Source organism: Corynebacterium glyciniphilum AJ 3170 (assembly GCF_007673095.1).
In the GTDB taxonomy this organism is placed as follows: Bacteria; Actinomycetota; Actinomycetes; order Mycobacteriales; family Mycobacteriaceae; genus Corynebacterium.
In genome coordinates, this window is record NZ_VDYZ01000002.1 from 287597 (window position 1) to 345267 (window position 57671).

The window sequence follows — 57671 nt, forward strand, 5'->3', positions numbered from 1 at the left end:
CGGCGCAGCCACTGCGGCCACAGGAAATGCCCCGGCAGACTGCTCCGGAGGTGGGCGACGGAGCCGCCACCACCGCCACAGTTCCACGACGGCAGCCACGCACAGGGTGAGGATCAGTGCCGTGGCGGTCAGGCGGGTCGCACCGGCGACCATTGTCAGGACACCAGCCAGGAGGAAACGCCGTCGCAGCAGGAAGTACAGCGCCCAGACCGTCACGGCGGTGAACAGGCTCTCCGAGTAGGGCATCCAGTAGACGATCCCCATCGGCGCTCCGACCGCCAGTACCGTCACCACCGCGGACAGCACGGCCACCGTCCTGCGGTCGACGGGACCACCACCGTCCGTCCCCCTGCGACGCCACAACTCCACGGCCAGCATGGACACCCCCCAGGCCAGGGCCACCGTCGCGACGGTGGAGACCATGAGTGCCGCAATGTAGGTGGCGTCCGCCACGTCCAACACGGCCATCGGCGCCGCGATGATCCGGACCAGCACAGGATAGCCGGGGAAGAAGGCCACGGACTCCCACTGCACCGGGTCAGCCTGGTCGGGGGACATCACGAAACCGGAGTAGCCGTACTCCGAGATCATGGTCATCCAGTGCGCGTCCCACTGCATCAGGACCTCGCGGAGGCTGTGCCCCTCGCGCCCTCCCCAGACAGCCATCACGATGAACTGCACGGCCCCGGTCACCACCGTCACGACGGTAGCCACCACCGCCGTGGTCAACGGGAGGTGCACCCGTGTCGCACGGGGTGTGCGGGGACGTGCGGGCAGTGAAGTATTCACGGTCGACCAGCGTACCGCCTCACCCCGGGCGTAACCCCGGTCACACTTCTCCATTCACACCCTGACGGTCACCGTGTTACAGTGGTCGCCATGAATAACTCGCGCGCGCAGCTCCTCCTTCTCTGCCGCGGCGGGGTCAGGTTCTGAAAAACCGACCGGCTCCCCGTCGCGGAGTTGAGTCGTGCCGGTCGGTGATGACCATTTTTCCTCCCACCGATCACAAGGAGCACAACCATGACCCCCTCCGATTCCTTCATTGCAGCACCTGCCCGCATCTCCACCCCGGCCGGTGAGATCCCCGAGGGACAGAAGAGCTGGAACAAACAGCGCCCCTCCCAGATGCCGGTACACCGTTACCAGCCGCACTTCACCGAGGTCGAGCGTTTCCAGCTGCCGGACCGCACCTGGCCGGACAAGGTCATCGACACCGCACCGCAGTGGTGCGCCGTCGACCTGCGTGACGGCAACCAGGCCCTGATCGACCCGATGAGCCCGGAGCGTAAGCGCCGCATGTTCGACCTGCTGGTCCGCATGGGGTACAAGGAGATCGAGGTCGGCTTCCCGTCCGCCTCCCAGACCGACTTCGACTTCGTCCGCGAGATCATCGAGAACGACATGATCCCCGAGGACGTCACCATCCAGGTTCTGGTCCAGGCCCGTGAACACCTGATCCGTCGGACATTCGAGGCCTGCGAGGGCGCGAAGAACGTGATCGTGCACTTCTACAACTCCACCTCGATCCTGCAGCGTCGCGTCGTGTTCCGTAAGGACAAGGCCGCCATCAAGAAGTTGGCGACCGATGCCGCGGAGCTGATCAAGGAGGTCGCCCAGGACTACCCCGACACCACCTGGCGTTGGCAGTACTCTCCGGAGTCCTACACCGGCACCGAGGTGGAGTACGCCAAGGAGGTCTGTGACGCGGTCATCGACATCATGGACCCCACGCCGGAGAACCCGATCATCATCAACCTGCCGTCCACGGTGGAGATGATCACCCCCAACGTCTACGCCGACGGTATCGAGTGGATGAGCCGGAACATCTCCCGTCGTGACTCGGTGATCCTGTCCCTGCACCCGCACAACGACCGTGGCACCGGCGTCGCCACCGCGGAACTGGGCTACATGGCCGGAGCAGACCGCATCGAGGGATGCCTGTTCGGCAACGGTGAGCGCACCGGCAACGTCGACCTGGTGACGCTGGGCCTGAACATGTTCACCCAGGGGGTCGACCCGCAGATCGACTTCTCCGACATCGACGAGATCCGTCGCACGGTGGAGTACTGCAACCAGCTGGTCGTCCCCGAGCGCCAGCCCTACGGCGGTGACCTGGTCTTCACCGCATTCTCCGGCTCACACCAGGACGCCATCAACAAGGGCATCGACGCCCTGGCCGACATCGTCGCCCCCGGGAGCCACGCCAACGAGATCTCGGAGGAGGAGTTCCGCAAGATCCAGTGGGAGGTGCCCTACCTGCCGATCGACCCGAAGGACATCGGTCGCAGCTATGAGGCCGTCATCCGTGTGAACTCGCAGTCCGGCAAGGGCGGCGTGGCGTACATCATGAAGACCGACCACGGCATCGACATGCCCCGTCCGATGCAGGTCGAGTTCTCCGGCGTCGTCCAGGCCGTCACCGAGGCAGAGGGCGGCGAGGTGAACTCCAAGGCGATGTGGGACATCTTCACCGGCGAGTACCTGGAACGCACCGCCCCGCTGGAGCAGATCTCCGTCACAGTCGACGGACCGCAGTCCGAAGGCTCCGAGACCAAGGTCACCGCCGAGGTCGAGTGGGAGGGTTCCGCCCGCACGATCCAGGGCCGCGGCAACGGCCCGATCGCCGCCTACTGCAATGCCCTGGAGACGTTGGGCGTCGATGTGGAGGTGCAGGAGTACTTCCAGCACGCCCGCACGGCCGGTGACGATGCCGAGGCAGCCGCCTACGTCCTCGCCGAGATCGACGGACAGCAGGTGTGGGGTGTCGGCATCGCCGGCTCGATCACCTACGCGTCCCTGAAGGCGATCACCTCCGGCGTGAACCGTGCCCACGCCAAGGAGCCGGTCGTGCAGGGCGTCCCTGGCGGAGTCTAAGCCCCTGTGACGACAGCTGGCCGGACCTCGGCCACTGTGCGGGAGTGACCGTCGGACCCCTGGCCCCGACAACCGGATCACGGTGTGGTGCACCTCCGACAGCCCCGAAGTTCGGGAGCCTTAGCACCCACGGCGTGGCGGAACGTATGATGTCCTCCATGACTTCCCCCGGTTCCGGCCCCGACGCCGCTGACGGCGCCCCGCGAAGCGGGCAGGGCCGTTCCCGCCGACGCCGTCGTCAGGTTCACCGCCGCTCCGCACCACCGTCAGCCCAGATCGTCGAGCAGGCCGAGCAGGCCGACAGTACCGGCGCTGTCGGTGCCACCGCCGGTACCGGTGTCGACACCGACAGCGCCCTGCCCCCGAAGACCTCCCGTCGCCACCTGCCGAAGACGTTCCACGGCACACTGCCGAGCGTGGAAGAGGCCCCCTTCGTCGAGATCACCGTCGCGACCTCGGGGATTCACCCCAGTACCTCGCGGCTCGTCGCCTTCTCCGCGACCCTGCACACCGCCGACGGCGAACGTGCCGTCTTCAACGGGAACCGTCCTGCGTCCGCACAGGCCGGCTCCACCGTGGGAGCGGACGCCCCCGCCGGAGAAGATCAGACGACCGAGGAGACGATTCCGGTCACCGGCATCGTGCAGCAGATCAACCCCGGTGAGGATCCCGGCCCGTGGCATCTGCACGGGTACACGGAGGCCGATCTCGGCCAGGCCCCCGGATTCGCCACCGTGGCACCGTTGTTGTTCGACCTCATCGACGGACGGACCCTGATCTGCCATAATTCCACGTTGACCTGGGGCTTCATCCAGTTCGAGTACCGTCGGGCACAGCGCGCCGCCAACCGTGGCGCCCAGCGGAACAACCCGCGGGGACGGCGACGTAACCAGCGCCGACCCAAAAAAGTCGCAGTGCCCACGCCGGCGCGCATCGTCGACACCCTGGCGTCGTCGAGACGTGCCGGTGTGCCGGTGGCGGACCCCCGGTTGCGGAGCATCGCGGCCCACTACGCCGAGGCCCACGGCCTTGTCCTTCCGTCCGACGCCCTACCGTGGCTGGGTCAGGTCGCGAGTCTGGAACGCGCCGACACCCTCGCCGACGACCTGCTGCTCGCCGACAACCGTATCCTCTTTCCGCTCTACCGCACCCAGCGGGACCTGGCTGCGGACACGGCCGACAACGCCCCTGGTGGCATGTCGGTCGCTGACCCCTCCGATCTCACCGCCGACCGCTTCGGCCTGCAGCGCAGTACAGTGCGGGTGGACGCGACGACGTCGCCACGCCCCTTCGGTAATCCCGGCACGCCTGACGGACCGAAGCTGGTACAGGGCATGGAGTTCGTCGTCAGCCCGGATGTCGGGGTCGATCCCGATGTCCTGATCAGCTCCGCGACCCGCGCGGGCCTGGTCTACAGCGAGAAACTCAACCGGACCTCCAGCCTGGTGGTCTGCAACCGCAGTCATGAACTGCGCGGCAAGGCGATGCACGGGGAGCGCAAGAACATCCCGCTGTTCACGGACGACGAGTTCCTTGCGGCCCTGGAGGACGTCTCCGACGGCTCGACGGAGATCACCGTGCCGGACGCCCGGCCTGCGACCCCCAGGATTCCGGCCCCTCAGCGCGGCAAGAACCGCAGCCAGGGAAGAAGCCAGGGACGCGGTCAGAGCCGCAGCCGTAGCCAGTCCCGCGGTGGTCGCGGCCGTGGCGGCCAGGGCGGCCACAATGACCAGGGTGGAAGAAATGACACCCCGACAGAGACCCCTTCCACCGGTAAGACCGGTGGCGGTACGGGAGCGGGACGCTCCTCGTCCAACCGGCGGCGGCGCCGTCGGGGATCAGGACGCTCCGGCGGAAACCAGAACCGGCAGAAACAGAACCAGTCCCACAATCAGAATCAGAAACAAGGGTGATCGAAGCAATGGGTGTGTTGACCTCACTTGCTGTCCGTGCCGCGGACCTCGCGACCTGGGCGTCGAAGAAGACGGGCCGTGGTTCCGGCGGCATGATCGGCGGGCTCATCGCCGACATGATTGACCCCAAGCTCATGGAGCAGCTCGGTGACGGTCGCCCCTGCACCATCGTCACCGGGACGAACGGCAAGTCCACGACCACCCGCATGCTCGCCGAAGCGGTCCGCACGCTGGGCACGGTCGCCACCAACGACGGCGGCGACAACATGGACGCCGGGGTCATCTCCGCTCTGCTGGCAGGTCGTGGCCGCGACCGTATCGTCCTGGAGGTCGACGAACTCCACGTTCCCGCCATCGCCGAGAAGCTCGACTGCGATGTGCTGGTCCTGCTCAACCTGTCCCGCGACCAGCTCGACCGCGTCGGCGAGATCAACAAGATCGAGCGAGTTCTGCGGGAGTGCGTGGAGAAGCGCCCCGGCATGACCGTCATCGCCAACTGTGACGACGTCCAGGTCACCTCGGTGGCGTGGGACTGCCCGAACGTCGTGTGGGTCTCCGCCGGTGTCGGTTTCACCGGTGACTCCACGTCCTGCCCCCGCACCGGCGGTGCGGTGGTCCGCACCGAGAAAGCCGACGGCTCGCCGGACTGGTTCGCGGTGAAGCATCTGCCGGACGGCCGGGAGTTCCGTCGCCCGACCCCCACCTGGACCGTCACCGCAGAGGGACTGACCACCCCGGACGGGGAGCTGATGCCGATGTCGCTGAAGCTGCCGGGCAACGCCAACCGGGGCAATGCCGCCCAGGCCATCGCCGCCGCCGTGGCACTGGGAGTGGACGAGACGACAGCGCTCGCCGCCGCCGAACGTGTCGACGATGTCGCCGGGCGGTACTCCACCGTCAACCTCGAGGGGCGCGAGATCCACCTGCTCCTCGCGAAGAATCCTGCGGGGTGGCAGGAGGCCCTGTCCATGGTCGACCGTTCGGCGGACGGTCTGGTCATCGCGGTCAACGGCCAGGTCGCCGACGGGCAGGACCTGTCCTGGCTGTGGGACGTGAAGTTCGAGAACTTCGAGGACATCAAGGTCGTCGCCGCCGGTGAACGGTCGGCCGACCTGGCGGTCCGGTTGGGCTACGCCGGTGTGGAACACCAGACCGTCGCCGACACCGTCGCCGCGGTGCGTGCCTGCCCACCCGGTCGTGTGGAGGTGCTGGCCAATTACACCGCCTTCCGTGACCTGCGCAAGGACCTGCAGAAGGAGATCTCCCAGTGAATGCCGCCCGTGAAGCGACCCTGAATATCGGCCTCGTCCTGCCTGACGTCCTGGGCACCTACGGCGACGACGGTAATGCGCTGGTCCTGCGTCAGCGTGCCCGGATGCGCGGTATCAGCGCCGAGATCCACCCCATCACTCTCGGGGACGGTGTTCCGGAGACCCTGGACATCTACACCGTCGGTGGTGGCGAGGACGTGGCCCAGATCCTCGCCGCAGACCATCTGATCGCCGACGGGGCGATGGCGCGCGCGGTCCAGGCCGGCCGGCCGGTCCTCGCGATCTGTGCCGGTCTGCAGGTCTTCGGCACCTCCTTCCGCGCCTCGGACCGGATGGTCGACGGCCTGGGCCTCCTCGACGTCACCACGTCCTCCCTGCAGAACCGCATGATCGGCGAAGTGCGGTCCAACCCGGACCTGAAGGGCTTCGGGCTGACCGCCGGTTCACTCGGCTCGGCAGGGGTGTTGACCGAGCCGCTGACCGGCTTCGCGAACCACCAGGGGGCGACACTGCTGGGACCGGACGCCTCCCCGCTGGGGTACGTCACCGAAGGGGTGGGCAACACGGACGCCCACGGCGCCCTGTCCGGTGGACTGGGCCACGACCGCGCAGGCAAGGAAGTGTACTTCGAGGGTGCGGTGCAGGGCTCGATCGTGGCGACGTACATGCACGGCCCGATACTCGCCCGGAACCCCCAGCTGGCTGATCTGCTGCTCGCCTCCGCGATGGACACCACGCTCGCCGAGCTGCCCCCGTTGACCGGTGCTTTCGCCACCCAGCTCGACGAGGAGGTCGCCCGGCTGAGGTCGGAGCGGTTGAAGGCCTGATCCCGCTTCTGCTCAGACGAACGCGCCCCGCTCGTCGCCGTCCAGCACATCCTCGCTGCGGGGCGGCTCCGGCGCAGTCCCCGCACCGAACGGTGAACCACCCAGCGACTCTCGACCGTGCGGGGTGTAGAAGTTCGCGGGGTCAGGACCGCACGCGATGATCCCCGAGGGGTTCACCTGTGTGATGACCGTGTAGTAGTGCTCCTTGATCTGCGGGAAGTTCACCGTGTCACCGAAACCGGGGGTCTGGAAGAGATCGCGGAGATAGCCCCACAGGTTCGGCTTCTGCGCAATCGTGTAGCGGTTGCACTTGAAGAGTCCGTGGTACACCATGTCGAACCGGATCAGCGTGGCGAACAGGTTCACGTCCGCCAGGGTGATCTGATCGCCGACGAGATAGCGCTGTCGACCAAGCCGCTCCTCCAGTTCGTCGAGCATGGTGAACAGCTCATCGACGGCACGGTCGTAAGTCTCCTGACTGTCCGCCAGTCCGCACCGGTAGACGCCGACGTTGACGGAGCTGAACATCCGCTCGGACAGCTCGTCGATCTCAACCCGCAGGTGCTCCGGGTAGAGGTCGGGTGCGCCGGGGCGATGGAACTTCGTCCATTCGGTGGCGAAGTCAGCCACCAGAGTCGGAAAATCATTCGTGATCACCGCGGCTGAGTCAATGTCGACCAACGCGGGGACGGTGACGCCGCCGGTGTAACCGGGATGCCGGTGAAGGTAGCAGTCGCGCAGGCGCCCGACACCCAGCACTGGGTCGACGGAGTCGTCATAGAGGTCGAAAGTCCAGGACTTCCAGTCATGCGTGGGGCCGCACATCCCGAGCGAGACCGCGTCCTCGAGGCCGAGGAGCCGTCGGACGATGATCGCACGGTGGGCGAACGGGCACGCCCGGGCCCCGACGAGACGGTAGGTGTCTGACGCGACCGGCCGGAACCGGGGCTGCCCCTGCCCGCCGGGGTGGGTGGACGGGTCGGCTACCACCCTGTCGTCGAAGCCGTCCACATCGAGCTGGAAACCGGTGTCCTCTGTGCCTTCTGTGTCCTCTGCTGTCGTGCTCACGGGTTACTCCTTTCCACGAGTGCCTGGTAGACGTCGTCGGCGATGTCGAGCACCTGCGCCGGCGGTCGTCGCCGTCCGGGCAGGGTCATCCCGTAATTCTCCTCGAGACGGTGTAGTTGTGCACCCAGTCGCTCCGTGTAACCCCCTGTCGCAGACTCAGGATGGACGGCGAGCAGGAACATCCCGACCGAGGGGCTGTCACGCCCGGCATCGAACCCTGAGGCATCGGTGGACCACCGGGCGCCGGCGAACGCGGCGAGGGCCTCGACCATCAGCCCGATATTCGTCATCTTCTGCCCACCCGCCGGACGGAGAGAGCCCGTGAGCGCGTCGGCGGCATCGGTCGTCGGACGTCCCTCCTGGTCGACGGCCCACGCCGACGGAATCTCCCGTCCTTCCTCGGCGTGGCGTCGGACGGTGACATACGCAGCTGCGCTGATCCCCTGGTCTATCACCAGTGGGGACGGCTCCGCCGGCGCTGCGAACGACATCGGGTTCGTCCCGAGGACTGCGGTGGCGGCACCGTCCGGGGCGACGAGGGCCGGAGAGTTTGCGACCGCAAGGGACATGAGCCCGTGGTCTGCCAGCACCGTCGTGTAATAGGCGAGTTCACCACAGGTGAACGAGTTGTGCAGACGCAGCACCGCAACGCCCTGCTCACCTGCAGCTTCGAGCAGTGTGGGTAGTGCGGTGTCGAATGCCCCCTGCGCTGTACCTTCGACGGCATCGACGCTGACGACCGCTCCAGACCGGGAGACCGAGGGAACTGCCACACCGTTGAGAGCTCCCCGTCGGAGAGCTGTGAGGTAGTCCAGGAGGTGCAGGACGCCCACCTCCGCACGTCCGCGGGTCTCGGCGGCGACGGTGGCCCGGGCGAGACTACCTGCGGTCAGTTCATTCGCGCCGGCGCGTCGGAGAACGTCCCGGCACAGTGTTTCGAGCGTGTCCGGAGAGATCTCCACGGGTGCGACCGCCTTTCGTCGGTGATTTGTGATCACGAAACTATCTCCCTACGACGTCCGATGCAAGGCCAGGTCGCCCGGGGACGGCCCCCTCCGCCGCCCTCGGTATAGTGAACCGCATGGCACTCAGTCGACTGCAGACCACCGACCGCGTAGGCGACCTCGCCTACGAGGCGATCCATGCTGCAATCGTCAACGGCAACTACGAAGCAGGACGACGGCTGCAGATCCGGGACCTCGCTGAAGAACTCGGCATCAGCGTGATGCCGGTGCGCGAGGCCATCAAACGACTCGAGGAAGTCGGCCTCGTCGAGACACGCCCCCGTCGCGGTGCCGTCGTCAAGGCGTTCTCCCCCGAAGAACTGCTGGACATCTACGAGGTCCGCCGGGTTCTCGAGGTCCGCGCCACCGAGACAGGCATCACAGCACTGGAACCGGAGGACCTCCAGACCCTCGAAACCCTGTACGACAGGATGCACAGTGCCCTGGAGCGCGGCGACGTGATCGGTTACCTCTCCCTCGACGAGGAACTACTGGGGACGATTTACGGAGCGTCCGGCAACAGGGTGCTGGACGAGACGATCCGGAGCCTGTGGGCCCGGTGCCGTCACTTCAAGATCGTCGGCGCGCGGGATGAACTGGAGTCCGGTTCCACCACGGAGCTGCTCACACACCAGCGCCATCTCATCGAAGCAGCACAGACCGGGGATGTGTCGGCGGCGGTGGCGATCACCGACGCCTCGCTGAACTCTGCCATCGAGCGCATCCGCGACGCCCTGAGCTGACCCGGCACGCACAGTTGAGCCGTAGTGCAAAACTTCCCTTGTGTGATCACAAATCACACAGTAATGTGGTTTCTACAACAGTAATACAGCGGCTGTTGACTGGGACACCTACGGGGCCCCGCGCTCATCCACTCCAATCCCGGCGAATCCGGCGGTCGGTCCCGACCTCCCGCCACGCCCCACTTCGCGAAGGAGTCCACCGTGAAGGACGCAATCATCATCGGAGGAGGCCTGTCCGGTCTCTCCGCCGCCTGGCGGCTACGCCACTGGGACACCCTCATCCTCGAGTCCGGGCACCGCACCGGCGGGCGCATCCGGTCGGAGAAACGCGGCCCCTACTTCCTCAACTGGGGTGGGCACGTCTTCAGCGGGGCGGGCACATCCACCGACGATCTCTTCCACGAGACCGGCACCGCGGTCATGGACGTCCCCGGCACGCTGGCCGGTGTCCACATGAACGGGAAGTTGCTGATCAACGGGCCTGCCCAGACGTACCCCCTCCGCGTCCCCGTGCCTTTCAGCGACCGGGTGCAGATGCTGACCCACGGTGCGAAGGTCAGCCTGGACGTCCTGCGCTACGCGAAGGCCGTGCGTCGCCGTCCCGGGGAGAGCGGCGAGACCCGTCAGCAGCGGATCTACGACTTCGAGAACGACCGCACCTTCGCCGAGTACCTCGGTGACATCCCGGAGAACGTCGACGCCCTGTTCCGCCCCACCGTCACCCGCTCCGCCGGGGACCCGGACCAGATCTCCGCCGGCGCCGGGATCGGCTATTTCAGCCTGGTGTGGAACATCGGTCAGGGGCTGAGCAAGAGCATCGTCGGCGGCCCGTCGACATTGACCGAAACCATCGCCGCCTCACAACGGGACCGTATCCGGACCGGAGCGGAGGTACAGGAGCTCACCCAGCACGCTGACCACGTCACCGTGCGCTACATCAAGGACGGCCAGGAGCACGAGGTCTCGGCCCGCACCGCCGTGATGGCCACCCCGGCGCCGATCTCCCGGCGCATCGGCGTGGACCTCCGCCCTGCACTCCGGGACGCACTCGACAAGGTGCAGTACGGCTCCTACGTCAGCGCCGCGTTCCTGACCGGGGAGACCACGCCACAGGTATGGGACGGTGCCTACGGTATCGCCACGCCGAAGCGTTCCTTCAACATCGTGTTGAACATGGGCAACCTGGTCAACGGGACCGGCGGCGCGCGGCGCCCGGGCGGCAGCATCATGGTCTTCTCCCCCGCCAGCCTCGCCGACAACCTGATCGACAAGACCGACGACGAGATCGCGGCGATCTACCACCGCGACCTCAACGAGGTACTGCCCGGCTTCTCGGACATTGTCGAGGAGACCCACGTGCAGCGGTGGAAGCTCGGCGCACCCTACTGCTTCCCGGGCCGCGCCAAGATCCAGGAAGAGCTCATGAAACCCGAGGAGCGAGTCTTCCTCGCCGGCGACTACCTCGGTTCGCTCTACACCGAAACCGCCATCACCTCGGCGTTCACCGCGGCCCAGCGCGCAGCGAGCCTGCTCGCCACCGAATCCCAGCAGGGCGTGGCCGTCGCCGGCTGACGCATACCGACGTTCAACCACCATCACCAGCAAGGAGAAACCCATGACTTCAACCTCCCCCACTGAGCTCCGCGGCATCCTGACCGCGCTCGCCACCCCCTTCGACGCTGACGAGAAGATCGACACCGCCGTCCTCAAGCAGCTCGTCGACCGCTCCGTCGACCACGGTGTCGACGGCGTTGTCGTCGGCGGGTCCACCGCCGAGGTCGCCGCACTCAGCGCCGACGAACGTCTCCAGCTCGTGGAGGACGTCATCGAGTACACCGCAGGACGCGTTCCCGTGGTCGCCCAGACCGGTGCCACCTCCACCGCCGAGGCCATCCGCCACTCACGCGCCGCCCAGTCCGCCGGCGCCGACGTCCTCATGCTGGTCACCCCCTACTACGAGCCGCTGAGCCTGGACGAGACCCTCACCTACATCCGCGAGGTGTCCTCCTCCGTCGACATCCCGGTGATGCTCTACAACATCCCCGACGCCACCGGCGTGAACCTCGACGCCGACACCGCCGGCAGCCTCGCCGGGGAGATCGACAACATCCGCTACATCAAGGACTCCGGCGCCGACTGGGAACAGGCACTGCGCCTGATCCACCACCACAGCGACAAGCTCGGGACATTCATCGGCTGGGACCCCTACCTCTACAGTGCCCTGGCCGAAGGTGCCGCCGGAGCCGTCGCCGGAGCAGCCAACGTCGTCCCCTCCGAACTGGTCTCCGTCAGCCGGCTGATCGCCGGGGACAAGCTCGTCGAGGCCCGTACGGAATGGAACCGGGTCTACCCCGCCATCGACGCGATGATCTCCGAGAACTTCATCGCCGCCGTCAAGGCCGGTCTGCGGCACAACGGCATCTCCGCCGGTGTGCCCCGCCGCCCTGTCGCTGACGTCCCCGCAGACGCCACCGACCGCATCACCGCCGCGCTGGACGCACTGCAGCGCTGACCACCTGTCCCTCCCTTTTACGAAAGGACCACCACAGTGAGTAACCACACCTTCACCGTCCGACGTCCCGACGCGGGTGCCACCCTGATCACCGAGGGTGACCTGCCCCCACTGCACCACTACATCAACGGCGCATTCACCGACAGTGCCGGCGAGTACACCCTGGTCAACCCCGCCGACGGCGGTACGATCGCCGACGTCCCCCGTGGCAGCGCCGACGACGTCGACACCGCCGTCGCAGCCGCCGTCACAGCCTTCGACACCTGGCGTGACACCACTCCGAAGGACCGCGCCGACCTGCTGCTGGCCATCGCCGACCGTGTCGAGGCCAATGCCGACGTCCTCGCCCGTCTCGAGGCAGCCGACGCCGGTAAGCCGCGCATGGTCGCCGACGACGACGTCTCCGGCACCGCGGACATCTTCCGCTTCTCCGCCGGTGCGGCCCGCGCCTTCACCGAACAGGGCGCCGGAGACTACGTCGCCGACCACACCTCGATGATCCTCCGCGAACCCCTCGGCGTGATCGGGGCGATCGTGCCGTGGAACTACCCGCTGCTCATGGCGGCGTGGAAGATCGCCCCGATTCTGGCCGCCGGCAACACCCTGGTGCTCAAGCCCTCGGAGCAGACCCCGCTGAGCATGCTGAAGTTCATGGAGATCATCGGCGACCTGCTCCCCGCCGGCGTGATGAACGTGGTCACCGGGCGCGGTTCCGTGGTGGGCGCCCGACTGTCCGAACACCCGGACATCGCCATGGTCGCACTGACCGGCAGTGTGAACAGTGGAAAGACCGTCGCCGAGTCTGCCAGCGACTCGCTGAAGCGGGTCCACCTGGAGCTCGGCGGCAAGGCTCCCGTGGTCATCTTCGAGGATGCCGACCTGCAGCAGGCGGCTGAGGCGCTGCGCGAGGCCGGGTACTGGAACTCCGGGCAGGAATGCGGGGCAGGCACCCGTGTCCTGGTCCACGAGTCGGTCGCGGAGAGGTTCACCGAACTGCTCGTCGAGCAGGTCTCCAGCCTGGTGGTGGGCGATCCCGCCGCCGGTGAGGACGTGGAGATCGGACCGCTGGTCTCCGAGGACCACCTCACCCGCGTGACGTCCTTCATCGACCGCGCACTCGCCGACGGTGCTTCTGCAGCCATCGGCGGCGGCGCACTGGACGGCGAGGGATACTACGTCGCGCCCACCGTCCTGACCGGTGTCCAGCCCGGAACCGAGGCAGCCTCCGAGGAGATCTTCGGCCCGGTGGTCACCGTCGAGACCTTCACCACCGAGAAGGAGGCCATCGACCGCGCCAACGAGGTCCCCTACGGGCTCGCCGCATCGGTGTTCACCACGGATGCCGCGCGCTCCCTGTCGGTGCCCCGCCGCATCGACGCCGGCACCGTCTGGGTCAACTGCCACCTCGTGCTGGCCAACGATGTCCCGTGGGGCGGATTCAAGGGCTCCGGTTACGGCCGGGACCTGTCGCTGTACGCGCTGCAGGACTACTCCCGCACCAAGCACGTGCAGATCAACCACGAACGTCGCTAGGCGCCCGTCGCCGGGACGTCCGCGTCATCTGAGCCGCGCTATTCCCGGCCGGAGCTGACCCAGGTCGGGTCATCGGCATGGATACTCCGGGTGCCGGTGACCAGCCCCGCGACCTTGTCGAGCGACGCGACATGGGAGTCAGTGAGGGTGAGTTCGGTTCCTCCGAGGTTCTCGATCATGCGTGACGCCTTCCGTGAGCCGGGGATCGGAACCGTGTTCACGCCGTAGCGGGCACCCTTGGCGAGCAGCCAGGCCAGGCAGACCTGCGAATTGGTCGCCCCCAGTTCCTCGGCGACGTCTGCCACGAGCGCGAGGGCGCGTTCATTGTCGTCCCACCCGCTCGCCATGCGCTCCATGTCACCACGTACATCCGAACTGACGGCTTCCTTGAAGAGTGTGCCGGTGAGGAAGCCGCGCCCCAGCGGACTGTAGGGCACGACGCCGATGCCCAGCTCCGCACACGTTGGTACGACCGTATCCTCAATATCGCGCGACCAAACGCTCCACTCGGACTGCAGTGCGGCGATCGGGTGCGTGGCGTGGGCCCGGCGCAGCTCGTCGGCGGTGAGCTCCGACACTCCGAGCTGCCGCACCTTACCCTGCTCCACCAGGGACGCCATCGCCCCGACGGTCTCTTCCAGAGGAACCTCCGGGTCCGGGCGGTGCAGGTAGTAGAGGTCGATTGTCTCGACGCCGAGACGGCGCAGCGATGCTTCGCAGGCGGACTGCACGTACTCCGGCCTGCCGTTGAGCCCCTGAGACTCGATCTTCCCGGTGTCCGGGTTGACCGCCTCACCGGCGATCCCGAACTTCGTCGAGATCTGCACCTCGTCGCGACGTTTCGCGAGCAACGGGGCAAGCATCTCCTCGTTCGTTCCGGCGGGTCCGATGTGGTCCCTGCTCGGCGGTTCTCCGTAGACGTCTGCGGTGTCGAGCAGCGTGATACCGGCGTCGACGGCCTCATTGAGGGATGCGCGGGCATCGTCGTCGGTCAGCCCGCCGCCGTAGATGTCGGTGAGCGCCATACAGCCGTAACCTATCGACGAGACATCCAAGGTTCCGAGTCGAGTGGTGGTGTTCACAGGATCGTCCTCCCTGTCATTATCGGTGGTGGTGTTTCATCATGTCCTTCCGTTACTTATCCTACGTGATACTTGATCACATAATGCTCAGGTGCTCAGCACGGTGACCGGTAGGACGCGGTGTTGTCCAGCACCCGCGAATAGCCGCCACCTGCCGCTTCCGCTGAGCACAGGGAGCTGACGTCACTGCCGTAGTCGACGACGACGGCGTAGACCTCGGCCCCGTCCACGGAGGAACGCAGAGATGCACAGGTGCCCGGCGCGACGACAACCGATCCCGGATTCGCGGCTAACGCGGTATCCACCTCACTGTCGAATGTGGGACTGTTGCCCATCACGGACTCGACGACCAGGACGCCGCGACCGTCGCAGAGGAGGGCCTCTCCGGACCGGTCACGGGGAGAGGCACCCGATGAGTCAGGGCGGGCCCCGGTTCCCTGATCCTGGTCCGCCCTATCAGCCCGCTCCGGTTCGGCGGTGACCGTCACGGTCTCGACCGCCTCTTCAGGAGCGTCGGCGTCGGGCGACTCCGCGGTCTCTGACGTCGTTACCGGCACGGACGTGAACCCGGGCCCTGCCGCGGCGGTACCGTTGTTTCCCTCGTCCCCGCTGCCACGCAGGAAGAACCACCCGCCGACGGCTGCCGCCGCGACGACCACCACGACAACGACAACACCGACAACAGCGGCGATGACGGGTCCTCTTCTCTGCGGTACCCGGTGCGGGCTCTCCGGGACTGTTCCCCAGGTGTTGCTCATGACATTCCTTCCGGCGTAACTGCCTGCATTCTCCTTCATCATTACAGCGGTGGTCCACCGCATTCCCAGTCGGGCGGCCCCCGGAACCGTCTCACCATCTCCCCCGGAGCTCGTCCGCCGGGTTGCGCGGCTCGGCGGATACGCGAGAACATGACGCCTTCATCGACCTCATCGAGCTGTTCATCACCTGCCAGCTACTGCACCCGTGACATCCCCACCAGGATCACCGCAGGACACATCCTGTTCCGGGCCCCCGACGGCGTTTGGCGCGGTGACGAGTTCAGGGGACTCCGGGCCCCGACAATGCGCGGCTGCCTCGGACGACCGTCAGCGACGATGCACCGACCAAGACAGACCTGCAGGTCGCCGGACTACTCACCGTCCGGGCCCTGCGGCTGGGCGCCGCGGGAAAGAACCCGGGCATCCGCCTCCGACAGCGGGGACGCCGGCTGTTCTGACGCCGGCGAACCGACGCGTGCCGGGATGCGTCCGCCGGAACGGAATCTGCCGCGGAGACCGGGGCATCGCCGGTGCTCGCGTGCGGAGTGTTCTCTTCTACCGCTCCTGACCATTGGCACAGTCTGCGTGGGTCGCATGGGACAGCCGTTCAGTCGCGGTGGAGGTTCCCTGGCAAACCGGTACCGATTCGCGTTGCCGACACTGCGACCGCGGTCAGTACAGACGGCGTTCCTGCTGGTCCCGGGAACCGGCAGGCGGGGTTATCCGGACTCCGCTGGACCAACGAAGGAGCCCGCGATGTCGACATCACCGACTACCACCAGCAACCTCCCCCACCCCGGCGACTGGCTGGTCTCCGAGATGCCGGAACCGATGGGCATCACGCCGTACCGCCTCGCCAAGGACATCCATGTCTCAGAGTCACAGATCTCACGCCTCGCAGAGGCCCGGGTAACGGTGGACACGTCAGGCATCGTCCCGCACTCGGCCTAGCCAGCGACGCCGGTGTCCAGCCCCACCAGACAGCAACCCCGGAGGATGGTGTAACCAACCTCCGGGGTTGTTCCCTGCTCGGCACACATGCCACGACCGTGGGACCACGGTGGCACGTCACGTAGCGCTCGGTCACGACACGGTGGGAGCACCCTGCCGCGCACCCCGTCCCGGAACGCAGCAACCCCACAGGTCGGTCACACCAACCTGTGGGGTTGCTCACTCGACCCCGGGGGCCACGCGACTACATCCGGCGCCACTCCCCGACCACGAAGGCCTGGGCGACAGGCCCGTCATGCGACAGGCTCAGGTGCCAGACCGCATGTCCGTTGTCCGTGCTCCCCGGGGCCCCACCACCGAAGTGACGGCTCAGCGCCCCGTTCACCACGGAGGCGAGAGGCTCGTGCAGGCGGATGAACGGTCGACCCCAGCGGTCCTTGACCACCTCGATCTGTGACCAGTCCATCCGCGCCCCGGGGATCTCGTCCCCGGCCTCGGCCGCGGTCCACGCCTTGTAGAACGCCTCCTTCGCCGCCCACCGGGCAGCGAGGTGCTGTGCCTCGTTGCCACTGGTCTGCGCCTGCTTGGCGCAGGTGCGCCGTTCAGCCCCGGTGAAGGACGCGGCGAACCGCGACCCCGGCATCTCGAGCTGCTCGGCGAAGGACGGGATGTCGACCACGTCGATGCCGACACCGATCACGAAGGAGGATCCGGTCACCGCAGCAGACCGTCCTCACCGGCACGTGCCTCCGGGTCGAGCAGCATCGCCGGCTCCGCAGCGTCGATCTCGACCCCGTCGGCGAAACGACGGTGCTCGATCTCCTCGAACAGTGCACGGTGGCCCAGCATGCCTGCCTCACGGCGACGCACACCGGCGCGCAGGCGTGCCGACGCAGTGGCGACCCACTTCTCCGCAGCGTCCTCACCGAGCTGGTTGGCGACAGCCACCCGGAATGCCTCCGGGTGCACCAGCGCCATCAGCGCGGACACGTGACCGAAGCCCAGGGAGGTCAGCAGACCGGCCTTGATCGTCCGGTTGAGCTGCAACGGCTCACGCAGCCAGACCAGGTTCGGTGCGGACGCCATCTCCGGGTCCACGCAGTCCAGCGAACGGTTCGCCGGGATCCGCGAAGTCCGGAACATGTCCCCCAGACCCGCTGTCTGGAAGACGGCGGCGCCACCCTTGGCGTGACCGGTGAGCGTCTTCTGGGAGACGACGTACATCGGGTTGCCCTCGGTGCGGCCCATGGCTTTCGCCAGCCGGGTGTGCAGGCGGGACTCGTTCGGGTCATTGGCGTTGGTCGAGGTGTCGTGCTTGGACACCACGGAGATGTCGTCGGCGCTGACACCGAGCTTGGCGAGCTCCTTCGACAGCTTCGACCCCTGGCCACCACGTCCGGCGGCCAGCGCACCCATGCCCGGGGCCGGGATGGAGGTGTGCGCACCGTCGGCGAAGGACGCAGCGTAACCGACCACAGACTGGACGGGCAGGCCCAGCTTCGCCGCGACAGAGCCACGGGTCAGCAGGATCGTGCCTCCACCCTGTGCCTCGACGAAGCCGCCGCGGCGACGGTCGTTGGCACGGGAGTAGAAGCGCTCGTTGAGTCCCTTCGCGGCCATGGTGTCCGAGTTGGCCGTGGCGTTCATCGAGGCGAACCCGCTGATGGACTCCACGGACATGTCGTCGGTGGCCCCGGCGACAACGAAGTCAGCCTTGCCGAGCTTGATCTTGTCCACACCCTCCTCGACGGAGACTGCGGCGGTGGCGCAGGCGCCGACCGGGTGGATCATCGCACCGTAGCCGCCGACGTAGGACTGCATGGTGTGTGCGGCGACGACGTTGGGCAGGGTCTCCTGCAGGATGTCGGACGGGATGTCCTCCTCCAGGAAGCGCTCGACGAAGAGCTTGCGCATCGACGTCATGCCGCCGAAGCCGGTGCCCTGGGTCATGGCGACGTCCGACGGGTGGACGGCCTGCAGGATCTCTGCCGGGGTGAAGCCCGCCGAGAGGTAGGCGTCGACGGTGGCGACGAGGTTCCACACGGCGATCCGGTCGATGGCCTCGACCATGGATGCCGGCACACCCCAGCGGGTGGGATCGAAGTCCGTCGGGAACTGGCCGCCGACCTTGCGTGCCAGGGTGGCGCGACGGGGCACCCGTGCCCGGGCACCCGGCAGTCGGGTGACGGACCATTCGCCTGTCTCCTCGTCCAGGGTCGCCCGGGTGAAGTTCGGGTCGGCCTCGACGAAGGACTGGGCGTCCTCGGCGGAGTCCACGGAGAAGGTGACCTCACGGTCGAGGAAGATCTCTGCGGCGGCCGGGGTGTGGACGTCCTCGAGCGCGACGTCGTCGACGAAGGTACGCACGCCTGCACGGGCGGCGACCTCGTCCCGGTAGCGGGTGAAGATCTCCTCCTCGGGAACGATGTCGCCCTTGGCGTCGTACCAGCCGGCGACCGGGGTGTCCTTCCAGGTCAGCAGGCCGGTCATCCAGGCGAGTTCCAGCACACCGGCGGCGGTGAGTTCGACCGAACCATCGGCCTGGACGCCGTACTCGGCCTCGAAGCGGGTACGCCCGGATCCCCAGGCGCTGACCTCGCCGAGGCCCACGACCACGACCATGTCGTCGAGGTCGGTGGTGACCTCGCCCCACGCCTCATCCTGTGAGTCGACCGTATCACCGGCGACAGGCTGGGAAGCACGTACCGGGGACGGCAGGGCGTTGACGGTGACCGGAGCCTCGGCGGCCTCGGCTGCCGCGCCGTCACCGGCGGCGTCGAATGCACCGTCGGCCAGCGCCTGCTCACGCAGCTCCACCAGGTTGATCTTGTCCAGGCCACCGGTGAGGTCGGCGTCGACCGGGCCGATGGACGCGGCGGCGCGGATCTCGGAAGAGCACAGACGGACCAGTTCGCCGGCGATGTCGGACGGGGTCCACACACGCACGCCTGCCTCGACTGCGGCGTCGACCAGCGGGTCGTTGCCGCCCATCAGGCCGGTGCCCGAGACCCAGCCGATACGCGGGTGGGCGATGGTGACGCGCTCAGCCCACGGCTCGTTAGACCACTTGTTGCAGATGGCGTCGAAGGCGGCCTTGGTCTCACCGTAGGCACCGTCGCCACCGAAGGTTCCGCGGTTCGGGGAACCGGGCAGCACCACGTGCAGGCGGTGCGCCAGGTTGGCTTCGTGACCGATGCGGGACAGGGCGGTGAAGGAACGCTCCACACTCCACAGCAGCAGACGGGCCTGGGTCTCGGCGTTTCCGCCGGCGTCCTCGACCGTGCCGGAGACCGACGGCGCGGCGAAGGGCAGGAAGAGGTCAGGCACGAGAGCCGGCTTGACCAGCTTCTTCTCGGAACCGACCGTCTCGGTCTGCTCATTGCCGATCCAGTCGACCAGGGCGTCGATGTCCCGGTAGCTCGACAGGTTCGCCGGAACGAGCCATATCTTCGCTTCCGCCGACGCGTGCTCCCGGTAGAGCTTCTTGATGAACTCCAGGCGGGCGGCACTGATCCGGGAAGCGGTGATCACCACGGTGGCACCCTCCGCCAGCAGGTCACCGACCACGCCTCCGGCGATGGAGGCGGGGGTGACGCCGGTGACGACGGCGACCTGTCCGGCGAACTCACCGGTGGTCGTCTCGTCCCGGGCCGCTGCGGCGATGCTGGTGAAACGGGTCGCCAACTGGGCGTCTGCGGTATGCGTGGCCCACCAGTCGGCGTGCTTCGCGACGGTTTCACCGGTGCCGCGGAAGGTCGCGGATTCCGCGATCTCCTCACCGGCGGCGAGACGGGCGATGTCCTCACGGGCAGTGGCCCACCGGTCGTCGATGAGGATGGCACGACGGTCGTCGAAGACCGGGGCGACCTGCTTGGGCCAGGTCGCACCGAGCTCCTCGCTGACGGCCTGCAGGATAGCAGCGGTCTCGTCGGCCTCAGGGTCGCTGAAGGACGAGGACTCCGGGATGTCCAGGTTCAGGTCGTGCAGGATGTGCCGGGCCAGGTTGGCCAGCACACCCTCGTCGCCGGTGACTTCCTCGGCGAAGGCGTCGAGCGCCGCGGAGTCGACGGTTCCACCGCCGGCACCACCGGCACTCGGCTTCGCCACGGGGATGCCGTGGGCGGCACCGACCTGGGTGACCGCCTCGTCGATGATCGCGTTCACGTCGTTCATCGAGGTGGCGGAGGTCGGCAGGGTCGACAGGTCGCCGCCGCGTGCGGAGGCGCCGTCACGGGAACCGAGCAGGATCTGTGCGGTCGCGTGGTCGACCCAGCCCGGCCCGAGCTCCCAGGTGCCGGTGACGCGGTCGGCGATGGCGGTGGCCTTGGCCCCTGCGGAACCGAAGAGCTTGCGCAGCCGGTCCTTCACTGCCTCGCTGAGCACCGGACCGAAGGCCGCGTAGTTGTGCGCTGCCGCGTCCACGGTGGCGGACAGGGTCGTGACGTCGGCCTCGGCCGCGCCTTCGACACTGGACAGCCCCAGCTCGGCGGAGATGTCCATGAGCAGCTGGTTGAGCCGCGAGGACACACCGTTGGTCAGTGTGCCGGTCGTGTCGGCACCACCGATCTGCTCCGGGCGCAGCTTGTTGGCGTAGGCCAGGAGTGTCTTGATCGCGTCGGACGCCTTGTACGGCAGGTCCGCGGGACGCTCCACCGAGCCTGCCGGTGCCGGGGGCTCCGGGGTGGCGTAGCCCTCGTCGACGGCGGGCGACGGTGCGGAGGCGTCCGGGCGTGCCTCGGCGACCACGTCGCCGGTCGGGACGCTCTCGTGCTCCACCTCGGCCGGTTCGTCGACCGGGGCCTCGATGGTCTGGACGTCCTCGTGGTAGACCAGCTTCTCGTCGCGCTGGACGTTACGCACGGCGACGTCGGCACCGGTGAAGCGGGGCAGCTTGAGGGTCTTGGTGGCGAGGTTCGCCAGGGTCGGGGCGGCGCCGAGACCGATCTCGACGAGTTCCTCGATGTCCAGGCGGTCGCTGGCGAGCAGCAGGTCCTGGGTCTCGATCCACCTCACCGGGGAGGCGAACTGCCAGCAGAGCAGCTCGATGAACAGGGTGCGGGCGGCCTTGGCGCGTCCTGCCTCGTCCTTGGTACGGGCGTCCCAGTTGTCCAGGAGCTCCTGGGCGGGTTCGGCGGGGACGACGTCCAGGATGGACTGCACGAACTCGCGGGTGAGCTCGAACGGGCGGGCGACGAGGTTCGGGATGTAGCGTCCCTCGAGCACCTCGTGGTCGATGGTCTCCGGGAGCAGGTCGTCGAGCTTCTCACGGAAGTCCGGCACACCGGGGTGCAGGACCCGTGAGTGGAAGGGCACGTCGATGCCCGGGACCATCATGAACGATCCCTTGCCACCGGCTGCCGCGGTCCGCTTCGCCGCGTCCTTCTCCAGGGCGGCGAGACCGGCGACGGTACCGGCGACGGAGTACTGCTCGCCGGCGAGGTTGAAGTTCACGATCTCGAGGAACTCACCGGACTGCTCCGCCACGGAGTTGACGTACTCGACGACGTGGTCGTCGTCGACGCCGAACTGGTTGGGACGCAGGGCGCCCATCCGGTAGTTCGAGCGGCCGTTCTCGTCACGCGGGATGAGGTGGTGCATCGTGGAACCACGGTGGAACACGACCTCGAGGACGGTCTCCAGCTCGATGGTGCCGGCGTAGGCCGACAGGGCGGTGTACTCACCGAGTGAGTGGCCGGCGTAGTAGGCGTCGGCGACCAGTGCGTCGGCCTCCCGCAGCCGGGCGGTCTGCGCCAGCGCCAGCGTGGCCAGTGCGACCTGGGTGAACTGGGTGAGGTAGAGGACACCGTCCGGGTGGTGGTAGGTCACACCGTTGGCGGTCAGCGACGTGGGGTTGTCGCGGACCACGGTGAGGATGGAGAAGTCCAGGGTGGCGCGGGTGTGGGCGTCGGCCCGCTCCCAGACGGCGGCGGTGGCCTTGGAGGCGGCGCGCTCGTCCAGGCCCATGCCCTTGGACTGGATGCCCTGGCCCGGGTAGACGTACGCCGTGGACGGTGCGGCGGTGACCGCGGTGCCCTGGGACACGAGTTCGTCGTTGATCCGGCAGGTCACTTCGAGGAGCAGACCACCACCGGCGACGCGGCCGGTGCGCTCGACCTGGATGTCCACCGGGTCGCCCAGCTGGACGAGACCGAACATGCGGTAGGTCCAGCCGAGGATGTGGTGGCCGGAGCCGGCGGCGGACGCGGCGTGCTGGGCGGTGGCGGACAGCCACATGCCGTGCACCAGCGGTGCCTGCAGTCCGGCCACGCGGGCAGCGACGTGGCTGGTGTGGATCGGGTTGAAGTCACCGGAGACCCAGGCGAAGGGGGTCATCTCCGCCGGGGCGTTCACCCGGGTGCGCAGCAGGGTGGAACGCGGGGTGTCGGTGATTCCCCGGCCCTCCGCGGCGAGGCCGCCGGCCGGGGCCGGCTCGGCGGGCGGAGTGGTGCCGAAGGCGCGGCCACGGATGGCGAAGCGTTCGGTCTGCCGTCCCAGCAGGGTTCCCTGGTCGTCGTGCATGTGGTGGTGCACGGTGACGACACGTCCGGACGAGGATTCCTCGATGCCGGCGGCCCAGCTGGTCACGGTGATCTGGAACGGGGCACGCTCGGCGAGTTCCTCGGCGGAGACCTCGAGCGCCACGGTGTGGTCGAGGTGCACGGCGTTGAGCAGGCCCTCGATGACCGGGTAGTCGTTGACCATCGCAGAGCCCAGGGCGGCGTAGATCGCCGGCCAAGAGGTCCCCAGCAGGGCGTCCGGGACGATGGAGGCGCGCGTGGCACCGCCGCCGACCTCGGACAGGTCGCCCAGGCCGTCGCCGGTCACGCCGGAGTGCTCGGAACCGAGGGACTCGGTGAGGGTGAAGTTGTAGTTGAACGTGCCGAACGGTGCGGCCTCGGAGGTGGACCCCTCGACCTTCGTCGGCATGGCGGTGATCTCGTCACCGGTGACCGCGGTGTTGCCGACACCGGCCGTACCTGCCAGCAGGCCGTACATGGTGTCGGGCAGGCGCTCCTCGTCGACGACGGGCAGGCCACCGGTGATGCTGGTGGTGTCGAGGATCAGCGGGACGGGGAGGCTGCGGACAGCGTGGACCTGCGCGTCGCCACTGCCGGCGGCCGTGTCGTCCCAGAAGGTGTCCAGGTGCAGGTCGATGGTGACCTTGACGGGGTTTCCGTCGGAGCCGTCATTGACGACGACCAGGTCGTAACGGTCCTCGTCGATGACGTGGGCCGGGTTGTCCATGAGGTGGCCGGTCCACGAGATGTAGGGCACGGCCTTGAGGAAGGACTCGATGTCCTGCGCGTCCTCGGTACGGGACCACGCCGTAGCGGGTTCGCTGTCGGCGATGCGGGCGCGGCAGGCCTCCTCGAAGCGTCCGAGAAGGTCGGCGACGGGCTCGTTGACGGTGGTGATACCGGAGACGGACACCGGGCCCGGGATGATGCGGACCTGGTCGGCGGAGTAACGGTCGTCCTGGGCCTGCCACAGGCAGTCCTTGCCCCACCAGGCCAGCAGGTCCTCGTCGATGGCTGGGACGAAGCCCATGGGCTTCGGGTACTTCCGGCACAGGGCGATGAACCAGGCGGTGTCGAGCGGGGTCAGGGTGTCGACCTCGGCCGAGGGGTAGGCGGCCACGAGGGTCTTCACGGCGGCCTCGGGGTCCTCGGCGGACTCCACGGTCGGGAAGAGTGTCTCGACCGGGCCGTGCTCGGCGACAGTCAGACGCGCCTCGACGCGCTGCAGGAGCTCCTGGAAGCGCTGCAGCCAGGACGGGTCGACCCACGGGAAGCTCAGCTCGGCGAAACGACGGACGACCTCGGCGTAGGTCATCTTCTCCAGCTCACCGAAGTACGGCTTCGCCGTCTTGTTCATGGCCTCGATGATCTCGTCGCGACGGGCGTTGACCGCCTCGAGCGACCCGCCGACCTCCTGGATCAGGCGCATGCACTTCGCGGCCGAGTTGTCGATCTCGTGGATGTCGGCACGCAGGTGGGACAGGCCCGAGGTCGCACCACCGGCGGAGTTGCCGGGGGCGATCCAGCCGCCGTTGGGGGCGGTGAAGGCTGCACCGGTTTCGTCGGCGACGCCAGGGGTGTCGACGAGCAGCTGCTTGATCTCGTCGGTGGTCTTGGCCTCCTTGGTTGTCATGGCCGCGGTGCCGACGAGCACGCCGTCGACGGGCATGGACGGCAGGCCCAGGGCCACCGACCAGTCACCGGAGAGGTAGTCGGCGGAGCGCTCGGGGGTTCCGATTCCTCCGCCGACACAGAGCACGACGTTCTTCTGACGACGGATCTCCGCGTAGGTCGCGGTGAGCAGGTCGTCCAGGTTCTCCCAGGAGTGGTGGCCACCGGCGTGACCGTCCTCGACCTGGAGGATGATGCTGGCGCCGGTGTCCTCGATCTGGCGGGCGATGCCCAGCCCGGCACGGATCTGGTTGACGGTGCCCGGCTTCAGGGCGATGTGGGAGAAACCGGACTCGCGGAGCGCGCCGATGACCTCGGGGGCTTCGTCCGGCTCCGGGATGCCGGCGGAGATGACGACGCCGTCCAGCGGGGCACCGGACTCGCGGGCCTTGGAGACCACACGCTGGCCACCGAAGTGGAGGTTCCACAGGTAGCGGTCCATGAACATGGCGTTGAACTGCACGGCCCGTCCCGGTTCGAGCAGTCCCTTGAGCTTGGTGAGGTTGGCGTCGAAGACCTCGGCGGTGACCTGCCCGCCGCCGGCCATCTCCGCCCAGTAGCCGGCGTTGGCGGCTGCGGCGACGATCTCCGGGTCCACGGTGGTCGGCGTCATGCCGGCCAGCAGCACCGGTGAACGGCCGGTCAGACGGGAGAACGCGGTCTCCACGACCTGCCCGGTGGGCAGGTCCAGGAGCCGCGGAGCGTAGGTGGACCAGTCGACGGTGCGCTCGGGGTCCTCGCCGGGGGCGGCGAGGGTGTCGACGTCGTCGAGGCTGCCGGCGGCGACGATTCCGGCGCCGGAGCCCTCGATGAGGTCAGCGGAGATCCGGGAGGCGACGACACCGGGACCCAGGTCCAGGAACCAGTCAGCCCCCTGTTCGCCGCCGTCGCGGGCCTCGGTGACCTGGGAGACCCAGTCGATGTGGTCGGTGAGCACGGCGCGGGCGAAAGCCTCCGCGCCGGACAGGCCGCAACGCTCGGCCCAGGCCACGACCTGCTCGACCGCAGGCTCCATGGAGCTGTGGTGGAACGGGACGGTGACCTCGAGGTACTCGGTCTGGGGTGACAGCGGTGCACCGCCACGGGTCTTGGACGCGAGCTCGGCCGCGTCCTTCTCACCGAGCTGCAGGACGGTCTGCTCGACGACGCCCAGGTCGTCCGGGGTGCCGGAGAGGATGAACCGACGACGGCCGTTGTGGATGGCGACCTCGACGTCCACGCCGGCGTCGGCGATGACGGCATCGAGGTGGGAGCGCTCCAGGCCGCGGACGGAGAGCATCGGGGTGTGCTCACCGACGGCGAAACCTGCAGACCTGGTGGTCCGTGCCGCTGCGGCGCCGATGAGGCGGGCGACGGCGAAGATCTGGGCGTCGGAGAGCCCGTTGTCGTTGACGAGGGCTGCGCCGAGCACACCCTGGGAGTGTCCCAGCGCGGTGGCGCGTCCGGCGGCGACCGCGGCCGGCGCATCGTAACCGGCGCTCTTCAGCGCGGAGAGCTGGGCGTACTGCACAGCGGTGATGCCGGGCACCGACAGCGCCGCGGAGACGGGGGCGGAAGCTCCCGCTGCGAAGGAGCCTGTCCCGGCGAGCCGCTCGAGGGAGAGTGCACCTGCGGTGGCGGCGGTCAGTTCGGCGGCGACCGGGGCCAACAGGTCGGAGGAGGCGGAGATCAGCTCGCGGATCTCGCCGGCGAGGGTGGGGTCCTCGGAAATCTGCGCACAGGCGGGACGCCACGGGGTGGCCTGTCCGCCGAAGAGCAGGGCGGTCTTCTCGCTGCCGCCGTTCAGGCGCGCGAGGAAGCTGGAGGAGGTGTCAGTCATGATGTCCTTAATCACCCTGTCGGTCACAGGGGCCCGTTGGAGTGGAACTTGAAGTGGCGGCGGTCGCGGTCCTTGGTGCGCAGCGAACGCAGGGCGGAGGCGAGGGTGTCGCGGGTGTCAGCGGGTGCCACGATGCGGTCGATCTCGCCCGTCTCCACGGAGAAGTTCGGGTTGATGTTCTCGGCCTGGTATTCGTCGGCGAGTTGTTTGGTGTAGTCGGCCTTCTCCTCATCGGGGACGGCGGCGATGTCCCGGCGACGCAGGATCTGGACGGCGCCTTCGGCACCCATCACGGCGATCTCGGCGTCCGGCCAGGCGAAGGCGAAGTCCGCACCGATGCCCTTGGAGCCCATCACGATGTACGCACCGCCGTAGGACTTGCGGGTGATCATGGTGACCACCGGGACGGTGCAGTTGCCGTAGGCGTAGATGACCTTCGCACCACGACGGATGATGCCGGCGCGCTCCTGCTCGGCACCGGGGAGGTAGCCGGGCACGTCGACGAGCGTGACGACGGGCAGACCGAAGGCGTCGCAGCAGCGCACGAACCGTGCCGTCTTCTCCGACGCCTCGACGTCCAGGGTGCCGGCGTTGTGCATCGGCTGGTCGGCGACGACGCCGACGGGCTTGCCCTCGATGCAGGCGAATCCGATCACGATGGACCGGGCCCAGTGCTCCTGGACCTCGACGAACTCGCCGTGGTCGACCAGTGACTCGATGACCTCGACGACGTCATAGGGCATGCGGTTGTCGGCCGGGACGATGTCACCGACGCCCCGGGCGGCCTCGAGGTCCTCCTCGGTGGGCACGTAGTCGTAGGAGGGGGTCTCGTCGTTGCAGTTCTGCGGGAGGTAGTTGAGCAGGGCGCGCGCGTAGTCGATCGCGTCCTCCTCGTCCTCGGCGAGGTAGTGGGCGACACCGGAGACACTGTTGTGCATCTCGGCCCCTCCCAGGTCATCCAGGCTGATCTGCTCACCGGTGACGGCCTTGACCACGTCCGGACCGGTGACGAACATGTGCGAGTTCTCCTTCGGCATGATGACGAAGTCGGTCAGCGCCGGGGAGTACACGGCGCCGCCGGCACACGGGCCGAGGATCAGAGAAATCTGCGGGATGAAGCCGGAGGCCTCACACGACTTACGGAAGATACGGCCGTACCACGACAGCGCTGCGACGCCTTCCTGGATCCGGGCTCCGCCGGAGTCCAGCAGGCCGAAGCAGGGAACGCGCTCGGCGATGGCGCGGTCGATCAGGTCGGTGATCTTCTGGCCTTCGACCTTGCCGAGGGTGCCTCCGCGGATGGAGAAGTCCTGGGCGTAGATGGCGACGGTCCGGCCGTCGATGGTGCCGAAACCGGTGGCGACGGCGGAGCCGAGGAATCCCTCGGCGGGGTCGCCGCCGAAGAAACGACCGAACTCCACGAAGGAGCCCTCGTCGCAGAGCATGTCGATGCGCTCACGGGCGGTCATCTTGCCCTTGCCGTGCTGGAACTTCTGCGCCTTCTCGTCGGCGGCTGCGGCGAGTGCGTCGTAGTCGACGGACGCCTTCGCGGCGATCTTCTCGACCTTGGCGGTCTTCTCGGGAGCGGTCATTCCGCGGCCTCCTCGGTGTTCTCGGCGGTGTCAGCGGTGTCGATGTGCAGCAGCGTGTCGCCGGCGTTGACGTTCTGGCCGACCGCGACGTCGATCGACGCGACGGTGCCGCCGGCCGGGGCGTGGATGTACTTCTCCATCTTCATCGCCTCCAGGACGATGACCACGTCACCCTCGTTGACCGTGGATCCGGGCTCGGCACCCATGCGCACGACGATGGCCTGCATCGGGGACTGCAGCGCGCCCTCGGCGGTGAGTGACTCACCGGTGGTGGCCACACCGGCGCCTGCGGCGTCTCCGCCACGACGGCGGGAACCGCGCCGCGGCTGGCTGCGCCGGGAGCGGGCCCCGAGTTCCTGGCCCTTCTCCCCGAGGCTGCCGAAGCCGCTCTGCATCATCGAGCCGAGGCTCGCGAGCCCCTCGGGCAGGGTGATCCGGTGGCGACGGCCGTCGATCTGGGCGGTGAAGGTACGCAGCGCCGCAGCGATGCCGCCTTCCTCCTCGGCCGCGGCATCCTGGCCGAGCTTCTCCAGGTCCACGTCGGGCAGGAAGCTCGTCTCCAGCCACCGGGTACGGACCCGCAGGTCACGGTGGCCGTTGGTGCCGTCAAAGTCGGGGTGGGCCATGATCAGGTCCAGCACCGGAGTGGAGGTGGCGATGCCCTTGATGGACAGTTCGCCCAACGCGCGGCGGGCGCGGGCGATCGCACGGGGACGGTCCGGGCCGGTGACGATGAGCTTGGCGATCATCGAGTCGAACTCCGGCGAGACCTTGTCGCCGAGCCGGACACCGGTCTCGATCCGCACACCGTGGCCGGCCGGCCACTCGAGTTCCTTGATCTTGCCGGCGGTCGGAGTGAGGTCCTTGGCCGGGTCCTCGGAGGTGATGCGCAACTCGATGGAGTGGCCGCGGACCTCGGGAACTTCAGGGATGGTGCCGCCGTCGGCGATGGTGAGCTGAGCCTCCACCAGGTCGAGACCGGTGACCTCCTCAGAGACGGTGTGCTCCACCTGGAGACGGGGGTTGACCTCGAGGAAGAACAGCTCGCCTTCCTCGGTGAGCATGAACTCGCAGGTGCCCAGGCCCACGTAGTCGGTGTGGTCGAACAGGGCCTTGGACCATGCGTTCAGTGTCTCCACCGCGCCTTCGGGGAGGAAGGGGGCCGGAGCTTCCTCGATGACCTTCTGGTGGCGACGCTGCACCGAGCAGTCGCGGGTGGTCACCACGGCGAAGTTGCCGTGGGAGTCACGCATGCACTGGGTCTCGATGTGGCGTCCCGAGAGGATGAAGCGTTCCATGAAGAACTTGTCCAGGTCACCGCCGGCCATGGCGTGGCCGGCGGCGAAGGTCTTCAGGTCCTCCGCCGTGCGGATGACCTCGATTCCACGTCCTCCACCTCCGTCGGAGCGCTTGAGGACGATCGGGTAACCGTGGGCGGCGACGAAGTCGTCGACCTCCTCCATGGACTGCACCGGGTCGGTGGTGCCGGGAACCGGCGAGACACCGGCCGCCAGGGCGGTACGACGGGCACTGATCTTGTCGCCGAGCTGTCGGATCGTGTCGGCGGCGGGGCCGAGCCAGATCAGTCCGGCGTCGACGACGGCCTGGGCTGCGTCGGGGACCTCGGAGAGGAAGCCGTAACCGGGGTGCACGGCGTCTGCCCCGGAGCGCTGGGCGACGTCGATGATCTTGGCGATGTCGAGGTAGGTCTCCTGGAGTGTGGTTCCCTCCAGGGAGTACGCGTCATCGGCCAGGGCGACCGCAGGTGAGTCGATGTCCTGGTCGGAATACACGGCGACGGACCGTAGGCCGAGGTCACGGGCAGTCCGGACGACACGTGCGGCGATCTCGCCACGATTGGCCACGAGGATGGTGGACGGCATCGGGCTCCTTTCGGAGAGTCGGTTCATGGAGGCTCATCACGAGCGGGCCCGGACATGGGTCGGGCACGGGTCGCGTGAATAGGGATGAACTCTAGGAAGCGCCCCGGACTGCTCCGACTCATTCAGTTCTGCACATATACATGCCCCACCCCCGTGACCGATGACGGAGCACCCCTCATGTCGGGAGTTTCCTTAGGTCAACAAGCATTTCCCCACACCCGGCCCCCGTGGGCCGACGGCCACCCCCGTGACCGCCTCCGACGACCACCCGACCAGCGACATGTGCGCTGCGTCACTCTATGCGGACACTATTACGGACATAGTGATTATCAGATTGTCGTCCCCCAAACGAAACAATCTGAATGACCGTAAGACCAGCGGCTACTTCTCCCCCAATTTCCGTGTGGAGAGGAACATCGGAACCTGCCCTGCCACACGGGCCCACCCGCCGATCTTCATGAGCGCGCTCCTCTTCTCGGACTTCTGCCAGTCCAGGGCCATCTTGATGTTGCCGGGCCATACACCGAGCAGAAACAGCGTGGCGGGCGTCGCCGAGGCCGCACGGGTGGACGGATTGGCGATCGCCGCCGCGAGGGCGAGTTCCACGACCCCACTCCCCCACGTCCAGTACTTCCGCTGCCCGGGAAGTTCCTCCGGAACCAGGGAATCGTAGAACCGTCGCTGCGCGAAGTGCAGGACGCCCGCACCGCCGAAGACAGTCGCCCAGACGGCGGCCCGGGCCGTCGCCCGGCTGCTCTCAGATGTAGTCATGCGGCTCAGGCTACGCCGCCTGAAGCCCTCCGTCAGCGGTATCAGCGGACGCAACACAAGACAGACCAGGTCGCGACTGTTAACGTTAACAGGCACCCCCATATGTGTTAATGTTAACGCATGCGGAAGCCCATCGACTCCCCGTTCGTCCCAGGATCTGATGCGATTCCACAGGTCTGGGCCGGCCGAACCTCCGAACTCAGCGATTGGTCGGATATCCTTCGCCCACGCAGGCTATCAGGACAGTACGAGCGGGGCCGTACCATCCTCGGTGAAGCTGGCCTCGGAAAATCGGCGCTGATCAACCGTATTACCCGGCGTGCCACAGAAGCGGGCGACTGGGTGACTCCTCAACTGAGGATTCCTGACGGGACCGACCCGATGAAGAAGCTTGCCTCCGCTCTGCTCGACCTCGCAGATCAGGCGGGTCTGTCGAAACGCGCTGACAAACGAACCGGCGAGTTGATGCAGCGAGTACAACACGTTGCTGCTGCAGGCATCTCCGTATCACTGCGGGAGGCTCCCGGCGGACAGGAAGCCTACTCAGTACTTACTGAGCTTATTGTCGAGATCGGTGAAGCTGCTATTGACCGCAACGTGATGGTCATGATCCACCTCGATGAAGTGCAGAACATCACTGACTCCGCGACCCTGTCCCAGATCCTCACCGCGCTCGGAGACGCTCTCGCCCACGAAGTCACGGTGACCACTCCAGACCGGCGGCAGATCAGGCGCTTTCTGCCGATCGCTGTCTACCTCTCCGGGCTACCGGAGTTTGAGGATCTGGCAACAGCGCGTCAGGGGGCGACCTTCGCCCGACGGTTTCAGACTACGATTCTGCGACCGGTAACTGAGGACGAACTCAACCACGCCCTCCAGATGTTCGTCACAGAAGGTTGGCCGGTGGCGGAGGACAACGGACGTACCGGACATGTGTACATGGACCCCGAAGCCCAGCGCGCGATCACCGAAATCTGTCATGGCGAGCCGTTTCTGTTCCAGCTCGCCGGCTCCGCCGCCTGGTATGCCGACACCACCGATGTCATCACCCGCAGTGACGTGTTCACCGGGTGGCGTTCCGCAGAACCTGAGGCGGAGTCGCACGTTGAACGTATTCTGGACCGTCTACCTGCGCGGGAGCGCGAGTTCATCGAGGCGATGGCCGCCATGGAACCCGAAGACCGCACCGCGACAAAGATCGCCGCTGCCTGTGGTTTTCCGGCAGCATCGAACACCGGGACTTTCACGCGCCGACTCGACAGGGTTCGCGGGATTCTCAGCCGGGGCAAGCCGTACACGTTCCGACATCGGGCGATCGAGGCTTTCCTGACCTCGGAGTGGCCGTACATGGACGATACAGAGAGATAGCACACCTGCGGGCTCATTCCCGAGGTGGCGAATAACGTCAGCGGATCGCTGTGCGTCCCTCGAAGGCACGCGACAGCGTCAGCTCGTCGACGAACTCAAGGTCTCCACCCATCGGGATACCGGACGCCAACCGTGACACGGTCAGGCCGGGGAACTCCTTGAGCAACCTCCCGAGGTAGGCGGCGGTCGCCTCCCCTTCGGTGTTGGGGTCGGTGGCGATGATGACCTCGGCGATGTCGGGGGCGTCGGCGACAGTACCGTCGGCGGCCACCACATCGTCGACCCGTCCCCCGATACGCTGCACCAGCGCAGTGACGTTGAGCTCCTTCGGACCGACGCCGTTGAGCGGGTCGAGGGCACCGCCGAGGACGTGGTAGCGCCCGTCGTACTCGCCGGTACGCTCGATGACCTGGATGTCCTTGGACTCTTCGACGACGCAGACGATCGTGGCGTCCCGGGTGGAATCCGCACAGATCCGGCAGACTTCCTCCGACGACACGTTGTGGCAGATCCGGCAGTACCGAACGCCCTTCTGCAGGCGTGACAGAGCGCCGGTCAGCCTCTCCAGATCCTCCGGCTCTGCCTGGAGAAGGTGGAAGGCGATGCGTTGAGCGCTCTTGGGTCCCACGCCCGGCAGGCGGGAGAACTCGTCGATGGCGTCCTGGAGGGGACCTTCGAACACGGTGGTCGCGACCCTAGAAGCCGAGGCCGTCGAGGCCCTGGGAGAGCGGGCCCATCTTCTCGTTCGAGAGACTCTTGAGGTTCTCACCGGCGTCCTGGTACGCCCCGATGATGAGGTCCTGGAGGGTCTCGACATCCTCCGGGTCAACGACGGACGGGTCGATGCTCAGGCTCTCGACCTCGCCGGAACCGCGCAACGCGACCTTGACCAGCCCGTTGCCGGCGGTCCCCTCGACGGTGGAGGCGATGATCTCGGCCTGCGCCTCCTGGAGCTGCTGCTGCATCTGCTGGGCCTGAGCCATGATCTGGTTCATGTCGGGCTGGTTCACGGTGATTCCCTCCGCTGTTCGTACAGGTCTGTGGTCATTGCATGGGCTGCAACGTCGGTACCCCGGAGAGTTTACCGGGGTACCGCGCCGCACACCTACCGGGTCCGTTCGGCCCCGAGGTGCTTCTCCAGGAGTTCACCGGCGATCTCGATGGCACTGCGGTGGTCGATGTTCGCCGAGGACGGGTCATTGAGTTGCGCCATGGCTTCCTCAGCCTCCGCCCTGTCGACCCCCTGCGGCCCTTCCGGATCCGGCGGAGGGCCGCCGGGGCCGTCGTCCCAGGGTTCGTCAGGTTCTTCGGGGAGAGGAACCCCGTTGAAGCCACGGGAGTCCCCACCGGACTGGGGCGGGTGGGTCGCCTGCCCGGAACCACGTCTGGCATCGATCCTGGCCTTGCGTGCCCGCCAGCCGGAAAGCTGTTCATCCTGACCGTCATTCTTCGCCGCCGCTGGTTGCGCCCGCTGCACCGCCTGTTCCTCCGGTTTCTGTTCCACGACCGGAGGGGCCTGCGGAGATTCCACCTGCCGTGCCCGTTGCAACGCGACCGACATCGGGTCGGACGGAGCCTGGCTCACGGCAGCAGGCTCCTCTGTAGGGGCAGAATCCTGCTGCGGTTCAGGTTCCGGCTGCGGGTCCGCCGCAGCCTCAGCTTTTCCCGGCGGCTCCTGCGTGGTCCTCCCACCGACGCTGGCCGTGATCCGGACCGGCGCACCGGTGACCTTTTCTGCGGCGTCGGAGTACACCGCGGCGTGCTCCGGTGAGTTGATGTAGTTCGCCAGAGCACCCGTGTGGTGCACCAGGGTGATCGCCGCAGCGCCACCCTCACCGACGGCGCCTTCCTGCGCTGTCGCGTCACGCGCGGCAATCCATGCGGCGAGATTCGACTGCTTCACCGTCTCCAGGATCTCGTCCCACCGCTGAACCGGGTGGGCTGTCGTTTCCGGCGCCTCCGGCGTCTCTGAGGCAACCTCATCGCGGGTCTCTGCCTGCACAGAGGTGCCGGACCCGCCGACGTCAGCGACGTCAGCGACGTCACCGGAATCCGTTGCGCCACCGGTCTCGGTCGGCTCGTCGGCGGACGGGCGCCGGCGCCGCCTCATGATCTCGCGGGCGCGTTCCGCCTCGGCCCGGCGGGTGTCCTGCGGGGATGCTGCGGGCTCTGCCTGTGCAGTCGGCGCCACGGGGGCCGGTGCCTGTTCCGAGGTGCTCTCCGGAGCTGTCTCTGCAGCAACCTGCTGCGCGGTCTCCGCCTCCCGCTTCGACTTACGCACATAGGGCCGACCGGTCCCCGCGCCGGTTCCGCTTCCTCCGCCTGTGCCTCCTGTGCCGCCTCCTGCTTCGAGGGCCTCGACACGCTGTGCCAGCGCTTCGACGGTCATCCCCGCCGCCGGCAGTGCCATCCGGGCGCACAGGATCTCCAGAAGTAACCGGGGCGCGGTCGCGCCCCGCATCTGCGCCAACCCCTCGTTCACCAGTGACGCACACCGGGTCAGCGTCGCCTGGCCGACCGCCTGCGCCTGCGCCGCAAGGACTTCACGCTGGTCGGCCGGCGCATCCACCAGGCCGGTGTCGAAAGCGTCCGGCACCGCCTGGACCACCAGGAGGTCACGGAAGCGGTCCAGGAGGTCCATCGCGAACCGACGGGGGTCGTGGCCGGCGTCGATGACGTCACTGACACAGCCGAACAACCCAGCCTGATCCTGGTCCGCCAGAGCGTCCACAGCCCGGTCGATCAAGGACGTGTCGGTGAACCCCAGCAGGGCCACGGCCCGGCTGTATGTCACGCCCTCGTCCCCTGCCCCGGCCAGCAGCTGGTCCATGATGCTCAGCGAATCACGCGGTGAGCCACCACCGGCGCGGATGACCAGTGGATACACGGAATCCTCGACGACGGCCCCCTCGTCCTCGCACACCCTGCCCAGCAGCCCCCGCATCGCCGGCGGGGTCAGCAGCCGGAACGGATAGTTGTGGGTCCTCGACCGGATGGTCTGCAGCAGTTTCTCCGGCTCCGTGGTGGCGAAGATGAAGATGAGATGCTCGGGCGGCTCCTCGACGATCTTCAGCAATGCGTTGAACCCCGCCGAGGAGATCATGTGCGCCTCATCGATGATGAAGACGCGGTACCGGGAGTCCGCCGGAGCGTAGAAAGCACGGTCACGGAGCTCGCGCATGTCCTCCACACCGTTATGCGTGGCGGCGTCCAGTTCCGTGACATCCAACGTCCCCGGCCCCCCGGGTGCCAGTGCGCGGCAGGAGGCACACTCTCCGCACGGGGAGGACGTCGGCCCCTGCTCACAGTTCAGTGACCGGGCGAGGATCCTCGCCGAGGACGTCTTGCCGCATCCGCGCGGGCCCGAGAACAGGTAGGCGTGGTTGATCCGCCCGCTGTCCAGTGCCGTCGACAACGGCTCGGTCACATGTTCCTGCCCCACGACCTCGGCGAACGTCGCCGGCCTGTACTTCCTGTAAAGAGCCACGGACCCAGCCTACAAGGCGGGGCAGACAGCTACCGCCCCGCCGTTGGCGCTAGCGCCAGACGTCATTGAGATTCGCCTGCGAGGTCGCCAGCAACTGCTGTGCCGCGGCAGGACCTCCGTCCACAGCCACGCGATACTCCTCCTCGGTGAGCATCACCAGTTGTGCGTAGACCGTCATCCGGCCCGGGTGGGTGTACTCGTGGTAGGTGCCACCACCGTGCCGTCCCCCGAAATTCACCTCGTGCACGTTCGGCACCCCGTCCTCCCACAGGAACGGGGGCACCAGCAGTCCGTGCAGGGCCGTGATCGTGTCATCGACATGCCAGCCGAGCTTCGGCAGCAGCAGTCCGGGTTGCGGCGAGAAGTGGATGGGGTCCTCGGCGATCATCGTTGCCGCCGCCATGACGAGGTCGGCGGCTGCGCGACCGTGACCACTGGCGACGGTGATGAACTCGACCCTCAGGTCAGAGCCGTCCTCGGTGACCAGCTGAGGCTCGATCCGTGCGGCGTCCAGCGTCGCTGCAACGGTCTCCGCAGCGTCGTCCTCACCGCCTGCCCCTCCACCATTGTCGCCGAGCCGGAGTTCGGCGACGGTGAACTCCGGAAAACTCTGGCTCACCCGGCGCCGAGATGTCGTGAACTCACCGGGCAGCAGATCCGCCAACCAGTATGTCGTCTCCTCGAGATTCAACGGCTACTCTCCGGTGACGTCTGCTGCTTCTGTGGCCTCTGCGGCCTCGATGGCGGCGAGCAGGATGCAGGTCGCCACGCCGTCCATCGCCACCTCAACTTCCTCGATGGGCGGCATGGACGGGGCCAACCGCAGGTTACGGTTGTGCGGGTCTTTCTTGTACGGGAAAGTCGCCCCGGCTCCGGTCAACGCGATCCCGGCGTCCTTCGCCAGCTCGGCGACGCGGGACGCTGTCCCGTCCACCACATCGACGGAGATGAAGTAACCGCCGGCGGGGGTGGTCCATTCGGCGATCCCCAGCCCACCCAGACGGCGCTCCAGGATCGCGGTCACCGCACTGAACTTCGGAGCCAGGATGCCGGAGTGCTTCCGCATGACGGATCGGACACCCTCGGCGCTGCCGAAGTAGCGGGCGTGGGCGAGCTGGTTGACCTTGTTCGGCCCGATGCCGCGCGCCGAGGCGATTCCGCGGTACCAGTCGAGGTTCTCCTTCGACGAGTTGAAGAAGGCCACACCGGCTCCTGCGAAGGTGATCTTCGACGTCGACGACATCGCCCAGAAGCGGTTCGGGTGTCCCTTGTCCGCAGCCAACGCCACCACGTCGATGATCTCCGGGAACTCGTCGGTGAGGGTGTGCACGGCATAGGCGTTGTCCCACACGATGCGGAAGTCCGGCGCCGCGGTCTCCATCGCGGCGAGTCCCTCGGCGACCTCGCGGGAGACCGACCACCCGGTCGGGTTCGAGAACACCGGCACAGTCCACATGCCCTTGACCGCAGGATCCTTGACGAGCTCCCGGACGGCCTCCAGGTCCGGGCCCTGGTCCGTCATCGGGACCGTCAGCATCTCGTAACCGAAGGTCTCGGTGATGGTGTGGTGCCGGTCGTACCCCGGGACCGGGCAGATCCACTTGACCGTCTCCTCGGCCGACCACGGTCGCTCCGAATCGTTGTTTCCGAAGGTGTGGGACCAGGAGACCAGGTCGAACATGATGTTGAGGCTGGAGGAGTCCCCGGCGATCAGCAACGCCGGGTCGACACCGAGGACCTCCGCCCACAGCGACCGGATGTCCATGATGCCGTCGCCACCACCGTAGTTGCGGGTGTCGACGCCGTCCGAGCCCGTGTAATTGACTCCGGGAAGGCTGAGCAGGTCCATGCCGAGATCGAGCTGTTCGGTGGAAGGCTTCCCACGCGTGAGGTCAAGTGCCAGATTCCGGTCCTTGAGCTCCTGGTAGGCCTTGTCAGCCTCGCCCCTCAGGGACGTCAGGGTGTTCAGTACGTCAGTGTTCGCGTGGGTGAGCTTCATAGTCCCGCAGGACCTCCTCGACTTCAACGGGTGTGTTCCGCTCGAGTGTAGTGGGGCCGGGCGGGAACCGACAGGGCGCGGCATCGCAGGAACGGGACCTCTCTCCCCGACATCACCTCTTGACAACTGATGATGAACAGGCAACCCTAACATTGATACCTATTCACTGTTAGAACCCGGAGACCATAGTAATGACAGAGCCCGAACCCGGCGCGCCGCCCATCGTCCGCATGGACGCGGTCCGGAAGACCTACCGCACCCGGAACCGGACGGTGCACGCGCTCGACACACTCAGCCTCAGCGTCCGACGTGGTGAGGTACTCGGTGTCCTCGGCCCCAACGGGGCCGGCAAGACCACGGCGGTCAATGTCCTGTCGACGCTGGAGACGCCCGACAGCGGTACCGCGTCCGTCGCCGGATTCGACGTCGTCAAGGACGCCGCGGCCGTGCGGTCCGCGATCTCCCTCACTGGGCAGTTCGCCGCGGTGGACGGCGAGCTCACCGGACGTGAGAACCTCGTCCTCTTCGGACGGCTCCGCGGCCTGCGCAAGACAGCTGCCGGGGCGCGTGCCGATGAACTTCTGGCCAGTCTCAGTCTCTCCGACGTCGGCGGCTCGCTGGTCCGTACGTACTCCGGTGGTATGCGGCGCCGCCTGGACATCGCGGTGTCGATGATGACCGTCCCGGAGGTCCTCTTCCTCGACGAACCGACGACCGGCCTGGACCCCCACGCCCGCTCCGAACTGTGGGACGTGGTCAGGGAACTCAAGGCCCGCGGAGTGACGGTCGTGCTCACGACCCAGTACCTCGAGGAAGCGGACGAGCTCGCCGACCGCATCGTCGTCATCGATCACGGCGCCGTCATCGCCGAAGGGACGGCGGAGGAACTCAAGGGGCGGCTCGGCCCGAACGACCTCATCCTCACCCCGGAGGATCCGGCGGATCTCCCCCGCCTGTCCGCCGTCCTCGCCACCTGGGCACCGACCGGCGGGGAGGAGACGGTCGCAGTGCCGTTGACGGACGGAGCCCGGACGGCGGCCGCAGTAATGCAGGCGCTCGGGGGCTCGGGCATTGAACTGGCAGGCATGGAAATGGGCAGTCACACCCTGGACGACGTGTTCTTCTCCCTCACCGGTAAGGCCGCACCGCAGGAGTCGGCGTGATGACCACCTTCGTCTCCTCCACCGCGGTTGCCCACGTGCCGGAGCTGCTGCCGTCCACACTGGCGCTGGCCGGACGCAACATACTCCGGATCCGTCGCAACTCCGGATCCGTCATCAGCGCAACCGTGATTCCGGGACTGTTCCTCGTCGCCCTCTACATCGTGTTCTCCCGGGTCATGGAAGCAAACGGTATCGACTACGGGCAGTACCTCGTTCCTGCAGCGACGCTTCAGGCGATCCTGTTCACCGCCGGCGGGTCGGCGATGGCCATCGGGGTCGACAAGACCAACGGCATCAATGACCGGCTACGTGCCTCCCCGGTACCCACGGCCGCCCCCGTGCTCGGCCGGCTCATTGCCGATCTGACCCGCGCGGTGTTGTCCGTGACGGTCGTGACGGTGATCGGTGCTGTATTCCTCGGATTCGGTTGGAAGGGCAATGCCGGCGACACAGTGGTTTACCTGGTCGCCACCCTGGGGTTCGCTGTTGCCGCGTCGTTGATCTACGACGGTACAGCCCTTCTCGCCGCCACCCCCGAGTCCGCTGCCGCGCTGTTGCAGGCGGTGTCCATGCCGCTGATCATGCTGTCCACGTCCTTCGTTCCCGCTGAGACACTGCCCGACGGCGCGGCGGACATCATCAGCGCACTCCCCGTGTCCGTCATCGGAGAACTCCTCCGCCAGGCCAGCACCACCGGTGTCACCGCGGGGACAACCGGCGCCGCCACCGCCTGGATCGTCGGACTCGCAGTCATCGGCGCCGTCCTGTGCGCCCGGAGTTTCAGGAGGAGCCGATGAGTTCGACAACGCACACACCCCCGTCACAACGCGCTTCGGCGTCCGTCATCGGCGCGATTGCCCTCCACGCTGGACGAACCTTACGCGGATGGTCGCGCACCCCTGCGATTCTGGTGCAGAGCCTGGGCATGCCGGTGGCCATGCTGCTGATCATCGCCTTCATGTTCGGCAACGCTGTCGAAATGGCGACAGGCCGGCCGGCGGTCCAGGGCCTGGTGCCTCTGATGATCTGCACCGGTCCGATGTTCGCCGGCGCCACCAGCGCTGCGGGGCTGGTCACCGAGCGTCAGGAGGGCCTGTTCACCCGGTTTCGGACGCTTCCCGGTGTCGCCGTGTCACCCCTGGTCGGCAGGGTCCTTGCAGAGGTGGCGCGGGGAACTGTGGGCGCGGCGCTGATCCTGGTCACAGGGCTCTTCATGGGCTACCGGCTGGAGGGCCCGCTGGCTGTCCCCGGAATCCTCGCGCTCGCCGCCCTGGTGGCCCTGGCTTTCAGCTGCTTCCTGACCTGGGTCGGGATGGTGGCGCGCACCCCGGAGGCGACGGTGGCCGCATTGCCGGCGATGATGATCATGATGTTCTGCAACAGCGGATTCATGCCGGACGACGGATTCCCGTCCTACATGCAGAGCATCGTCCGGATCAATCCGCTGAGTACCGTCGTGGAGGCGATGAACGTCTGCGCGGGAACCGCCGGGGCAGGCAGCTCCGTGGTCCCCGCACTGCTGTGGCTTGTCGGAGCCGCGGCCGTCGGGACCCTGTTACTTGCAGCCACAGCACGCCGGCACCGGTAGCCGTATCAGTCGCGTGCGACCCGGTTCCACAACTGGTGCGTGAGCCCGGAGGACGTGCTGACAGACTCGACCGTGAAGCGTTCCTCCAGTCCGGCCAGGTCATCCCAGAGTCGCACACCCGCTCCCAGGACGACGGGGATGATGATGACGTGGAGGAAGTCGACGAGGTCCGCCTGCAGGAACTCCCGCACCGTGGACGGACCGCCGCCGAGACGCACATCCAGGCCGTGTGCCGCAGAACGCGCAAGGCGGAGTGCCTCGTCCGGAGAAGCATCCACGAAGTGGAAAGTCGTACCGTTGTCGAACTCGATCGGTTCCCGCGGATGATGGGTCAGGACGTAGACCGGGGTCCGAAACGGTGGCGCCTCTCCCCACCATCCTTCCCATCCGTCGTCGGGCCACGGGCCTGTCTGCGGGCCGAATTTGCGCCGGCCCATGATCTCGGCCCCGATCCCCTGACCCCACATGCTGAACATGGCGTGGTCCACGGTCACCGGGTCGCCGGTGCCGTCGATGCCGTCGATGCCGTCGATGGCACGGCCGTCGAACCGGCTGAACAATGCTCCGGCATCACCGATCGGCTCCTCGAAGGTCACGTGGTCTCCGGCTGCGTAGCCGTCAGAGGACACGAACAGGTTGTGGACTCTCGTACGGACCATCGTCACTCCCGACATATTTCGGTTCACTAATGAAGTGAACTATAGGCCGTCCCGGTGCAGGGTGCCATGCTGAAGTTCCACCCAGGTGTCGATGCCCATCCGGCCGAGGAATGCATCGTCGTGACTGACCACGATCAGACCGCCGTGATAGTCCTCCAGCGCGGACACGAGTGCGTCGACACTGTCGAGGTCGAGGTTGTTGGTCGGCTCATCAAGCACCAGCAGCTGGTGCGCCGGTTCCGCGAGCAGGATGCGGGCCAGGGCGACCCGGAAACGTTCACCACCGGACAGGCCCCCCCACCTGCCGGTGAACCGTATCCTCGCCGAAGAGAAACCGGGCGAGACTCGCACGCACCTGCTCAACCAGTGAATTCGGAGCCGCCGCCCGCACCGTGTCGATCACCGTGACCTCGTCGTCCAGATGATCGAGCCGCTGCGGCAGGTACCCGATCCGGTCGGTGAATGCAGACGCACGGACACCGCGCTGTATCCCAGCCGCGCCGACACCACTCCGGGCCCGGCGGACGAGCGCGTCCAGTAACCGCGTCTTCCCGACGCCGTTCGGCCCGGTCAGTGCGAGTCGCTCCGACCCCTGCAGCACAATTGACGTACCACGGTCATCACGGAACTCGACCAGGCGCCGCCCGGCAGGCACACCGGGGTCCGGCAGGGTGACCCGGATGACCGACTCATGGCGGATCCGATCCTCCTGCCGCTGTTTCTCACGCTGCGCCGCCGCCACCTTCTCATCCAGTTCACCACGCAGCTTGCCTGCGGAGACCTGTGCCTCGGTCTTGCGCAGGTTCATGATCGATTTGGGCCTGCGTTTGTTGGCGAAGTCAGTGCGGGCATAACGCTGACGGCGCGCCAACTTCGTCTGGGCTTCCGCCCGTTGCCTTTTCCCTGTCCTGAGTTTCTGTTCTGCGGTACGCAACGCCTGCTCGGCGGCCGCCTGTTCCTGGTCCACCTGCTGCCGGTAGTCGCTGTAGCCACCACCGAACATCTCCAGGTTGCCGAGACGCAGTTCTGCGGTGTCATCCATGAGTTCCAGCAACGTGACGTCGTGGCTGACCACGATCAGTGCTCCCGGCCATGTCGTCACCGCGTCATAGAGATCGTGCCGCGCACGCCGGTCAAGATTGTTGGTGGGCTCGTCGAGCAGGACGACCCCGTCGCTCCGGTTGCTTCGCAAGCGGAGTCCTGCCACGGCCGTCAGGACGGCTTCGCCGCCGGACAGCGTCCCGACCGTGCGGTCGAGACCGACATTCGCGAGACCGACGTCGTCCATCGCGGTTCGGGCCTGAGCTTCACAGTCCCACGCCTCGTCAAGGGCATCGAAGTGCCGCGTCTCGACCGAGCCTGCCTCGATGGCGTGCAGCGCATCCAGTGTGTCGGTGACACCGAGAAGATCCGACACAGTCACCTCAGTGGTGAGGGCCAGGTTCTGGGGCAGGTAGTCGACGGCACCCTTGGTGGTGACCGTCCCGGCAACTGGTGTCAGCTCACCGGTGATGAGCTTGAGCAGGGTCGATTTCCCGGTTCCGTTGGCGCCGACCAGGCCGGTACGCCCGGTACCGAATGCGGCAGAGATGCGGTCCAGGGCGGCGGTGCCGTCAGGCCAGGAGAAAGACACGTCCGTGAGGACGACGGAGGGTTGGTGAGATACTGACATCGTGGGCTCCAGTGGTTGTCAACGGAGGCGTTGACAACGGAGCCGACGACACGGCTACGACGACGTCAACGCACGGCAGTGTGCGGGATGACGATCGTCGATCAGCATGAGACGTCCTTGGTCCGGAGAGAAAGTTAAAGGACACCGCGCACCCGCCAGAGCTCGTTGACCCTTGCTGCATTCCTGCCCTGGGGGAGTTCACAAGATGCACGCCGCGCGGCGTCCGGCCCTCATGATAGCAAGTGGCGGCAACGGGGGCCAACACGGATACCGCCGTACCCTGACTACAGATCCAGAGACAGAGGTTTCTACCGCCCCACCAGCATGTCCACCGGCGTTTTGCATCCCGGGCGGCGTCGTGTGTATATTTCTCGGCGGAGGATTCGACTAGCGGCCTATGTCACACGCCTGGAACGCGTGCGGGAGTCACATCCCTCAGGGGTTCAAATCCCCTATCCTCCGCCACAGAGAACCCCCGGTCTTCCGACCGGGGGTTCTCGCATTGCCGGGCGCATGCACGCGTACCGGATTCCCCCATCTGACGGCAGTCGCACGGCACTTTCGGCACGCTCCCATGCATTGCCGCCGGTGCCCTCCCTCAGCAACCACACCCCTCTACACTGAGTCTCCATGCAGACTCTTCGGGACGCCCTGTCGTCCAACCGTGACCGTGCAGTATTCGACGATCTTGTTGCCGGCCGCCCCACCGTGTGGGTACCTGACCGCGGGACACAGAACCCCGACACCGCCTTCACCCGCCTGGTCGATGATGCCGAGGCGCGCTTCCGCTGGTTCGCCCCGCTGATCGAAGAACTCTTTCCTGACACTCGCGAACTCGGCGGGATCATCGAGTCACCGTTGACCAAGGTCAGCACGCTCAGTGACACCCTGTCCCACGAGTTCGGGCGGCCCGTCCCCCGGAATCTGTGGGTGAAGCGGGACGACGCACTGGCGGTGAGCGGCTCAGTGAAATCACGCGGCGGCATTCACGAAGTCCTCGAGACGGCACTCACCGCCGCAGCGGACCTCGGCGTCGACCTGTCACCCGGCCCCACGGCGTTCCTCGAGGAGTCGGTGCGCGAGAAAATGGTGACGCGGCGCATCGTGGTCGGTTCCACAGGGAACCTGGGGATGTCCATCGGCCTGATGGGTGCTGTTCTCGGATTCTCCGTCACCGTGCACATGTCGCACGACGCCAAACAGTGGAAGAAGGACAAGCTCCAGAACTCCGGTGTGGAGGTCGTCGAACACGACACGGACTTCACTGAGGCGGTTCGCGCCGGCCGCCGGGCCGCCGACGCGGAACCCCGTGCCCACTTCATCGACGACGAGAACTCCCGCAGTCTTTTCGCCGGCTACGCTGTCGCTGGCCGCCGGCTGGCCGGCCAGTTGGCCGCGGCATCAGTACCGGTCGACGAGGACAATCCGTTGACCGTGTACCTGCCGTGCGGGATCGGCGGCGCGCCCGGTGGGATCACCTACGGCCTGGCCACCATCTTCGGGGACAACGTCCGGTGCGTGTTCGTCGAACCGGTGTCGATGCCCGCATTCCTGCTCGGCAGACTCACCGGGCTGGACGACGGCGTCAGCGTCACGGACATCGGGCGCGGAGAACTCACCGTCGCCGACGGGCTGGCGGTCGGTCGTCCTTCCGGCTTCGTCGGCGCGACCGTCGGCAGCCTGATTGCGGGCTATGCCACAGTCACTGACGACGATCTCATGCGGGTCCTCGCGCTGGCGCACGATTCCGCGGCACTACGCCTGGAACCGTCGGCGTGCGCCGGGCTCCTCGCCGCCGGTTGCACCCGTGAGGACCGTGGCACCCACATCGCCTGGCTCACCGGGGGCTCACTGATGCCGGACAAGGAGTACGCCGCCCTGCTCACAGCAGGACGACGACTCCTGACAACTCAAGCGCGCAACTGACTATCCGAGCGCACCGGACTTCCAGTCGTCGATGAAGTCCGGATTATCGTCGAGCCACTCGGAGACGGCGTCCTCCATGTTCTCGCCGCCGTAGTTGTCCTCGGAGAACATGACGTTCTCCAGGGACGACAGGTGTTCGTCATCGAGCACCAGGTTCTTCAGCAGCTGGGCGACGTAGGGATTATCGTCGGAGAAGCCGGTACGGGAGAAGTTGTAGATGTTCTCTGCACCGCCCATGGCTCCCTCCGGGTCTTCCAGGTCACGGACCGGGAAGGCGTCGTAGGCCCAGTGGGGACGCCACAGGGTCACGGCGATGTCGTCACCGTTGTCGGTGGCTCGCTGCAGTTCAGCGAGCATCGCCGGAGTGGATGAGATCTGGAAATCGTAGTCCTCCAGCCCGTACTCCGGAATGGCGTGGTCCTGCGTCTGTGTTGTCAGTCCCGCTCCGGGATCGATGCCGACCAGGCGGTTGCCGTAGTCGTCACCCATGTCAGCGAGATCCGCGATGGTCTGGGCCGGCGAATCCTCGTTGACGGCGATCGTCAACTTGGCGTTGTCGTACCAGCAGCCCTGTGCTTCGAGATCATCTCCGTACTCCTCAATGTAACTGTCGTGGGTGATGGGCAGCCAACCGTCCATCAGCACGTCGACATCGCCGCTGGCGACCCCGGTGTACGCCGGTGCAGCGTCGAAGTTGGAGATGGTGACGGTGTAGCCCTCATCCTCCAGGACGTGCTTGACCAGGTGCGAGGCGGCGAAGGACTCGTCCCAGCCGTTGAACGCGGCGATCGTGACATCTGTGTCATCATCGGTGTCCAGGTCGGCGAGGTCCGATGATTCCTCACCCGGGGTACAGTCTGCGAAATCGGAGGCGGCACTGGAATCGTCGCCGTCCCCGCCGTTGTCACTTCCGCCACCTTCGTTTTCGGCTCCGCAGGCAGAGGCCACCAGGGCGGTGGTCACCAGCAGTGCGCCGAGGGACGCGGCTTTACGCCCTCTCTTCAGGGTTGTGGTCCGTGCAGTCGTGGTCATGATCTCTCCTCGTGAAAGTCGTACGATGGTTAGCTTAACGAAATTTCTTCGTCTCAGTCAGTCCCCTTCTGCGCCCTGGCCAGTGGCGTCCGGTTACCGAGTCCGGCGGTAACCCGGTCCAGGAAGATCGCCAGGATCACCACAGCGACGCCTGCGTTGACCCCCAGTGGGACGTTCAAGGTCTGCAGAGACTGCGTCACCGGGCCACCCAGACCGTCGGCTCCGGCCATGCCGGCGAGTACCACCATGGACAGTGCCAGCATGATGACCTGGTTGATGCCCGCCATTATCGTCGGCAACGCCAGCGGCAGCTCGATACGGAACAGGATGTGGCGTGGTGTCGCGCCGAAGGCGTTGCCGGCTTCCACTGTCTCCTGGTTGACCTGGCGAATGCCCAGTTCAGTGAACCGCACACCCGGGGGAAGACAGAAGATCAGCGTGGCGATCATGCCCGGCACCACACCGATGCCGAAGATCACCATGATCGGGACCAGGTACGCCAACGCGGGCATCGCCTGCATGAAGTCGAGCACGGGTTTGACGATCGCCGACACCGTCGCCGATTTCGCCGCCCAGATACCCACAGGTACCGAGATGACGACGGCGATGACGACAGCGACGAACACCATGGACAAGGTGTCCATGGTGTTTCCCCACTGGTTCACACCGCGGACGATGTACAGGCCGACCACGGTGAACACCGCGACTTTCCAACTCGCCGCGGCCCAGGCAACCGCGGCGAGGATGATGATCATCACCCAGTAGACCGGTGCGCCCAGTACCGCAGCGACACCGTCGTAGGCACCTCCGAGCACGGTGCCGATGAAGTCCAGGAGCCAGCTGAATGCCCGGTTGAACCAGTCGATGAAGTCGGAGATCCACCGCCCGAGCGGGATGTCCGGATTGAGGAATGAATTCATGTTTCAGTTCACCTTTCCGGCCATCGTCGCCACCAGCGCCTTCGGATCCACGACCCCGACGAGCGAACCGTTGTCCATCACCGCCAGCGATCCGGTGGCCTCGGCGGAGTCGTGCACTTCCGCCGACCGGGTGAAGAGTTCCCCCAGTAGCGTGTCGGCCTCCACCGTCGGCAACGAGGACGCATCTGGTCCGGCTTCCGTCATCACGTTGCGTGCCGTGAGGACACGGGTGCGGTCGATGTCAGCGAGGAAATCGGCGATGTAGTCGTCAGCAGGACGGGTGAGAATCTCGTTGGCCGTACCGATCTGTGCGATGCGCCCGGCACGCATGATCGCGATGCGGTCACCGAGCCGCATCGCCTCATTGAGGTCATGGCTGATGAAGATGATCGTCTTGCCCAGTTCACGTTGCAGTTCGAGCAACTGGGTCTGCATTTCATTGCGGATCAGCGGGTCAAGCGCAGAGAACGCCTCATCCATGAGCAGGATCTCCGTCTCGGCCGCGAGGGCGCGTGCCAACCCGACTCGCTGCTGCATTCCGCCGGACAGCTGGCCCGGTAGGCTGTCCCCCCATCCGTCGAGGCCGACCTGCTGCAGCCAGTGGTCAGCCCGTTCCAGACGTTGTTTCCTGCCGACCCCCTGAATCTCCAGGGAGTAGGCGGCATTGTCCCGGACGGTGCGGTGCGGCAGCAGTGCGAAATGCTGGAACACCATGGAGATGTGCGTCTTACGGAGTTCCCGAAGTTCTCCGTCGCCCATCTCCGAGATGTTCTTTCCTGCGACGTTGATCGTGCCCGCAGTCGGCGACCACAACCCGTTTATCATGCGGATCAAGGTGGATTTTCCGGAGCCGGACAACCCCATCACAACGAAAATCTCGCCCTTGTCCACCGAGAAACTCGCGTCGATGACACCTGCCGTTCCCAGGTCCGTCAGTTCACTACGGTCGGCCCCCGTCTCCAACCGTCGCACCACTTCAGGGCCGTTCTTCCCGAAGACCTTGTAGACATGTGAAGCCTCAACTACACCCATGCTCTTTTCGCCTCCGACGTCCGCGGAACTCCTTGTGACAGACCTCCACCATAGAAAACATTGGGGCCCGCTGCGAACATTCTGTGTAGAAACTGTCGGAGAAGTTCCTCGAAACTGGCGTCAGAAAGCGCGCCTACCAGTCAGTATGACCGAGATAACGACCGGGGATTCTCAAGAGAAAAGAGCAAGGAATTCACCCCCCGATATCGGGGAGCATGTCGGCATAACTGCGCTCGAGCTCGGCCAGCCATGCCCGGGCATTCCCGTCCGACGGGGCACGCCAGTCCCCCCGTGGTGACAGGGAGCCCGCGGGCGACACCTTCGGTCCGTTCGGCACGGCGGTCCGTTTGAACTGGGCGAATCCGAAGAACCGGCGCAGGAAGGTACGCTCCCAGGCCACGATCGTCTGGAGGTCGTAGTCGTAGCGGTCCTCGTCGGGGAACCCGGCGGGCCACTGCCCCTCTCCTGCGTCCTTCCAGGCGTGCCAGGCGAGGAAAGCGATCGTGGAGGGGCGGGTCCCACGGAACACGTGCCACAGCGTGAAGTCGTGCAATGCGTACGGCCCGATGGTGTCCTCCGTGGACTGCACCTGTCCGTCCGCACCAGCGGGCACCAGCTCGGGACTGATTTCGGTGTCGAGCACGGAGCGCAGCACCTCTGCGGCATCCTCCCCGACCACGTTCCCGTCGGCGATGACCCAGCGGATGAGGTGCTGGATCAACGTCTTGGGCACACCGGAGTTCACCGCGTAGTGGCTCATCTGGTCCCCCACCCCGTAGGTGCACCAGCCGAGGGCGAACTCGGAGAGGTCACCGGTGCCCACCACGATACCGCCGAGATGGTTGGCCAGACGGAAGAGGTAGTCGGTGCGCAGACCTGCCTGCACGTTCTCGAAAGTCACGTCGTACACCGGCTCACCGTCGCCGGCAGGATGGCCCATCTGCGCGAGCATTTCCGTGGCGGCGGGCCGGATGTCGAGTGTCTCGATCGTCGCGCCCATGGTTTCGGCGAGCTTCACCGCGTTCGATTTCGTGTGGTCTGAGGTGGCGAACCCCGGCATGGTGTACGCCAGGATGTCCGACCGCGGGCGCCCCGTACGGTCCATCGCTCGGGCCACGACCAGGAGGGCGTGGGTGGAGTCCAGGCCACCGGAGACGCCGATCACGGGGCGTGGGTCGCCGATGGCCTGCAGCCGCTGGACGAGCCCGGACACCTGGATGTTGAAGGTCTCGTAGCAGTCCTGCGCCAGGCGGGCGGGGTCGCCGGGCACGAACGGGAACCGCGCGATGTCCCGGCGCAGCCCCACATCGTCCTGCGGTGGATTCAGTGTGAAGGAGACCATGCGAAAACCGGCGTCCGACCGGTCCTGCACCGTCCGACGGTTGTCGTCGAAGGTGCCCTGGCGGATGCGCGCCGCCCGGAGGCCGTGGACATCCACGTCAGCGACACTGACGCGCGGCCCGTCGGGGAAACGTTCCGTCTCCTCCAGCAATACTCCGCGTTCGTAGACCATGGTCAGTCCGTCCCAGGAGACGTCGTTGGTGGACTCCCCCTGGCCGGCAGCGGCATAGACGTAGGCCGCCAGGTTCCGCGACGACGCCGACTTCGCCAGCAGGTGCCGGTCATCGGCCCGCTGCACCGTGATGGGGCTTCCCGACAGGTTCAGCAGGACGGTGGCCCCCTGCAACGCCGCGAGTGACGACGGAGGCACCGGGACCCACATATCCTCACAGACCTCGGCGTGGACGGTCAGTCCGGGCACGTCCTGCGCCTCGAAGAGCAGGTCGGTGCCGAAGGGCACCTCCGTCTCACCGATCCGGATGTGCCCGCCGCGGACATCATCGCCCGGGGCGTACCAGCGACGTTCGTAGAACTCACGGTAGGTCGGCAGATAGGACTTCGGGGCGACGCCGAGGATCCTTCCCCGGTGGATGATGACCGCGCAGTTGTACAGGCGGTTGCCGTGCGCCAACGGCGCGCCGACGACAAGCACGGGAAAGAGTTTCTCCGACGCCGCGACAAGGGTGCGCAATGCATCAGTGACCGCGTCGAGCAGGACGTCCTGCATGACCAGGTCGTCAATGGCATAGCCGGTGAGGCTGAGTTCAGGGAAGACGGCGACGGCGACGTGATCGTCGTGGAGCTGACGGGCAGTCTCGAGGATGACGCGGACGTTCGACGCGGGGTCGGCGACGGAGACTGGAACGGTGGCCGCGGCGATCCTGGCGAAACCGTGCGTGTAGGCACCGCCGCGCGGTTTTTCTTGGGCGGTGTGCGCTGCAGAGGGTGCTGATGGTCCTGTCGACATGGCCACCAGTCTGCCACGGGGTCCGCGACCGACGGAGCAACCCCAGAGGCTAGTCGGACCGACCTGTGGGGTTGCTGCGTCGGTCCTCCTGACCTACGCACGCACCGGTGAGCCGTCCCCGTCGATGACAGGCAGCGGGACCCGCGTCACCGCTGGGTGGTGTTGACGATGTAGAGGTCGCATGTCGCCTCGGAGGCGACTTTGCGGGCCACACTACCGAGGATCCTGGCGACCCCCTGGACGTGCTTGTTGCCTACGACGATGGTATCGGCCTCCAGCTCCTCGGCCGTGCGCAGAAGCGCGTCCGCAGGCGTCCCCTGCGCCGCGTACGCCTGGATCGTCAGGGACGGGTGGGACTCTCGCAGAGCTTCCGCCACAGACTCCGCCACCTGCTGCGCAGCACCGGCCAGTCTCTCAGTGAGCTGGCGGTAGGCATTCTCGGTCAACGACCCCTCACCCCTGTTCTGGACAGGGGGCTGGTAACTGTCGGCACCACGTGTGCTGTAAGCGCTGATCACATGCAGTTCCGCTCCGAACCCTTCGGCCACCTCTGCGGCCTTGGCTGCCGCGCGCAGGGCCGTCTGACTCGAATCGACCCCGGTCACGATTTTCCTGGTCATCTCAACCCTTCCGTTCCCGTCGTCACGACATGTGTTTTCATGTGTCTTCCTTGGGAGCCATCATAGTCTGTGACGGCTCACGGCGGTCCGTCACAGCTCACAGCACCCGGTGACGACCGATGGGTAGCACGAGCGGTGTCCCTGACACGGGGTCCTCGATGATTCGGGAGCGCAGCCCGAAGACCTTCTCCACCCGTTCCTCGGTGAAGATCTCGGACGGCGCACCCACCGCCTCCACTCCTCCGTCGGCGATCATCACGACCTGGTCGCAGTAACGCGCCGCGAGGTTCAGGTCGTGCAGCACCATGACGATCGTGATCCCGGCCGAGCCGTTCACGTCGGTGAGGAGATCGAGTACCTCGACCTGGTGAGCGACGTCCAGGAAGGTCGTCGGCTCGTCCAGCAGCATCAGGTCGGTCTGTTGTGCGAGCGCCATGGCGATCCACACGCGCTGTCGTTGGCCACCCGACAGTTCGTCGACGGCCCGGTCCGCCAGGGCTGCGGTCCCGGTGGTGTCCAGTGCGAAGGCGACGGCCTCGTCGTCCGCGGCCGACCAGCGCGACATGATGCCCTGGTGCGGGTGCCGTCCCCGTCCCACCAGGTCCGCCACGGTGATGCCTTCCGGGGCGATCGGCGACTGGGGCAGCAGGCCGAGCGTCCGGGCGAGTTCCTTGGCGGGACGGGAGTGCACGTCCTTTCCGTCCAGCAGGACGTGCCCGGAAGCCGGTTTCAGCAGGCGTGACATCGACTTCAACAACGTCGACTTCCCGCAGGCGTTCGCCCCGATGATGCCGGTGACCTTCCCCGGCAGGACGGAGAGGTCGATGTCACGGATCACGGTACGGTCGCCGTACCCCAGGGTCAGGTCGTCGACGGTCAGCGTGTGGTGTGTCGTCACAGTGCACCTCCAGTGGCATTGCGCCGGTTGGTCCGGATGATGAGGTAGATCAGGTAGGGCGCGCCGAGGACACCGGTGATGACGCCGACGGGGTAGCGTGCGTCGAACGCCCACTGCCCGGCGAAGTCGGCGACGAGAACCAGCAGGCCCCCGACAAGGGCCGACGGGATGAGCAGGTTGGTTCCCGGCCCGACGAGGCGTGCCGCGATCGGTCCGGAGAGGAAGGCCACGAAAGCGATCGGTCCGGCCGCCGCGGTGGCGAAGGCAATGAGCCCGACGCCGGCGACAACCAGGACCAGCCGGGTCACGGAGACACGGACGCCGAGTGCGCCGGCGGTCTCGTCGCCGAGCTGGGTGATCGCGAGGTTGCGCCACTGTGCCAGCAGCACCGGCACCAGGACCACGAGGGCGACGAGAACGAGAAGGACGTCCTCCCAGGTGGCGTTGTTGAGGCTGCCCGTGAGCCAACGCATGGCGGTCTGGGTGTCCCAGCTCTGCGCCGTGGACAACTGCCAGTTCGTCAGACTGGTGAGGATCGCGGACACGCCGATACCCACCAGGATCAGGCGCGTCCCGGCGACCCCGCCTTTCCAGGCGAGGGCGAACACCAGGACCGCCACGCCGAGACCGGCGGCAATCGCAAAGGCCGACACACCTGCCTGGCTGAGCGAGAGGGTCAGGATGGCGAACACGGCCGCCGTCGAGGCACCGGAGCTGATTCCGATGATGTCGGGGCTGGCCAGAGGGTTGCGCAACATCGTCTGGAAGACCACACCGCCGAGCCCGAAGGCCAGGCCGCAGACCACCGCCAGGGATGCGCGGGGCAGGCGGAGCCGTCCGACGGTGAAGCTGGCGCCGGGGACCGTCTCCCCGGTGGCGACACGCCACACGTCCTGCAACGGGTAGACGGTGTGGCCGTAGGACAGGGACACCAGGTACATCGCGACAACAAGAACGGAAAGGACCCCGACGAGGATCCACCAGCGACGGAGGCGTCCCCGGCGTTCGGCGGCGACGGCCGCGACAGTGGAGGGAGTGGTCACAGCGCACGCACCTTCTGACGTCGGACGATGGCGATGAATACCGGTGCCCCGATCAGGGCGGTGAGGATACCGACCTCCAGCTCGGAGGGACGGGCGACGATGCGCCCCAGCACGTCTGCGGCAACGAGCAGGAGGGCACCGGTCACCGCCGAGAACGGGATCAGCCAGCGGTGGTCGACCCCTACGAGCAGCCGGCAGGCGTGCGGGACGACGAGACCGACGAAGCCGATAGGGCCGGTCACCGCGGTCACCGCCCCGCAGAGGATGACCGCGCCGAGAGCAGCCGCGGCACGGGTCCGCGCGACCCGTTCCCCCAGACCTGCGGCGAGTTCATCACCGAGGGCGAGGGAGTTCAGGCCACGGGCCGAGAGCAGGCAGATCAGGAACCCCACCACCAGGAACGGTGCGACGAGCCGGATCGACGCCCAGGTCCCGCCACCGACACCGCCGATCTGCCAGTCCCGCGCCGCATCGACGAGGTCGGTCCGGGTCAGCATGATCGCACTGATGAATGAGGTCAACGCCGCAGCCGTGGCGGACCCCGCGAGGGCGAGTTTCAGTGGCGTGGCGCCACCGTGACCGAGTGAGCCGATGACGTAGACGACGACAGCGGTGACCGCTGCCCCGGCCATGGCCACCCAGATGAACTCCCCCGGGGTGCTGAGACTGAGGTAGGCCATCCCCAGGACGACGGCGAGCGCGGCACCGGTGTTGACGCCCAGGATCCCCGGGTCGGCCAACGGGTTGCGGGTGACTCCCTGCATCACTGCACCGGTGACACCGAGTGCCGCTCCGGCGATGACCGCCAGGACGGTGCGTGGGATGCGGGTGGCGACGGCGGCCTGGTCGAATCCGTCCGCCGCGCCGGTGTAGGCGGCGAGGATGTCCTCGAGACCGACGCTACGCGATCCCACCGCAGTGGAGACCGCCATGACCACCACCAGGGCCACGGTGGCGAGGAGCAGCCAGAAGGTGCGCATCGCCGTTGAGCGTCGCAGGCTCTCCGCGGTGCTTGTCGTCGTGCTCGTCGTCATTGTGGGGGCCGGTGTCAGCTCTCGCTCTTGGTGGCGGCGTCGGAGAGCACCTTGACGTAGTCGTCGAGGATGTAGGGGATGCCCAACGGGGTGGGCATCGCTGCGGTGCCGAGTTCGTCGTTCTCCAGCAGGACGACGGCGTCGTTCTTGATGGCGGGGATCTGTCCGAGCACCGGGTTGTCCTTCATGGCGTCGAGGAGCTCCTGGTCACCGTAGGTCACGATGATGTCGACGTCGTCGAAGACGTCGGCCTGTTCGGTGCTGATGGTGCCGCTGAAGGAGTCGTTCTCCTCGGAGAACTTCTTGATGGAGTCCGGTGCCTCCATCCCCAGGTCCTCGAAGAACATCGGTCGGGTGTCGTGGCTGGTGTAGAAGCTGACCTCGCTCAGGTCGCCGATCTCCACGTGGGTCAGGAACATGGTCTTCTTGCCCTTGATCTCCGAGTGGGCGTCGGCAACCTCGGAGATCTGCGACTCGAGGTCGGCGATGAGGTCCTTGCCCTCGTCCTCCTTGCCGATGGCCTTCGACTCGATCTCGATGTTCTCGCGCCACGGAGTGCCCCAGGCGACCTGGTCCTTGGGGAAGGGGATCGTAGGCGCGATCTCGGAGAGCTTGTCGTAGTCCTCCTGCTTCAAACCCGAGTACCCGGCGAGGATCACGTCCGGCGCGGTGTCGGAGACCGCCTCGAAGTCGATGCCGTCGGACTCGTCGAACAGCACAGGTTCGTCGTCGCCGCTGACACCGAGCTCGTCGAGCTGCTCCTGCACCCAGGGCAGGACGTCGGAGCCACCGAAGTTCGCCTTGGCCATGCCCACCGGGACCACACCGAGTGCCAGGGGAACTTCCTGGTTCTCGAACTGGACCGTGGCGACGCGCTCCGGCGTGCCGTCGATCTCGGTGGTACCGAATGCGTGCTCGATGGTGATCGTGTCACCCGAGCCGCCACCGGAGCCGTCGCTTCCACCGTCGTCGGAGGAGCAGGCGGTCAGGACGAGTCCGAAGACGGCAAGCAGGGAGATCAGCAGCGTACGAAGCGGTGTGCCGCGAAGTGGTGTGCGGGTCATGGGTCGAACCTTTCGGCGGAAGGGAAACGTCAGAGATGCCACACCCGAATAAGGCATGCCTGCTCAAAGTAGCTTTGAGGGTACCCTGGCCGCAATCGCGTATTCAGGACATGCCACTGCGCGATTCGGACATCGGCACCGGGGCAGCCCCCGTAACAGTCAGTGCCAGCCCCTCGGCGTGACCGCGGAACTGCCCCGGGGTCATCCCGGTCGTCCTGCGAAATGCCGTGATGAAAGCGCTCGTGGACCGGTACCCCACACCCTCCGCCACCTCGGCGATATCCAGTCCCGCACCCAGCATCGCAACGGCGTGAGTGGCCCGGGCCATCGCAGTCCACCGGCTGAACCCCAGTCCCGTTTCGGACTCGAAGGTACGCGTCACCGTCTTCGTGCTCACACCCAGCCGTGAAGCCCACACACTGAGGGTCGTCTGATCACGCGGATCGGATCTCATTCTGTCGACGATCGGCCCCACCAGTGGCGACGTCGGCACCTCAAGGACAAGCTGATGGACGGACGGGGAGATGACGTCCAGGATCATCCGTTCAGTGAGCCGGTAAGACCCCCCGGACAGCTCATCGGTCATCAGCCGGTCAATCAGCAATGCGAGCAGTGGCGTCAGCTTCACCGTCACCGGACTGTCGGCGAGAGCGGGGGTATCGACGGTGAAGTGGACCGCCCGTTGCCGGGCCCCGGCGTGCGCGCGCCCCGAGTGCGGAACACCGGCGGGGATCCAGAGTGCGACTCTCCCCGCGATCGTCCACAGTCGCTGCCCGGTACGCACCATTCCCGAGCCGATGTCGTGCCAGACCAGTTCATGTGTGGGATGCGAGTGTTCGGCCCAGGCCGTCTCCCGGTCAAGCACTTCGTCCCGCCCGAAGGCGCGGACCGGAAATGTCAGCTCACCTGCACCGTACATGGGCAGATGACGGACCTCTGCACCCTGGGCATCCACCGTCACTCCCCCAGACTGACACGTTCAGCCAACGCCGGTTCGTGTACATCTCCGCCCCTGGAGACCGCATGGCGGAATTTCACGACGTCCCCCGGGACAACCTCCTGCAACCATTGCGCCAGTACCCCGTGGTCGTGTCGTGCAATGTCCGTGGTGATGGTCCGGCTGTCTTCCTCAAAGGAGCGCACAGTAAGTGCCCTCAACACCGGTTGGGTCACCTCCCACGCAGGAAGTCCGTCCGCCGGGCAACAATCCCGGTACTCCGCAAGAGAACCACCGGTGAGGGCGATTCGGGTGTATCCGAGCGAGAGTTCGGTCCTGTCCGCCACAGTGACAGCCGGACTGAACAGGGTCCGGGCTTTCCCGGACGCACGGATGGCCGATTCGAGGGATTCCATAGACCACACAACTTAGTATAGGCTTCGCTTCCATGACAACTTTCCCCACACAAAGTCGCCGCCGACGCGGCACCGCCGCCGCCGCGATCTTCCTCGCAGCCACCGTCCTGACCGCCTGCTCCGACAACGATGATTCCGGATCAGAAGCGTCAGAGACAACCACGTCAGGCCCCGTGACCGTCACCCACTCGATGGGCACGACCGAGGTACCGAGGAACCCGGAGAAGGTCGTGAGCTTTTCGCCGGCATGGACCGACGCCTTCAGCGCCCTGGGCAGTCCCGTGGACATCGAGTACCGGATCGACGGCTACGACGACGACAAACCCTGGGCGACCAACGATTCAGGACGGGTCGAGACCTACTCCGCAGATGCGACCGGGCGGAGCGACAACAGCGAGGACATCGCCGCGGAGGACCCGGACGTCATTTTCGTGAGTTACGTTCCCGACCAGGCCGCCTACGACAAGCTCAACGCCATCGCGCCCACCGTCGCGGTCGTCGGGGACAACACCCAGTCGGACGACTGGCGTGAGGTCACCGAGCTGGCCGGCGAGATCCTGGACCGGTCCGGCGACGCCGCTGACCTGATTCAGGCCGTGGGCGACAAGATCGCCGAGACGAAGGACGCCCACCCCGGACTCGACGGCGCCAGCGCTGCTTTCGGACAGATCAGTGAGCAGGGGCTCGCCGTGGTCACCGACGACAATGATCCGGCGAACACATTCCTGAGTGACCTGGGTATGAGCGTTCCCGAGGAGATCAGGTCCGCCAGCCAGGACGGCTCACGTGCCTTCATCGCCGAGGAGAACATCGACATGTTGAACACCGACTTCCTGGCGATGTGGGCTATCGGGGTCAATCCGTCGGACCTCAAGGGGTGGGACCAGCTCACCGCGGTCAGGAGCGGGGCTGCCTACCTGCCTGACCAGACGTCCGCCATGGCACTGAGTCAACCCACAGTTGCCTCGGTGCCGTGGACCGTGGACGAGCTCAACGAGAACTTCACGGCGGTGGACGACGCCCGCTCCTGACGGCCATTCACCCGCGCCGACGTGTCCCGTGCTCTAGCGTTGGCTCCATGACCGGTCTTCCCACCCTCACCATCACCGACGGTCCCACACGGATCGCCCATGTCCGGCTCAACCGTCCGGACAAGCTGAACTCCCTCACGCTCGAGATCCTCGACGAACTGGTGTCGATCACCCGGAGCATCCGCAAGGACCGCACCATCCGTGCGGTGATCGTCTCCGGGGAGGGCCGCTCCTTCAGCGCCGGCCTGGACTTCGCCTCGGCGATGAAGAAACCATCGTCGATGGTGTCGTCGTTCCTGTCCCGTCCGTGGCGCGGGACGAACCAGTTCCAGGAAGCGTGCTGGGGTTTCCGTCGCCTGCCCGTGCCGGTGATCGCTGCCGTACACGGACACTGCTTCGGTGGCGGCCTGCAGCTGGCACTCGCCGCGGACTGGCGGTTCACCACCTCCGACGCCCAGTGGAGCATCCTCGAGTCGAAGTGGGGTCTGGTCCCGGACATGTCGGGCATGCAGACCCTGCCGCAGCAGCTGCGGGCGGACGTCCTGAAGAAACTGACGATGACCGGAGAGGTCTTCGACGGTCGCACTGCAGTCGAGTACGGCCTGGCCAGCGAGGTTTCGGAGAATCCGGTCGAGGAGGCAGAAAAACTCGCCGCCGTTATCGCGACGCGCTCCCCCGACT

General features: G+C 66.8%; 46 protein-coding genes, 1 tRNA gene and 1 other RNA gene (2 of these 48 running past the window's edge). 17 read left to right on the plus strand and 31 right to left on the minus strand.

Features of this window, described 5'->3' with window-relative positions:
- On the minus strand, positions 1-789 hold the 5' portion of the coding sequence (locus FS507_RS03315; RefSeq protein ID WP_260853136.1) for a hypothetical protein. It extends 522 nt beyond the left edge of the window; only the first 789 of its 1311 coding nucleotides appear in the window; it begins with the start codon at positions 787-789; the stop codon falls past the left edge of the window.
- A 234-nt stretch (positions 790-1023) separates the two neighbouring features.
- On the opposite strand from FS507_RS03315, the gene leuA reads away from it, so the two are divergent.
- The 4 genes from leuA to FS507_RS03335 all read left to right on the plus strand — a co-directional run bounded on the left by leuA (position 1024) and on the right by FS507_RS03335 (position 6888).
- Positions 1024-2877, plus strand: a complete 1854-nt coding sequence (gene leuA / locus FS507_RS03320; protein ID WP_145941388.1) for a 2-isopropylmalate synthase — start codon at positions 1024-1026, stop codon at positions 2875-2877.
- 158 nt (positions 2878-3035) lie between these two features.
- Positions 3036-4790: a DNA polymerase III subunit epsilon gene (locus FS507_RS03325; protein WP_145941389.1), complete on the plus strand. Its 1755-nt coding sequence runs from the start codon at positions 3036-3038 to the stop codon at positions 4788-4790.
- 8 nt (positions 4791-4798) lie between these two features.
- Positions 4799-6061, plus strand: coding sequence for a MurT ligase domain-containing protein (locus FS507_RS03330; RefSeq protein WP_145941452.1), 1263 nt, complete (start codon positions 4799-4801; stop codon positions 6059-6061).
- Positions 6058-6888 (plus strand): type 1 glutamine amidotransferase, encoded by an 831-nt coding sequence (locus FS507_RS03335; RefSeq protein WP_260853137.1) that lies wholly within the window; start codon positions 6058-6060, stop codon positions 6886-6888. Before FS507_RS03330 ends, FS507_RS03335 begins: the two co-directional genes overlap by 4 nt.
- A 12-nt stretch (positions 6889-6900) precedes the next feature.
- Here the strand turns inward: FS507_RS03335 and FS507_RS03340 are convergent, their stop codons facing one another.
- A complete protein-coding gene (locus FS507_RS03340; RefSeq protein WP_186314535.1) occupies positions 6901-7956 on the minus strand; it encodes a glutathione S-transferase C-terminal domain-containing protein in 1056 nt (351 codons plus the stop codon).
- Complete coding sequence (locus FS507_RS03345; protein WP_145941390.1) at positions 7953-8954, minus strand: Ldh family oxidoreductase; 1002 nt, start codon at positions 8952-8954, stop codon at positions 7953-7955. The genes FS507_RS03340 and FS507_RS03345 overlap by 4 nt, the downstream gene beginning before the upstream one ends.
- An 83-nt stretch (positions 8955-9037) precedes the next feature.
- Between FS507_RS03345 and FS507_RS03350 the strand changes: the two genes are divergently transcribed.
- The 4 genes from FS507_RS03350 to FS507_RS03365 all read left to right on the plus strand — a co-directional run bounded on the left by FS507_RS03350 (position 9038) and on the right by FS507_RS03365 (position 13748).
- Positions 9038-9703, plus strand: a complete 666-nt coding sequence (locus tag FS507_RS03350; RefSeq protein ID WP_145941391.1) for a GntR family transcriptional regulator — start codon at positions 9038-9040, stop codon at positions 9701-9703.
- 201 nt (positions 9704-9904) lie between these two features.
- The gene (locus FS507_RS03355; protein WP_145941392.1) at positions 9905-11275 is read left to right on the plus strand and encodes a protoporphyrinogen/coproporphyrinogen oxidase; all 1371 of its coding nucleotides are present in this window, start codon (positions 9905-9907) and stop codon (positions 11273-11275) included.
- 43 nt (positions 11276-11318) lie between these two features.
- Entirely contained in the window at positions 11319-12215 is an 897-nt protein-coding gene (locus FS507_RS03360; protein ID WP_145941393.1) for a dihydrodipicolinate synthase family protein, read from the plus strand.
- A gap of 36 nt (positions 12216-12251) precedes the next feature.
- Positions 12252-13748, plus strand: coding sequence for an aldehyde dehydrogenase family protein (locus FS507_RS03365; protein WP_222121383.1), 1497 nt, complete (start codon positions 12252-12254; stop codon positions 13746-13748).
- A 38-nt stretch (positions 13749-13786) separates the two neighbouring features.
- Here the strand turns inward: FS507_RS03365 and FS507_RS03370 are convergent, their stop codons facing one another.
- The 3 genes from FS507_RS03370 to FS507_RS03380 all read right to left on the minus strand — a co-directional run bounded on the left by FS507_RS03370 (position 13787) and on the right by FS507_RS03380 (position 16160).
- Entirely contained in the window at positions 13787-14830 is a 1044-nt protein-coding gene (locus tag FS507_RS03370) for an aldo/keto reductase (protein WP_260853138.1), read from the minus strand.
- A 95-nt stretch (positions 14831-14925) separates the two neighbouring features.
- On the minus strand, positions 14926-15588 hold the full coding sequence (locus FS507_RS03375) for a hypothetical protein (protein ID WP_145941394.1): 663 nt from the start codon (positions 15586-15588) through the stop codon (positions 14926-14928).
- A gap of 371 nt (positions 15589-15959) precedes the next feature.
- Entirely contained in the window at positions 15960-16160 is a 201-nt protein-coding gene (locus FS507_RS03380; protein WP_145941395.1) for a hypothetical protein, read from the minus strand.
- Positions 16161-16344: 184 nt separating this feature from the next.
- Here FS507_RS03380 and FS507_RS03385 point away from each other — a divergent pair, with 184 nt between their 5' ends.
- The gene (locus FS507_RS03385; protein ID WP_145941396.1) at positions 16345-16539 is read left to right on the plus strand and encodes a helix-turn-helix transcriptional regulator; all 195 of its coding nucleotides are present in this window, start codon (positions 16345-16347) and stop codon (positions 16537-16539) included.
- 244 nt (positions 16540-16783) lie between these two features.
- Here the strand turns inward: FS507_RS03385 and acpS are convergent, their stop codons facing one another.
- The 5 genes from acpS to FS507_RS03410 form a co-directional block, all read right to left on the minus strand.
- Positions 16784-17257: a holo-ACP synthase AcpS gene (gene acpS, locus FS507_RS03390; protein WP_145941397.1), complete on the minus strand. Its 474-nt coding sequence runs from the start codon at positions 17255-17257 to the stop codon at positions 16784-16786.
- A complete protein-coding gene (locus FS507_RS03395) occupies positions 17254-26547 on the minus strand; it encodes a type I polyketide synthase (RefSeq protein ID WP_145941398.1) in 9294 nt (3097 codons plus the stop codon). Before FS507_RS03395 ends, acpS begins: the two co-directional genes overlap by 4 nt.
- A 23-nt stretch (positions 26548-26570) precedes the next feature.
- Positions 26571-28139, minus strand: a complete 1569-nt coding sequence (locus tag FS507_RS03400) for an acyl-CoA carboxylase subunit beta (protein WP_145941399.1) — start codon at positions 28137-28139, stop codon at positions 26571-26573.
- The gene (locus tag FS507_RS03405) at positions 28136-30022 is read right to left on the minus strand and encodes an acetyl/propionyl/methylcrotonyl-CoA carboxylase subunit alpha (protein ID WP_145941400.1); all 1887 of its coding nucleotides are present in this window, start codon (positions 30020-30022) and stop codon (positions 28136-28138) included. Before FS507_RS03405 ends, FS507_RS03400 begins: the two co-directional genes overlap by 4 nt.
- A gap of 381 nt (positions 30023-30403) precedes the next feature.
- A complete protein-coding gene (locus FS507_RS03410; protein WP_145941401.1) occupies positions 30404-30793 on the minus strand; it encodes a DoxX family protein in 390 nt (129 codons plus the stop codon).
- 381 nt (positions 30794-31174) lie between these two features.
- On the opposite strand from FS507_RS03410, the gene FS507_RS03415 reads away from it, so the two are divergent.
- On the plus strand, positions 31175-32161 hold the full coding sequence (locus tag FS507_RS03415) for an ATP-binding protein (protein WP_260853139.1): 987 nt from the start codon (positions 31175-31177) through the stop codon (positions 32159-32161).
- A 37-nt stretch (positions 32162-32198) separates the two neighbouring features.
- Here FS507_RS03415 and recR read toward each other — a convergent pair whose 3' ends face one another.
- The 5 genes from recR to FS507_RS03440 all read right to left on the minus strand — a co-directional run bounded on the left by recR (position 32199) and on the right by FS507_RS03440 (position 37647).
- Positions 32199-32843 carry a recombination mediator RecR gene (gene recR / locus FS507_RS03420; protein WP_145941403.1) on the minus strand — a complete coding sequence of 215 codons (645 nt, stop codon included), beginning with the start codon at positions 32841-32843 and terminating at the stop codon, positions 32199-32201.
- Between the two features lie 13 nt (positions 32844-32856).
- The gene (locus FS507_RS03425; protein WP_075813885.1) at positions 32857-33171 is read right to left on the minus strand and encodes a YbaB/EbfC family nucleoid-associated protein; all 315 of its coding nucleotides are present in this window, start codon (positions 33169-33171) and stop codon (positions 32857-32859) included.
- 95 nt (positions 33172-33266) lie between these two features.
- Entirely contained in the window at positions 33267-35648 is a 2382-nt protein-coding gene (locus tag FS507_RS03430; protein ID WP_145941404.1) for a DNA polymerase III subunit gamma and tau, read from the minus strand.
- Positions 35649-35697: 49 nt separating this feature from the next.
- Entirely contained in the window at positions 35698-36339 is a 642-nt protein-coding gene (locus tag FS507_RS03435; protein WP_145941405.1) for a hypothetical protein, read from the minus strand.
- A 3-nt stretch (positions 36340-36342) separates the two neighbouring features.
- The gene (locus FS507_RS03440) at positions 36343-37647 is read right to left on the minus strand and encodes an aminotransferase (RefSeq protein WP_145941406.1); all 1305 of its coding nucleotides are present in this window, start codon (positions 37645-37647) and stop codon (positions 36343-36345) included.
- A 191-nt stretch (positions 37648-37838) separates the two neighbouring features.
- Between FS507_RS03440 and FS507_RS03445 the strand changes: the two genes are divergently transcribed.
- The 3 genes from FS507_RS03445 to FS507_RS03455 are packed head-to-tail and all read left to right on the plus strand — an operon-like array spanning position 37839 to position 40398.
- Entirely contained in the window at positions 37839-38810 is a 972-nt protein-coding gene (locus FS507_RS03445) for an ATP-binding cassette domain-containing protein (RefSeq protein ID WP_145941407.1), read from the plus strand.
- A complete protein-coding gene (locus FS507_RS03450; protein ID WP_145941408.1) occupies positions 38810-39607 on the plus strand; it encodes an ABC transporter permease in 798 nt (265 codons plus the stop codon). The genes FS507_RS03445 and FS507_RS03450 overlap by 1 nt, the downstream gene beginning before the upstream one ends.
- The gene (locus FS507_RS03455; RefSeq protein ID WP_145941409.1) at positions 39604-40398 is read left to right on the plus strand and encodes an ABC transporter permease; all 795 of its coding nucleotides are present in this window, start codon (positions 39604-39606) and stop codon (positions 40396-40398) included. Before FS507_RS03450 ends, FS507_RS03455 begins: the two co-directional genes overlap by 4 nt.
- A gap of 5 nt (positions 40399-40403) precedes the next feature.
- Here the strand turns inward: FS507_RS03455 and FS507_RS03460 are convergent, their stop codons facing one another.
- The 4 genes from FS507_RS03460 to ffs form a co-directional block, all read right to left on the minus strand.
- Positions 40404-41057, minus strand: a complete 654-nt coding sequence (locus FS507_RS03460; protein WP_145941410.1) for a dihydrofolate reductase family protein — start codon at positions 41055-41057, stop codon at positions 40404-40406.
- A 39-nt stretch (positions 41058-41096) separates the two neighbouring features.
- Positions 41097-41408, minus strand: a complete 312-nt coding sequence (locus FS507_RS19030; protein ID WP_313958065.1) for an ATP-binding cassette domain-containing protein — start codon at positions 41406-41408, stop codon at positions 41097-41099.
- Positions 41335-42729: an ATP-binding cassette domain-containing protein gene (locus FS507_RS03465; protein WP_313958066.1), complete on the minus strand. Its 1395-nt coding sequence runs from the start codon at positions 42727-42729 to the stop codon at positions 41335-41337. Before FS507_RS03465 ends, FS507_RS19030 begins: the two co-directional genes overlap by 74 nt.
- Before the next feature lie 132 nt (positions 42730-42861).
- An RNA gene (ffs, locus tag FS507_RS03470) (signal recognition particle sRNA small type) lies at positions 42862-42958 on the minus strand.
- Positions 42959-43105: 147 nt separating this feature from the next.
- Here ffs and FS507_RS03475 point away from each other — a divergent pair.
- Positions 43106-43194, plus strand: a tRNA-Ser gene (locus tag FS507_RS03475).
- A 165-nt stretch (positions 43195-43359) separates the two neighbouring features.
- Positions 43360-44655 (plus strand): D-serine ammonia-lyase, encoded by a 1296-nt coding sequence (locus FS507_RS03480; protein ID WP_145941411.1) that lies wholly within the window; start codon positions 43360-43362, stop codon positions 44653-44655.
- On the opposite strand, the gene FS507_RS03485 is transcribed toward FS507_RS03480, so the two are convergent.
- From FS507_RS03485 to FS507_RS03535, 11 genes are all read right to left on the minus strand, one after another.
- Positions 44656-45687 (minus strand): glycine betaine ABC transporter substrate-binding protein, encoded by a 1032-nt coding sequence (locus FS507_RS03485; protein WP_145941412.1) that lies wholly within the window; start codon positions 45685-45687, stop codon positions 44656-44658.
- 53 nt (positions 45688-45740) lie between these two features.
- Positions 45741-46607 carry an ABC transporter permease gene (locus FS507_RS03490; RefSeq protein ID WP_145941413.1) on the minus strand — a complete coding sequence of 289 codons (867 nt, stop codon included), beginning with the start codon at positions 46605-46607 and terminating at the stop codon, positions 45741-45743.
- Between the two features lie 3 nt (positions 46608-46610).
- Positions 46611-47639 (minus strand): quaternary amine ABC transporter ATP-binding protein, encoded by a 1029-nt coding sequence (locus FS507_RS03495; protein WP_145941414.1) that lies wholly within the window; start codon positions 47637-47639, stop codon positions 46611-46613.
- Positions 47640-47832: 193 nt separating this feature from the next.
- The gene (locus tag FS507_RS03500) at positions 47833-49947 is read right to left on the minus strand and encodes an NAD(+) synthase (protein ID WP_145941415.1); all 2115 of its coding nucleotides are present in this window, start codon (positions 49945-49947) and stop codon (positions 47833-47835) included.
- Positions 49948-50093: 146 nt separating this feature from the next.
- Positions 50094-50567, minus strand: a complete 474-nt coding sequence (locus tag FS507_RS03505) for a universal stress protein (protein WP_145941416.1) — start codon at positions 50565-50567, stop codon at positions 50094-50096.
- 97 nt (positions 50568-50664) lie between these two features.
- Entirely contained in the window at positions 50665-51465 is an 801-nt protein-coding gene (locus FS507_RS03510) for an ABC transporter ATP-binding protein (protein WP_145941417.1), read from the minus strand.
- Positions 51462-52508, minus strand: a complete 1047-nt coding sequence (locus tag FS507_RS03515) for a FecCD family ABC transporter permease (protein ID WP_260853140.1) — start codon at positions 52506-52508, stop codon at positions 51462-51464. The genes FS507_RS03510 and FS507_RS03515 overlap by 4 nt, the downstream gene beginning before the upstream one ends.
- Positions 52505-53542 (minus strand): FecCD family ABC transporter permease, encoded by a 1038-nt coding sequence (locus FS507_RS03520; RefSeq protein WP_145941418.1) that lies wholly within the window; start codon positions 53540-53542, stop codon positions 52505-52507. Before FS507_RS03520 ends, FS507_RS03515 begins: the two co-directional genes overlap by 4 nt.
- A 14-nt stretch (positions 53543-53556) precedes the next feature.
- On the minus strand, positions 53557-54606 hold the full coding sequence (locus FS507_RS03525) for an iron-siderophore ABC transporter substrate-binding protein (RefSeq protein ID WP_145941419.1): 1050 nt from the start codon (positions 54604-54606) through the stop codon (positions 53557-53559).
- Positions 54607-54709: 103 nt separating this feature from the next.
- Positions 54710-55567 carry a helix-turn-helix transcriptional regulator gene (locus FS507_RS03530; RefSeq protein ID WP_260853141.1) on the minus strand — a complete coding sequence of 286 codons (858 nt, stop codon included), beginning with the start codon at positions 55565-55567 and terminating at the stop codon, positions 54710-54712.
- Complete coding sequence (locus tag FS507_RS03535) at positions 55564-55959, minus strand: siderophore-interacting protein (RefSeq protein ID WP_145941420.1); 396 nt, start codon at positions 55957-55959, stop codon at positions 55564-55566. Before FS507_RS03535 ends, FS507_RS03530 begins: the two co-directional genes overlap by 4 nt.
- Before the next feature lie 32 nt (positions 55960-55991).
- Here FS507_RS03535 and FS507_RS03540 point away from each other — a divergent pair, with 32 nt between their 5' ends.
- Positions 55992-56990, plus strand: a complete 999-nt coding sequence (locus tag FS507_RS03540) for an ABC transporter substrate-binding protein (protein ID WP_260853142.1) — start codon at positions 55992-55994, stop codon at positions 56988-56990.
- Between the two features lie 47 nt (positions 56991-57037).
- On the plus strand, positions 57038-57671 hold the 5' portion of the coding sequence (locus tag FS507_RS03545) for a crotonase/enoyl-CoA hydratase family protein (protein WP_145941421.1). It continues 176 nt past the right edge of the window; 634 of the gene's 810 nt are visible here — the first part of the coding sequence; the start codon lies at positions 57038-57040; its stop codon lies off the right edge, out of view.

Bases quoted from the DNA above. Each gene is read 5' to 3' on its own strand.
- leuA (WP_145941388.1), top strand. From the start codon at position 1,024: ATGACCCCCTCCGATTCCTTCATTGCAGCACCTGCCCGCATCTCCACC.
- FS507_RS03325 (WP_145941389.1), top strand. From the start codon at position 3,036: ATGACTTCCCCCGGTTCCGGCCCCGACGCCGCTGACGGCGCCCCGCGA.
- FS507_RS03330 (WP_145941452.1), top strand. From the start codon at position 4,799: ATGGGTGTGTTGACCTCACTTGCTGTCCGTGCCGCGGACCTCGCGACC.
- FS507_RS03350 (WP_145941391.1), top strand. From the start codon at position 9,038: ATGGCACTCAGTCGACTGCAGACCACCGACCGCGTAGGCGACCTCGCC.
- FS507_RS03360 (WP_145941393.1), top strand. From the start codon at position 11,319: ATGACTTCAACCTCCCCCACTGAGCTCCGCGGCATCCTGACCGCGCTC.
- FS507_RS03375 (WP_145941394.1), bottom strand. From the start codon at position 15,588: ATGAGCAACACCTGGGGAACAGTCCCGGAGAGCCCGCACCGGGTACCG.
- FS507_RS03380 (WP_145941395.1), bottom strand. From the start codon at position 16,160: ATGGTCAGGAGCGGTAGAAGAGAACACTCCGCACGCGAGCACCGGCGA.
- FS507_RS03385 (WP_145941396.1), top strand. From the start codon at position 16,345: ATGTCGACATCACCGACTACCACCAGCAACCTCCCCCACCCCGGCGAC.
- FS507_RS03395 (WP_145941398.1), bottom strand. From the start codon at position 26,547: ATGACTGACACCTCCTCCAGCTTCCTCGCGCGCCTGAACGGCGGCAGC.
- FS507_RS03400 (WP_145941399.1), bottom strand. From the start codon at position 28,139: ATGACCGCTCCCGAGAAGACCGCCAAGGTCGAGAAGATCGCCGCGAAG.
- FS507_RS03405 (WP_145941400.1), bottom strand. From the start codon at position 30,022: ATGCCGTCCACCATCCTCGTGGCCAATCGTGGCGAGATCGCCGCACGT.
- FS507_RS03410 (WP_145941401.1), bottom strand. From the start codon at position 30,793: ATGACTACATCTGAGAGCAGCCGGGCGACGGCCCGGGCCGCCGTCTGG.
- FS507_RS03415 (WP_260853139.1), top strand. From the start codon at position 31,175: ATGAAGAAGCTTGCCTCCGCTCTGCTCGACCTCGCAGATCAGGCGGGT.
- FS507_RS03440 (WP_145941406.1), bottom strand. From the start codon at position 37,647: ATGAAGCTCACCCACGCGAACACTGACGTACTGAACACCCTGACGTCC.
- FS507_RS03445 (WP_145941407.1), top strand. From the start codon at position 37,839: ATGACAGAGCCCGAACCCGGCGCGCCGCCCATCGTCCGCATGGACGCG.
- FS507_RS03450 (WP_145941408.1), top strand. From the start codon at position 38,810: ATGACCACCTTCGTCTCCTCCACCGCGGTTGCCCACGTGCCGGAGCTG.
- FS507_RS03455 (WP_145941409.1), top strand. From the start codon at position 39,604: ATGAGTTCGACAACGCACACACCCCCGTCACAACGCGCTTCGGCGTCC.
- FS507_RS03460 (WP_145941410.1), bottom strand. From the start codon at position 41,057: ATGGTCCGTACGAGAGTCCACAACCTGTTCGTGTCCTCTGACGGCTAC.
- FS507_RS03465 (WP_313958066.1), bottom strand. From the start codon at position 42,729: ATGTCAGTATCTCACCAACCCTCCGTCGTCCTCACGGACGTGTCTTTC.
- FS507_RS03480 (WP_145941411.1), top strand. From the start codon at position 43,360: ATGCAGACTCTTCGGGACGCCCTGTCGTCCAACCGTGACCGTGCAGTA.
- FS507_RS03485 (WP_145941412.1), bottom strand. From the start codon at position 45,687: ATGACCACGACTGCACGGACCACAACCCTGAAGAGAGGGCGTAAAGCC.
- FS507_RS03490 (WP_145941413.1), bottom strand. From the start codon at position 46,607: ATGAATTCATTCCTCAATCCGGACATCCCGCTCGGGCGGTGGATCTCC.
- FS507_RS03495 (WP_145941414.1), bottom strand. From the start codon at position 47,639: ATGGGTGTAGTTGAGGCTTCACATGTCTACAAGGTCTTCGGGAAGAAC.
- FS507_RS03500 (WP_145941415.1), bottom strand. From the start codon at position 49,947: ATGTCGACAGGACCATCAGCACCCTCTGCAGCGCACACCGCCCAAGAA.
- FS507_RS03505 (WP_145941416.1), bottom strand. From the start codon at position 50,567: ATGACCAGGAAAATCGTGACCGGGGTCGATTCGAGTCAGACGGCCCTG.
- FS507_RS03520 (WP_145941418.1), bottom strand. From the start codon at position 53,542: ATGACGACGAGCACGACGACAAGCACCGCGGAGAGCCTGCGACGCTCA.
- FS507_RS03525 (WP_145941419.1), bottom strand. From the start codon at position 54,606: ATGACCCGCACACCACTTCGCGGCACACCGCTTCGTACGCTGCTGATC.
- FS507_RS03535 (WP_145941420.1), bottom strand. From the start codon at position 55,959: ATGGAATCCCTCGAATCGGCCATCCGTGCGTCCGGGAAAGCCCGGACC.
- FS507_RS03540 (WP_260853142.1), top strand. From the start codon at position 55,992: ATGACAACTTTCCCCACACAAAGTCGCCGCCGACGCGGCACCGCCGCC.